We start from the raw sequence: 43,326 nt of genomic DNA on the forward strand, positions 1-43,326 counted from the left end.
AAATAAATCTCTTTTGAACCTGCCAAAGAAGCATCCCAAGGCGACATTCCTTCTTCGATTTTGGCATAAATATTTTCCAAAACCACAATAGCATCATCTACCACCAAACCAATTGAAAGAACGATTCCTAACAAAGTCAACACGTTGATAGAGAAACCCATCACGTACATAATGAAAAATACGCCAATCAATGAAACGGGAATAGCCGTTAGTGGAATAAGCGTTGAACGCCAGTCACGCAAGAAAATGAAGATAATTAAGGCAACAAGCCCAATGGCGATAAAGATAGTTTCTTCAACCTCTGTAATGGAACGTCTGACGAATTGTGTATAGTCAAAACCTAAAGTAATTTCTACGTCATCAGGTAAAGTGCTTTCTATTTGTACTAATTTCTTCTTAACATCATCCACAATTTGAATCTGATTGGCTCCAGGTTGTGGAATTACCGCCACCGCAATCATCGGAGTCATATCACGTTTGAAGAAAGTCTTTTCGTTTTCGGGGGCAAGTTCTGCCAAACCAACATCACTAAATTTTACTACCTTATCGGCTTCCTCACGGAGAATTAGGTTATTGAAATCTTCGGCAGTCGTCAAGCGTCCTTGTGTCCGAACAGTCAACTCGGTCATTGCTCCCTCAATACTCCCAGAAGGCAATTCGATATTCTGTTTGGTCAAAGCACTCACAATATCAGGAGCAGTTAAGCGATACGAAGACAATTTTACAGGGTCAATTCTCAAACGCATAGCATATTTTTTCTCTCCCCAAATTTGCACTGAACTTACGCCCGCTACCGTCTGAAATTTCTCTTTGATATTACGAGTAACCAATTCATTCAACTCCAATAAATCTCGTTTTTCAGACTTCACGTTGATAAAATAAATGGGATTTGAGTCTGCATCAGCTTTTGCCACTACGGGTGGGTCAACGTCTTTCGGAAGGTTCGCTAATGAACGAGCCACACGGTCACGTACATCGTTGGCGGCATCTTCAATATCAACGGCTAAATCAAATTCAACGGAAATAGTTGAACGCCCGTCTCTACTCGAAGACGTAAGCGTACGAATACCCGCAATACCGTTAATGGATTCTTCTAAAGGCTCAGTAATCTGCGACTCGACAATATCTGCATTTGCACCTGTATAGTTCGTCTGGACGGTCACAACGGGCGGGTCAACACTCGGAAATTCTCGGATACCCAAGTAAGTATATCCAATTACCCCAAATAAAATAATCAAAATAGACATTACAACCGCCAAAACGGGTCGTTTAATACTGGTTTCGGAGATAGAAGCCATAATTTTGGATATGTTTTATAAATTGATGAAGGTTCTCTTTCTCAAAAATTCAAAGATATTTTGATTTTTGAGGTAATATTAAAATTTGCGTTACTTTATTGGAGTTATTACTTCTCTTATATCGACTTCTCCATCAGGTTTAACTTGCATAATACCCGTAGTTATCAGCGTGTCTCCGATAGCCAAACCAGAAATTACTTCAACCGTTTTTTCTCCTCTTACGCCTAATTGAACTTTCATCGGTGTAGCTTTTCCATTTTTAACAATAAAAACTTTATTTCCCTTCAATTCTGGGATTACAGATTCTGTCGGAATCATCAAGGCAGAACCCTTACTTTTCAATACCAACTCGACTCTCGCAAAAGAACCTGGAATTAATTTTCTGTTGGGGTTTGGGGCAATCGCACGAATTTGTAATGTTCGAGTATTAGGGTCAATTTTAGGGTCGATTGCATAAACCGTTCCTATAAATTTCTGTTCAGAGTTTTCAACGGTAAAATCAATTTTACTTCCTGATTTTACAATCGAGGAATATTTAGCAGGAATTGCGAACTCAATTTTAGCGGGATTGGTATTTGTAAGTGTTGCAATTTTTGTAGTAGGTGAGATATAACTTCCTAAACTGACAAATCTAAAACCAATCGTTCCATCAAATGGAGCTTTTAAAGTCATTTTTTGAATTTGAGCGGATAGGTCTTCAATATCAGCAGAAATCGTATTCACGGAATTGACAGCAATATCGTATTCTCTTTGACTGATTGCTTCTTTTTCGAGTAACCTTTTTTGGCGAGCTTCATTATCCTCTGCCAATTTTTTATTAAAACCCAATTTTTTCAAACGAGCCTGTAAATCTTCATCATTGATGTGCAATAAAGTTGTGCCTTTACGTACAAAATCACCTTCTTTGATATTCAGCGTTACAATTCTTCCCGAAATTTCACTTCTGATTTCCACCTCCTCATTGGGTAAAATCGTTCCATTGGTATTTACCAAATCATCAAGACGAGTCGGTTTTATAATAGCTACAATTACCGAAGTTTTCCCTCCTCCCTTACTATCTCCTGCCACTTCTTTCTTAACATTTCCCTCTTTTGGCTGCAAAAAAGCCTTAATCTTGGGATAAAAAAACAATCCTATTATAATAAATATAGTAAGTACCGTCAGAATATTCTTCGTAATTTTTGACATAGATTTTAGAATTGATGAATTGAATTTAGTCCCGAAAATACGTAAATAATTACTTTAATCAACTGAATTATATACTATTTGACGCAAAACCTCACCCCCGACCCCTCTCCGTTGGAGAGGGGAGAAAAAAGAGGTCGAATGCTCCCCTCTCCAACGGAGGGGGTGAGGTTTTTATTGAAAAAACTTGACTTCCGTCAAATTGTATATACTTCCGTTAATCAATAACGATAAACCATTTAGAGGTTGAATTAATGACATTAGAGAAGCTTACGAATTAAAGGAATAAAAAAATCTCTGCCTATGGAGCAGAGATTTCTAAAATTCTTTATTTCAAAAAGATATGTTACTACTGATTTATTTCATCTAATTTTTCAACTAATAAAACACTTTGCTTATTTGCAGCACTTTTCGGCATTTTTTGTTTAGCTGTTTCATAAAAATATTGAATTATTGTAAAAGTGGTGACAAAGTAAAATACTACTGACAGTGTTTTATAGAAATTCCAATGATTATTTTTCAAATCATCCAATATTATCCAAATTACAAATGCCGATAATAATGAAATTCCAATCAATATCCTTACCACGTTTTTATCAGAAAAACCTAAATAGGCAAAATGATGTGTAATGTGGTCACGTCCACCTACGAATGGAGAAACGCCACGAGCTAACCGTCTAATGGTTACGGTTGTGGTATCAATTAATGAAACGGTAAATGCCAATGCGGGAACTAAAAATTGATGTGCTTGGAAACCTCCATCTGTTTCATCTCTAAATATCCAAAAATATTGGATACTTACCCATGCTAAAAATGAACCTAAAAATTGGCTGCCTGTATCACCCATATAAATTTTAGCAGGATTCCAATTAAAGAACAGAAAGCCTATTAAAGCTCCAAGCGTCCCAATAATTAAGGCAATATCAACTAAATTCAAATGCTCTAATTTAAAAACAATCACAAGAGCAACTAACAATGAGATGATAGAAACACTTGTCACAACACCATCCATATTGTCCAACATATTGATTGAGTTCATCATACCTACCACCCAAATCATCGTAAACCAGTAATTAACCCAACTTACATCACAAATATAAATAGAATTGCCTGAGATTATAAAAAAAATACCACAAAGGAACTGCCCTATAAACTTTACAAGCGGACTTGTGTTATAACTGTCATCAGCTAAACCAACAAAAAAGCCTATGGTCATAGGTAATAGTAAACCTAATATTAGATAATTAGAATCCCATTTAAGGATCTTAAAATAAGTTGATGCAGTAATTAAAACCACTAATAAGATAAATACTGCATAGAATGACATTCCTCCAACTGGGGGCTTTGCGGCACTTGCCCACCTAATTTGACTACCTCCCTTATTCTTACCAAAAGATGAAGCATTTTTAAGAAAAAAGTTATTAACTCCATAGGATGTACATAGGGAGACTAAGAGTAATAGTGAAGTAATTATAATAATTGAGTATAATTCGGTCATAATTATATTAAAAAATAATAGAACAAGTCATTTAATTATCTATTAAACAACTCCAAAATCCTATCTATACCATCAGAAATTGGCAATAATTCTCGCCCTAAAATTTCTTTCATTTTGGTATTATCAGGTTTTCTACGAGTCATATCCCCTTCCTCTAAAGCAGACAAATGAATAATTTTTGAATTAGAGTTAGTCTTTTTAATAACTAATTTAGCTAAATCTAAGATAGTCAACTCAATATCTGAGCCTAAATTAATAACATCATTTATTATCAAATCATTATTCAAAATTCTAACGGTAGCATCTAAATTATCATCTATAAAGCAAAATGTTCTTGTCTGAAGGCCGTCGCCGTAGATCGTAATATCTTTATTTGCTTTTGCTAATTTTATAAATTTTGAAATAACAAAATCTGGGCTTTGTTTAGGCCCATAAGTATTAAAGAATCTGAATATTGTAAAATCTAAATCATGCTCCTTTTTAAAGGATTTAACAAATGCCTCTCCAATGTTTTTTACGATTGCATAAGGCAATTTAGAATTTAAGGGTGTTGTATGCTCATTTTGAGGAAATTCAACAGGCTCACCATACACTTCTGAAGAAGATGAAAAGAACACTCTCTTAACTCCAGTATTTTTAGATAGATTCAGTACGTTTTTTATACCCTCAATATCTTGTAATACCATCAAAGGGTTTTCAAGAGTCCTTTTCACACCTACAACTGCTGCATAGTGAAAAACATAATCAAATTTATATGCCAACATTATAGCCGATAAGTCTTGATAATTGTTCACATCACATTTAATAAAATGATAGTTTTCTGTTGATAAACATAAATTTTTCTTGTGTCCCGTCAAAAAATTATCTATCGAAACTACAAAATTACTCTTATCAAGAACTAATTGATCTGCCAAAGAACTCGGCACGAATCCCGCTCCTCCTGTTATTAATATTTTTGACATTCTTACTTTTGAAATTATTATCTAATTATTTATATTACTGAACAAATTTAATGAAAACAAACTCTAAAACAAACTCTAAATTATTAAGTGGTTACAAATAACAAAGCCCAAGTAAAATACTTGAGCTTTAGTAATAATAAGATTCTGAAAACTATTTCTTAGATAATTTCTTAGAAACAGCACCCGTTTCAGTCTTTAATGTATATAAGTAAGTTCCAGAATTAATTCCTTCTCCCGAATATTTAACGGTATGATTGCCTTCTGATACTTCTTGATTATCAACTAAAGTTGCGATATTTAAGCCCATTATATTAGTAATAGATAGGCTAATTTTTCCTGCTTTAGGAACATAATATTCAATTTCTACTGATGATTCAAATGGATTTGGGTAAGCATACATACTTACTTTTTCACTTGTTTCTGCACCAGCAATTTTAGAAGAAGCTTCTATTTTTCCAATACTTGCCTTGAAAGATGCTCCACTCTTTGCCGAGAAACCTGGCAAAAGGGTTACAGACTTTCCAGCTTCATAATGAACTTTTGAATCTTCGCTTACCACGTTAGAAGCACTGATTTTCTCAGTTGCAACCTCGTGTTTGGTAGTCTTATTGATGTTATCAGTAATTTTCAAGTTTACATCTTGAGCAGAAGCAACTCTCACCGACATCACACAAAAGAACATCCCAACTATTTTTAGATAAGTTCTCATCTGATTTTAAGTTAAAAGGTGTTAAGATTAGGCAACAGGGATTAGTATTTTATGTAAATACTTTATACCTCATACCTTATACCTCATACCTAAGTGACTACTTCTTTCTCAATTTACTCATTTGTTTCTTCAATGACTGAATTTCTGCCGATTGAGCATCATTAGCTTTCTTCATTTCTAAAAGATAAAGTGTCAATTCTTCCACTTTTTCCAATAATTTAATGTCAGTCTTATTCAAGTTGTTACCAGTTGCAGCCATTTCTGTTGCACTTGCTACATTTGGTAAGTGTCCGTTGATAGCAATAAATTTCTCAACTTCTTCTAAAGACATTCTCTTATAAGAAGGTTTGAAAACATAGTCAGGCCAAGATTCAGCACCTTCTACTTTAACATTTACTTCTTTAGACAATACACCACCTTTAACGATAAGAGCATTCCCATCTAAACCAGCACCATTGATAACAACACCGTTTGTGCTATTATTATACAAATAACCATCAGCATTTTTCCAAGTGCTTTCAGCAACTGGATTTGATGAAGTTGTTGTAGCACTACCCGCTAATTGCACTAAAATAACGTCTCCATTTGCATTAACACTTAATACTTTATTAGATCCACTTGTAGGTGTTGTAGCACTCCCAGAAGTAAGATTTGTAAATCTTAATCCAGAACCAGAAGTGGCGGTAATTTCTAATTTTGCATTGGGAGCGGTATTACCAATACCTACGTTATTATTTATATTTCCAAGAATAAAACTATTACTTGTAGAAGCAAATGCCCCATTTCCTATTGCTGCAGCATTTGATACTCCTGAAGTACCATTTGCATAATGACCAATAAAAGTATTTTGAGAACCAGTGGGATTATTTGCCCCACTCGCATAACCAATGTATGTATTATAATCACCCGTTGCAGTATTACCTGACTGGCTACCCAAATATATGTTGTTTAGACCAGTAACGTTTGCACCTCCAGAATTATATCCAAGAAAAACATTATCTCTTCCACTTGTGTTCTGAAAACCTGCAACTGCTCCAAGGAAGACATTAGTATTTCCAGTAGTGATAGAATATCCAGCAGCACCACCTAAAATCAAATTGTCTCCTCCGGTTGAGAGTATTCTTCCTGCCCTATCACCTACGCAAAGGTTGTTACTTCCAGTAGTAGACGCATTACCAGCAGTTGTACCAAAAAAAACGTTTCCTCCCGATTTTATTCTTATTACAGGGATCCCACCAATATTAAAAGAACCATCATTAGGTACATTTAATGTTCCACCTGCAATAGTAATATCAACAGGATTAGTAATTGTTAAAGACTGACCGACTGGTGCAGTGATTGTTTGTGCAATAACAGGTATAGTACATAAGCCCATAAACCCTAAAAGTATTAATTTTTTCATCAGTTTCTTTTTTTTAAATTAAAAATCCAATCTACTTGAGTCAAAAATAGTAAAAAGTTGAATGAGAAAGTACATTTATCGCTATAATTTAATTCTTAATTTATTATTTGGTTGTTTCTATTTGAGTAAGATTAATTAGTTCAAATTTAATACCAAATACTTGCAATAGAAAGGTTCAGTTACTTCCCCTATTAGTTTTATACCAATCAACCGTCTTCTCTAATCCTTCTATTGAAGAAAATACAGATTTATACCCTAATAGTTTTATTTTATCACTGTTATTTAAGGTCTGAGTACAGTATTTCTTAACCCTCATAGTAGAGATAGGAATATTTTTACCTGTTAAATTGCTAATTAAATCAAATGGAATAGCAAGGGCAAAAGCAAAAGTATAAGGAACTGCCAAACCCGCTTTTTTCCCAAATCTTTTCTCAATAATATTACTTATCTGCATAGTATTCATGTGAGGTGTATCCGAATAATTGTAGATTTCTATTCCTTTTTTTATTTTTCCCAATAAAAATACTGTTGCATTTGTTAAATTTTCAACGTAAGTTATAGATTTTAGGCTACTTTTGCTCTTTTGAATATTAAAATAAAAACCCGAATTAATTTGATTAATGAGTCGGTAGATATTACCATAGTTGTACTTGCCAAATACTACTGAAGGACGTAAATGCACTACTGAGATGTTTAAATTTTCTTTATACCAGTTTTCAAATAATTTTTCTGCCATAAGTTTTGATTTTCCATAAGGATTAGTAGGCTTTAAATTAGTCATTTTTTCAATACATTCTTCTTCTGTTTCCCCATATACTGATACAGACGAGTAGTTTATAAAAGTATGAATATGATGTCTCTTAGCTCCATTGATAACACTCTGAGTTCCATCAACGTTTGTTGAAAAATATTCACTTTCGTCTAAGGAAAAATCATCCCAAATTGCCGCCAAGTGAATAATTACATCACAATTTCTCATGGCATTAAATACTTGGCTTTCATTACGTATATCACCTTTTATATATATTGCATTTGAAATAATTTTTGGGTCTTTAAGGTCATAATTTATTATTTCATATAAACCCATCAAATCAAGCAATTGAATTAGATGAGTTCCTATAAAACCAGACCCCCCTGTTATAAAAATCTTCATATTTTTAAAAAGTTTTTTTTCTTTCTTATACTATTTCAATAGAAACTTAAAAAAATTGGTTAATCTTAAATAAAAATCGTTTAAAATAGAAAAAAATGGGTAACGAAAGGTTATTCATTTTCCAAGATTTATATATTTCAATATTACCAATTAATACATTTTTTATACTTTTGGTACTTTCCCCACCTACCCTCATTTTGACAAGAGTTTTATTCAAATATTGTGGTTGAAAGTTATATATTCTGAAAGCCCTTAACATTAATTCGTAATCGGAACTTATTTTAAAATTGGGATAATAAGTTCCGATTTTTTTATATATATCCTTTTTTAGAAAAAGAGTTGGATGGGGCATAATGAATCCATCTTCAAAAAAATTACCGTAAAATGGAACTGTTTTCCAAAATCGGACACTTTTTTCAGGGTTTTCAGAGTTAAAATACATCATGTTTCCATATACAGCATCAATTTTTTGATCATTCCTGAAAGTATCCATAATTGAGGATATAATATTATTATCATAGAATAAATCATCAGAATTCAAAATACCAATCACTTCTCCAGTAGCCAAGTATATACCTTTATTCATGGCATCATATATACCATTATCGGGTTCACTAATAAATTGAGAGATATTATCACGGAATTTATCTATGATATTTAAAGTATTATCATTTGAAGCTCCATCTACTACAATATACTCAATATTGTTATAATTTTGGTTTATGACAGACTCTATTGTACTAAGAATAGTGCTTTCAGAATTAAAGCAGACAGTTATGATGCTAATTTTCATCAAAAATTTGTATAAACTTTGAACTAAATTGGTTAACTCTATCATTGAAATTGTCAAAGATAGGTAGAACTTTAATATTTTTTAAAAGAAGCCTCATTAATATATTAGCCAATTGCAAATCATTTTCTGGATTAAAATAATAGGCTTTATCACCCATTTGTTCTTCATGAACTTCTATATCAGAACAAATTACCTGTTTTTGTAAAGTTTTGGCATCTTCAATACTGGTATTCCATCCTTCAAAAAAACTTGGTTGAATAATAGCTACTGAACTTTTTAAGAGTGACAATTGCTCTTCTCGAGGGATTAGCCCTAAAATTTTTACGTTATTTTCAATTTTATACTCTTTAATAAACTTTTCAATTTTAGGGTAAAAAGTCTTATCCCTGTAATCCTCCTTCTTGCCAGTAAATACAATCTCAAAATCTGTGTACCCTTTATCAACAATATTTTTAATTGCTTTTATAACTACGATATGATTTTTGTGCTTATAAAATTGATTAGAAACTATAAAAAATGGTTTAAGAATATTATATTTCTCCAAGACTTTCTCACTATCAGTGCATTGAATTAAATTTGCGTGTGAAACAAAATTCAGTACGTGTAAAGAAGCATGCGTTTGCTTGTAAAATCTAAATAAGTGAGATTTAGTGTCTTCACTTGATAGTACAATATCATCTGCATTCTTGAGAAGCTTATTAAACCTAAATTCTCGGACAAATCTGTTAAATCTGCTAAAAAAATTCGGATAAAACTTGTGCTGAAAATCGGTTATCCACCCAACTAATTTAGTTCGCTTTAGGGAATTCTTAAACAAAAGATCATTAACTGGAAAAATGCCATCAAGCGAATGAGTAGATTGCAAACGATTAATGAAATAATTAGTTTGTGTAACTATACTTAATAAGTACAACTTCAATAAATTTGGGTAAACTGTTTTTTCAAATTTTATATCATTATAATTTTTGAAAATACTAAGATGTTTTTGTGTTGTATTGTCATAAAACAGGATTATTGATGGTTTATCATTGTCGGGTAAATTAGACAATGATTTTACAATATTATTTAGGTAATATACAACACCCAAATCGTCGTTTATCATTAAAAATCCGATCCTTTTTCTATCTGCTTTAGCCATGTACAATAGTTTATTAACCCTTTGATGATGTTAATTTTGCTTACATATCCAATAGTTTTCAATCTGGATACATCTGCTTGCCAATTTTGGGGGTCTCCTGCTCTTTGTTCACCCTTAAAATCTACAGTTATATTTCGGCCTAATACTTCGAAGAATAGTTCAGTTACATCCTTAATTTTCCATTCTCTACCATTTCCTACATTCAGAATCGGAAAGGCAAACTTGGGTGGAATGATTAATAATTTTATAATTTCAACAATGTCTCCTACTTCAATAAAATCTCGTGATTCATTTCCACTTCCCCACAACTCAATTTGCTCTGTATTTCTACTCTTATTAAACAAATCCCAAAACAACTGTTTTTTTAAACCTACGCCGTAAGCTGAAAAAACTCTTAATGAGCAAGTGTCTATTCCGTAAAACTCCGTAAACTGTTCACATATTTGTTCAGCATAGAGTTTGTGTTTACCATAAGGAGACAGTGGTGCCAAGTACTGAGACTCAACAATAGGCAATGAATTTGGATTTCCATAAACTGCAGCACTCGAAATATTGATGTATCGGCAAGTGGGACAAAAGCGGTGGATAGCCTCCAACAGTTTATAGACATTCACTGTATTTAACTGAAAATCTCTTAGTGGGTGTAAGATTGAATCTGGAACGCTTGCCGCTCCTGAGCAATTAATACAAATATCAAATTTATATTGCTGAAACACCTCTGAGAAATCGGCATTTGTAGCATCAATGACTTGATAATTAGGAGTATCATAATCTTGAATGACATCGCAACCAAAAACAAAAAAAGAGGATTCTTGAACAAACGTTTTAAGAACGTGAGAACCGATGAAACCTTTTGAACCTATAATGAGGACATTCATACTATTCTTTTAAAGCAATAAAACTATATAATTTCCCAGGCAATGTTTCTAAACGATATTGGTTTACTTTCCACAGTAAATTTACTGTTATTAAATTACAGAATGATTTTCCGAATTTATTAGTAATAAGTTCGGAAACTCTTTTTTTACTCCAAGGCGAATAATTGATAGTGGATTGACTGGGTGACAATATTTTTTTTATGATTAAATTTGCGTTTAAAATAGCTCCCTCATATTCACGGAATAGAAATGCATTCTCCCCACCATAGTATTCATGTAAGGGATGACTTTTAAGAAAAAGCTCTTTATCTTTTTTATCTTTGATCACATGGTCACGTACAGTCATCAAAAACCCTCCTTTTTTCAAAACTCGAGCTGCTTCTTTAAGAAAATTGTCTAAATGATGAGCATGGTGCATTACTTGTCTTCCATAAACAATATCAAAGCTTTCGTCTTCAAATGGCAAATTTTCGCCAAATGCCTCTATTATGGTTATATTATTTAGTTTATAATGACTTGCTAAAAACTTAATTGCCCCACTTCCTACGGTATTACTCGTGTCAGGTTCTAAAGCCGTTACTTCATAACCATTCAACGCAAATGCAAGAGATGATATACCATTACCTGCTCCAATATCTAAAACTTTGATAGTTTTTTTATTTGGAATTAATGAAGATATTTCTTTAAAGGTTTCTGCCCATTCTTCACTATTCTTGAATCTTTCGATATTATCGATTAAATCTTCCTCTAAGTACGCATCCCTTGAAATTTGTTTGTTTTTAGGTTGCGACCGAAAATGAATTACTGTTTCTTCCCAAGTCATTTTACTCATATTTATCAATCTGTTTTACTATTCTTGCAGGATTACCTGCTACTATCGTAAAAGGTGGAACATCTTTTGTTACTACGCTTCCCGCAGCAACAATTGCCCCTTCTCCTATTGTTACGCCTTTCATAATAAATGAATGCATCCCTATCCAAACATTATTTTTAATAACAATAGGGCGAGATTCAACATCAGACCAATCCTTATTTATTAAATAATTGCCATTATGATATTTATAGTCGTAAAGAACTTGACGAATATCTTTTTGCCGACTTTTATAGTTCAAAGAATGAGAGTTATGATCGTAAAATGTAACACCCCATGCAACTAATATATCATTTTCAAATGTTATTTTACTTTTACAAATTATTGTACTATCACCAATATAAACTCTGTTACCAATTGACACATTTCCTTCTGTACTTTCGAATATTATTGATGCTCCTATAATTGATTCCTCTCCAATATCTACTTGATTAAAACTGGGATTAACTATATTAAAATTATTTAGAAAAACTGTATCCTTTCCAATACTAAGATTTCTTTTATATCTAAGATTAGGGCTTATTAATTTATTCAAAAAAAAGTTTATTATTTTTCTCATATTTAAACAATAAATTTTTTAGAAATTGCATTCCAACTCAACTCAACTTCCACATACTTTTCTCCTTGCATTCCCATTTCATTTCTTAATTTTTCATTATTTATCAATTGTGTAAGGGCATCCTTCAACGCTAAGAGATTACCGCCTTCAATCATTATTCCATTTTTGTATTTCACTCTCTCTGGCATAAAATGGCTACAAATTATAGCACATCCACAAGCAGAAGCATCAATGGTACTATTGGTAGTGTGGTCGGGCCAAACAGAAATATCTGCGGCATTATAAACTGCTGGTAGTTGGTCAATTGATACTGCTTTTTTTATAATAACCCTGTTTTTACTCTTTTTAATAGCATCGTCAAGTTTAGCTTTGTATGTTTTGGCAACGTCCCCCACTAAAAGAATTACGATTTTTTTATTCAAAACACTCTCGTCATTTAAGGCTTCAAAGATAAGATGAACTTTTTTATCTTCATACATTTTACCTGTATATACAATTAATATCTCATCATTTTTGATGTCGAGTTCATTTCTATAAGCAATTCTTAGTTGTTCACTTTTCTTAAAGATATTAATGTCAGTACCTAATGGAATCATTTCTACTTTGTTACCAACAATGCCGAAATTATCCCGCATTACATCAATGCAAGTTTCTGAAATACCTACTAATTTATGAGCAACTTTCATAAATCTTTTAGCAAAGAGTATCCTGAATACCCAAAATAAAATAGCGGATAGTTTACTTTTGCGAACTAAATTTAAGGTAGTGTGGTCGTCAAAAATAATCGAGCAGTTTAATTTCTTATAAAGAAACAAAAGCCTAATAGATTGCCAACTGAGAATTCCGTGTGATACAATTAATTCTGGTTTCAATTCAAGTATTTTTTTTTCAAATCCTTTTAACCAAATTAAGCCAGTATATCTTCGAGGCGTTCCTTTTAGGCGGTGTATAGGAACATTATAATCATTCAAAAAGATACCAGTTCCGACATGTTTATCTCCAATAATGTGTTTTACGGTATTATCATAATCAGGATAGTCAAAATGAACATCAGACGAGATAAAGTGTACTTCATGACCCATCTTTTTCCATTCTAATCCTAAATAATAGTCTTGATAACCGAGTTTATCTTGATAGTGAACGTTAATACTAATTATTCGCATATTGGGGTATTGAACAAATAAGTGCAACCATTATCCACAATGGATAAGCCAAGAATACACCTCCAGAAGTTAAAGAGAGAAGAAAATATCCAAGTAAAGCTATCCAAAGTGGAAACACTATTTTTTTTTGCTCTGTATTAAATTTAAAAAAATTGTTAACTGTTGTAAAAAACAATAGTATTATCAAAGTTATCCCTGTTAAACCAGTTGACATTAAAACATCTAAAAATAAATTGTGTGCGTATGTATGTGCTTTCATTGTGGACTCTTCATAGTCTGCAACGAAACTGTCTCCAAATATTGGATTATCAGTAAATTGCCTCCAAGCACTTGCCCATATATAATCTCTGTCCTCTTTCTGCCCTTCTTGTGTTGATTCCAAAGAAACATTTAATCGGTTTACTATTTCAAAATCTATATCACTTAAATATGTATTAATGAAAAAGCTAAAAAAAGAGATAAAAATAAGAATATAGAATAAGAATTTACCCAAAAAATTAATAGATAAGTTCTTATATTTAAAAAAAAAGAAAATAATGTAAAATAATAATATAACAAAAAAAAGTAGCGGACCTCTTGAAGCACCCAATATCAAATTAATTACTCCAATAAATAAACTCATTAATAAAATATATTTGGGGAATACTATTTTTGATTCATTCTTAAAAAGCAAAAAAAATATTGATAATAGACTCAGTAATTCACCAAATTGTCCAATTGTAATTGGATTAATAATCTGTACCGTTTCTCCATTTATTTCGACATTGGCATATGCTCTTGTCAAGAACATACTGAATATACCGTCGGTAGAAAAAAGTAAAAGATTTGTAATGATACAGACATTAGCAATTAATAATACCCAAAACAGATTTTTTGTTATTCTTGGTAAATATATAAATTTAGAGTTTAAAAATATCGAAATGGTTGGTATTAAACACATGCCGAAAGCAAAAGAATAGACATAGAATGCATCTGTATTTAAAAAAACTTTTCCTTTAAAACTAATATCACTAATAATCCTATAACTATAAACCATCCAAAACAACATAAAAACAAACATTGAAATTTTTATGTTTCTAACTTTTCTATGTATTATAAGATATAAACTTACACATAGATAAACTACTCTAAAACTGAGGTTTATGGGTGTTGAATCTACTTTCAATAAGACAGGAATCATTGCCTGAATAGGGTATCCAAAACAAATTAGTAGAATTAGCCACTCCGTCAAAAACTCAGAATATTTTACATTTGAATTTGAACCTATTGTGCTTGTATTTGATAGAGTTGTTCCCACTTTGATAAATTATACAATCTCCACATTTGATATATATTTAAGTTCTTGGGAGTTTTTGAAAAATATTTTTTTAGAATTTTAGAACTGTCAATGCTTTTTTCAATTTCTGGCATTAAATCTTTCATCCATTCATCAATAGGTGCCGCAAATCCGATTTTATTTTTACGCCATACAATGCTTTCAGGTAACTCTTTATCAACAGATTTTCTAAGTATCCATTTTGACCATCCATCTCTTATTTTGAAGGCACTATTTATTGACAAACTTGCCTCAACTAATTCCCAGTCCATAAATGGCAGTCTGGTTTCAATTGAAAAAGCCATTGAATTTTTATCTTCAAAACGTAACAATGAAGGTACTTGAGTTTTTGTGATTTCTAATTTTTGTAAATCTGTAACGTTTTTATATGCTTTCCCATATTCTTTTAAAATATTTACATTTACTAAATTTTCATACTCACTTTTTAGTGTATTGAAACTATTAAGTTGTTTTAAACGACGAAGTGATGGATTTGTAAAATATAGAATATTTTTAACTATTTCAAGGTATGATAGATGATAGTTTTCTTTTATTTTTTTAATTATTTTGAGAGAATTCAATAATCCATTTTGATATAAGATAGTTGGGATGTATCTAATATATCCCAATAATGACTCATCGGCAGCTTGTCCATCTAAAAGTACAGTCACACCTGATTCTTTGGCTATTTTCATTACAAAGTACTGCATAAATACCGTAGGTCCAATAAATGGATATTCTTGTGTATAAATAACTTTATCTAAATATTCAATGAAAGTGCTTGTTTCAGGCTTAGTTATATACCAATCTAAGTTTAACGAGTCTGAAACAATTTTTGCATATTGGTATTCGTCAAATTCTTTTTGAATACTTTGAGCAGTTATGGCAGCAAATGGTTGTTCTGTACTTTGTTTATTTAATTTATTGGCAATTGCTGCAATAGATGAACTATCAAGACCACCACTTAAACAGGTTCCAACTTTAACATCAGAACGTAAACGGTATTTTACAGATTGTTCAAATATTTTTTTATAGAGATTAATAGAATCTTCTTCGTTAAGATTGGTAATTTCTTTGGATATCCTTATCTCATAATATTTATTAATTTCAAATGTATTATTCGACAAATTATAAATTAAATTATGTCCTCCTAATAGCTTACGAATACCTTTAAAAAAGGTTTGGTCGTCATAATCCATCATATTTGAAACCAAATAATTTATAGCAACTGTATCATTTATTACAAACTTTCTATCATTGGTACTCAATATTTGTTTGATTTCAGAGCTAAATAAAAAACAGTCTTCAGTTAACTTATAGTAAAAAGGCTTCACCCCAAATCTATCCCGTGAGCAAAATACGATATTTTTCACTTTATCATAAATTGCAAATGCCCACATTCCATTAAATTTATTTACACAATTGTCTCCCCATTCATCGTATGCTGCTAATATAACTTCGGTATCACTATCAGATTTAAAATTATATCCTAAGAGTTTGAGTTCTTCCCTTATTTCTATATAATTATAAATCTCTCCATTGTAGGTAATAAAATATTTATCAAGCCAAGACATTGGTTGTTTCCCAGCTATGCTAAGGTCAAGAATAGCTAATCTTCTATGCCCCAATGCTACATTATTATCTATAAAATGTCCTTCGCCGTCAGGTCCACGATGCTTGGCAGCATCAGTCATTTTTTTTATGGACTCTAAAACTAATTCATAAGGCAGTTTTTTTTTGTAAACTATTCCTGCTATTCCACACATAGATTTGTTAGTTTAGAGTTATTGATTAGACTTCATAAAAATCCTTTATACTATTAGAGATATACAAGACTTGATCCTCACTCAATTCAGGGTAAATTGGAAGTGAAAGTATTTTTTGTTGATTTTCTTCAACTACTTTAAAATCATTTTTATCAATTTTTAAATACTCGTAGGCTTTCATAAAAGGTAGCGGTGTTGGATAATGAATTTCACAGGCTATCTCTTTGCTTTGCAAAAATGCTCTTAACTCATCTCTTCTTTCCGCCTTAATTACGTACAAATGATAACTATGTTTTGTATTCGGACGTACTTTAGGTAATTCTATGTTTTCAATTCCTGCTAAATATTTATTATATAAATCTGCCTTTTGATTACGTTCTGCAGTCCACTTCAATATGTATGGCAACTTAGCAGACAATATGCCTGCTTGTAAGCCATCTAAACGACTATTGATTCCTTCAATAATGTGAGTATGTTTTACTAATGCACCATGTGTTGAATACATTCTGCATTTTTCTGCCAATGAATCGTCATTAGTAAGAATACAACCTGCATCTCCATAAGCTCCTAAATTTTTGCCTGGAAAAAAACTAAACGTTGAGGCGATTCCAAACAATCCTGCTCTTTTACCTTGATATTCAGAGAAATGCGATTGAGCGCAATCTTCTATTAGATACAGATTGTACTTTTCACAAATTTGTTTGATTGTATCAATTTCAGCCATTTGTCCGTATAGATGTACTGGCATTATAGCTTTTGTACGATGGGTAATTTTACTTTCTATTTTTGAAACATCAATAGTAAAATATTCATCCACATCAATAAATATAGGGGTAGCTCCAGTTTGAGAGATAGTTTCTGAGGTTGAAATCCAACTATTGGCAACTGTAATAACTTCGTCTCCTTCTTTAATCCCCAACATTTTCATTATGATGTATATGGCATCTGTACCATTTGCAACTCCAATGCAATGTTTCACTCCGTACAATTCTGAAAATTCTTTTTCAAATTGTTGTACGTATTTGCCTTTGATAAAGGCTGTATCTTCTATTACTGAAGCAATTGCATAGTCAATATCTTTTTTTATTGATTGATATTGAACTTTTAAATCAACAAAAGGTATTTTCATTTCTACTAAATTTCGACTTAACAAGAACAAAATATTTATAAATCAACTTATTTTAACTGTATATATTTAACAAATGGTCTAAGAGATTTTAGTAACTTTCTGGGTAATAAATTTCTTACTATTTCTTTGATAAATATTATAAATCTCCAGACATATATCTTCAAACTAATAATTATATTGTCTTCTATATAGCTACTATTCTTATCGTCAGCATAATTTTTTATTGTTAATACCGATTCTGGAGGGGTAGAATTTTTATCTATTAATGAAAAATATTCCGCTCCTACGTGAATATCGTTGTTATTACTTTTTATAAATTTATACCAATCTAACTTATGCCCAGACTCATACTTCTGATGCAGAAATATAAGATCACTTTGTTGTGACGAATCAAAATCATTGGGAAATTCATCTTGAACCCTATTAATGGTTAACGTCAGACATTTGCTATTTTTAAAACTACTTAACATTGAAGCATAAGAAGACTTTTCTTTACTTATTGAAGAGGCTAAAAATGATTCAAATCTGTTAGGGTTTATTATTTCTTTTTTACCTGTTAAATAGATCAAAACTGTGCTTTTTTTGTAAATTGAACCACTTACGTCCCAAGGGTAATTCCAGTGAATATGTTCATTATTAATATGTTGCCAATCCCATAAAAGATATTTATTATCTATTATGTTCACCTTCGGAAGGTAGTTAATTCCATGCCCTAATCTTAAACTAAAACCAAAAAGATTATTATTCAATGTAAGTTGTCTAATACAATCGTTTACATCAAAAAAATCCTTAAAGAAAACATCATCGCAACCAAAAAGTATAAAATTTTCAGACTTATTTACTATATTTAATAAATCTAAATAAAAATCTTTTTCCTTTACCCACCGAATGTCGCTAAATTGATTAATTACACTTTCATATTTTATGTCTTCAGATTCAACATATAATACATTAATGAATTCTTGTTTAATTCCAGAATAATAAATAAGGCTCTCCAAGTATGCATGTAACTGTAGAGGTCTCTCTTTAGAAAAGCAAATAACACTTAACATTTATTTTACATTTAATATGAATATATAACATCATTCTTTTTCCAATCTAACCAGACATTAATTAGTTCTTCAGAAAGATGTTTTCCTAGTATTGGAACTAAATATGTTTCTTCAAAATCAAATGGGTAATTTTGCATAATATCTATTTCATCATTGTACCAGCTTTCATTTAGTGCATCCATAAACAAATGCTGTTTTAAACCTTTATCATAATATTCCGGTGTTGATCTTCCAGGTACTGCCCATCCTTGATGAATAAATCTAATATTTGTTTTTGCAAAAGAACACTCTCTATGTTCTCTAATGAATTTAAACGCATTCAGAAACTGAGTTTGCTCGTCTCCCATTCTTTTCACCTTTTTGAAATTATTTAACCAAAAATCTTTTCTATATATGGCGAAAGCTACTATCCAGAATATCCCAATATTAGACAAATCACATAATGATGAACTGAAGTAATTTACTTCATTATTATTAGGCAAATAAATTATTTTTTCACTTTCTAAGGGTTGTTCTAAAATATTCCACCAAAATTTTAGAATAACACAATTATTATTGATTAGGTTATGTTTAATTAATTCTAAATTCAATGATTGAACAAGCCATACATCATCTTCTAAAAGAAGAAAATAATCTCCATTTTCATTCAACAATTCATTGAACCAAAACTCAGCAGGTTCGATGTATTTGCGTTTTATTTCCTCAAATTGCTCATTCCTTAAAAGTTCAAATTTATTATCATCTGCTCCAGAAGAAATCCATTTAACATCTGGATGTATTTCTTCCAATTTTTTAATATATTTACTTAATGTTCCATCATCTAAAATAATAATATTCGTATAGTTAGATATATTAAACTTTATGGAACGAATACATCTGTCTAAGTAAAATGGGCGGTTAAACGATTTAATGTATATGTTCATATTTTAAAAACTTATTGATAATGAAAATGATTTTTAGTTCGAGATATTAATCTAACTTGAGCACAATATAAATGGTATCATGTGCAATTCTAAAAAATGAATGAGGATAATAATTTTTAACATAGTTTACAACTTCATCTACTGTAGGATAATCATCTTTATCTATAAATAATCTTGCATCATCAATCAGTAATAAATGCTCATAAAAATCACTTGTAAGTATAGCTTTTAGTTCATCGTATATCGGGCATATTTTATTTCCAAGTGCTGTAAATCCTCCTGAATAATGACCATCAAGCCAAAAAATACAAGGTTCATTAATAGTTCTTAATACTTTACTTAATTCAAGACTACTGTCTCCCTTGATCAATTCAATGTGTGGAAAAGCCTTGAATTTTTTTTTTGCTCTTTTCCACAACGTTTCCGAAAGTTCAATTGATATAATTCTTTTAAAATTATTTGTTTGAGCTTCTATCATATCACCGAGATATGTACCCGTTTCAACAAGTATACTATATTTTAGTTCTTTTTGGTATTTTTCAATAAAATATTGTTTAACAAACGGTGGCGGTGGCACAGGACTTCCATCTTTTTCCCACTTTAACACTGATTTATATTTTTCTTCAAATGACCCTATTTTTATTGAATTTGCTCTTTTAGAAGCCTTATATATTCTAATCTTATCTAATACGTTATTAATAATATTCATTTTCTTATGTTTTATAATTAATACTTTTTTATTTGTCTATTTTTCTAATGGAATAAAATATTGAAATAAATTCTCTCATATATATTTTGAATCCTGTAACTAAAATTATTCCAAAAACTGTTACGCAAAAGAAAATATATTTTGTTTCATTTAATTTATATTTTATTAAATAAAGCATAAATAAACTTTCAACAACTATCATAAATACGACAATAAAATCTTTTAAGTTAAATAATAACATGATTTTATAAAAACTTCCTTCATGTTTATAAAGAAGAAATAATGTGCTAATTATTAATGAAAAAGATGGTGCAAGTATTGTAAAATTTCCATCAATAGTACCTATTACAAAACAAAGTATTAAATTCGATAATGCCATAATAATGTGACAAAATGTGTTTAAAGATATTTTTTGCACAGCAATATTATAATAATATGCAGGATTTACGCAAGAATTGAAAAGCCAGCCTATTATCAAGGTTATACAAATAAAAATAAACTCAGTATTTACTTCTCCTATAAGAAATTTAGATACTGATGGTAAAAGTGTAATGAGTGCCATTGCAGCAAAAGAGTAACCTAAGAAGGAGAATCGGAATAAAATCTTATATAACTTCACCTGTTCTGCAATGAATAATTTAGCATTGAATGAAGCAAAGATAGGAATAGTAACTTGTAATATTGATAAAAAAGGGTTTCTTAATTGCATGGCTAATTTATTTGCCATTTCATAGTACCCTACAGTTGAAATCCCTCCAAACTTAGACAATGCTAACTTTGTAACTGGATCAAAAAATAGCATCACTAAACTTGACATTTGGTAATTCATACTCGGCAATAATATTTTTTTGATAGTTGTAAGGCATACTTTATTACTAATTAGTATAGAATAAAGATTGATTTTTTTAAACAAAAATAGCAACCCTAAAAAACAAATTAATAAAAATTGAATAATTTGAGCATACGCAGCACCTACAATACCATACTTTGGAAGTAAAAAAAAATTAAATATTACAAAAACCAAAAATCCAATAATTAATATAATACTTCTGACAAAGGTATAATTCAACCCCTCAATAAAACCTATAATTATTGAGCTAATATTAGAAATCCAAATAGAGAGTAGAATGAAAGGCATTAATACTATACTTTCTTGATAAAGATTATCTTCGTTTACAAAATATATTAATCCATATTTTAATATAAAATATATTAAAATAATCATTGGTAATGACACTATAAAAGACATTGAAAATCCTGTAAAAATAAGATTGTCAAATGTAACATTGTCTTTTTTTGTTTTAGCATCTGCTATTAAGGGAACAATACTTGCATTAAAATTTATAAGACCTGCACTTATTAAGGATGAGACACTTGTAACTATTGACCAAACACCTAACTGCTCAACACCAAGTTTCAAGTTGATGTAACGATACAAGAAAAAGTTTCCCAATAAAAAAACTAAAAATTGAATAATTGCAAACAACATATTCTTACTTATACTTGGCTTTATCATATTTTCTTTCTTTGCTTAGCAGGGTTACCAATATATATACCCGATTGAATAATATCCTTGGTCACAACTGCTCCAGCCCCAATCACAACATTATCACAAATTGAAACAGGTAATATTGTTGCATTACTTCCAATGGAAACATTATTTCCAATAAGAGTAGACCTCCATTTTGTTTTATCTCCTCTCGCAGGTCCACCTTCAGAAAATAAGTCATTGATAAACATGACACCGTGACCAATAAAACAATCATTACCAATTGTTACTAATTCGCAAATAAAACTATGGGATTGAACTTTACAGTTTTTACCAATTGAAACATCTTTCTGGATTTCTACAAAGGGACCAACAAAAGTATTATCACCAATTTCACAACCGTATATATTACATGGATTAATAACAGTTACATTATTACCAAATGTAACCTCTTTAATTCCAACATCAAGCATTTTTGGATTCATGGGCAGCAGCACTATATATTTTATCTATTATTTCAACCGTTTTTAACCCTTCAAAACCGTTTGCTGAAATTGAAGCATTATTTAACAATACATCAACAACGTTTTCATAGATTTTATCATGGTTAGACATTGACCCTTGATATGTACCATAATTATTTGATTTATTTCCTTCGGCAAGGTTTTCAATTTTATAATCTTCAATATTTTGGTATTCTAATTCATTCAAATACTGCCCTCCAATTTTTACAGTACCTTTTTCGCCAAAGATAGTTAAAGAACCTTCCATGTTTTTATCGTAGCTATTTACAGTATAATTCATAGTACCTATTACTCCGTTATAAAACTCTAAAATAGCAACACCAGTATCATCGAATTCTATAATCCCTTTATGAGCATAGTTATTGTTAAAAGAATGAACTTTTTTAACATCACCAATCATCCAATATAGGAGGTCAATAAAATGACTAAATTGAGTATAAAGAGTTCCTCCATCCATCAATTTAGTACCCTTCCAAGAATGAGCATAATAGTCTTCATTTCTGTTCCAGAAGCAACTCAACTGAACGCTATATATTTTTCCTAATTTTCCAGTTTCAATGGCTTTTTTAACTGCTTCTACTGGTGGATTGAAACGATTTTGTTTAATAACGAATAGTCTTTTATTGGCTTTTTCTGCTGCTTTAATCATTTCACCACAATCATGAACGTTTATCGCCATTGGCTTTTCACACAATACATTGAAGCCGTTTTTCAAGGCTTCGATTGCATGAATGGCATGTAATCCATTAGGTGTACAAATAGAAACAATATCGACTTCCTTTTCATTTTGAAGTAGTTCTGATAACTCGGTATAATAACTTACCCCTCCATGATTCTCAGATAATGCTTTGGCTTTTTTAACATTATTATCACAAACTGCTACAAGTTCTCCAAATTTAACTATGTGTTCAGCGTGACGTTGAGCTATTCTACCACATCCTATAATTACAAATTTTATTTTATTCATTACTATTTAAGATTATTCTTTTTTATGTGAGTCTATTTGAATTAAAACCTTAGTTACCAATTCTTTTTTAACCCTAAATGAAAACAATAATTATCATTATAAAACTCGCCATTATCCATTGATACAGACAACTTTACCATTGAGTTTTCCAAAAATGATGGTGAGTAATTTAAACTCATCAGACCTGAGAATTGATTTTTTACTTTTACAAGTGGATATGGATAAGTTCCAGCATTTCTGCTATTTGAAATTCTAATTTCTGAATTTATACTACTATTAATAGTGCCAAAAATTCCCAAATAAAATGCTTCAACTCGATTATTATTAAAAAATAAATTTGGAGCATTAGTAATAATAATTGAAGTATTATTGATAAATGCCGTTCCTATGGACGTTTGATTATATGACCAACCGTCTCTATAAACACCATTATTAAAATAATTATCTCCTCCTCTAAGGCGAGAATTAGTGTTATAAGAACCAATTGCACCACCTTGACTTAAAGTATTTAAATACTCAAAAACAACTTTTTGCAACCTTAATTTTGAATCATTTTTTTTTTTATTGGTAATAGATACTCCATTCAATCCATCAGTAATGTTACTTAAATAAGCCAAAGAACCATCTTCAAAAATGCTTTGTCTATAAATCAAAATTGAGAACGATTTCATACTTACATCAAATCCAAAATCAAGAGTTCCTAAATGATTTCCAGAGCGGTTTGTGGCTTCGTATCCTCCAACCTTACTTGTATCTCCTTCCGCTCCCAAACTCCTACCTAAGATAACGTTAGTATAATCATTAAAGCTCGAGCCCACTTTACCACCTATTCCTGATTGATTTTTCGGATCTGGATACAATAATTCTCCTCCCCATTGCACTTGATGATTAAAGCCTCCATAAAAATGGAATTTCCAATCAGGCTTTCCTAATCTAAAATACAAACTTTTTTGATGTAAATAAAAGTTTTTCACATCAGTCCGATTATTCTCAAACCACCCATGTGCATAATTACCTTTGAAAGATAAAAAGCTTTTGGTAAATCCTAAAGGGACAAAATTAGGCGTTGAGATTTGAATTTTAGGTATCGGCATTGCATTTCCCGACCAAATATATGAACCCGATGATAGTGTTGTATCTACTAATCCAAATATTTCTTTTCGCCTTCCTGCGTAAATTTCAAAAGCACCATATTTGGCTTTTACATAAGCTTCGGGGATCAATACTTGATTTTCATTTCCTATATTCCCCACTACATTCAATCCATATCCCCAATCAAATTTTGATAATTTATAATGGTCTTCTTTGGTAATTGCTTTTTTATAATCAGAACTTATAGTTCCTCTGAGCGTCAAAATTGGTGATTGAGAGGGAACAATTCCATATTGGTTTGCTCGTAACCAAAAAGGCGTTTCACCATTTGTGGACAATATCGTTCCTATCTCTGCAGTATATTTAATCTCTCTTTTTACCTCTTCACTTTGAGCAAAGAGATTAAAAAAAATAGAAGATAAAAATATGGTAAAAACTGCCTTCAAATTATTTATTTTTAAAAATAGCAATATCGGCTTGCATCATATCATCTACCAAAGCATTTAAGTCATATTTAGGAGTCCAGCCTAATTTAGTCATTGACTTTGTTGGGTCACCTATTAATAGTTCGACTTCGGTTGGTCGGAAATATTTTTCATCAACTGAGACAACTATTTTACCTATTTCTACTTGGTATTCATTATTATGACAAGCAACTACTTTTCCAACTTCATCTACACCTTCACCTTCAAAGACAACCTCTATGCCTAAATAAGCAAAAGACATTCTTACAAACTCTCGTACTCTCGTAGTTACTCCTGTAGCAATTACATAATCTTCTGCAACTTCTTGTTGCAAGATTAACCACATTGCCTCAACATAGTCTTTAGCGTGCCCCCAGTCTCTTTGTGCATCTAAGTTGCCAAGATATAATCGTTCTTGTTGTCCTAAGGCAATTTGTGATACTGCTCTTGTAATTTTACGTGTAACGAATGTTTCTCCTCTTAAAGGAGATTCATGATTAAATAAAATTCCATTAACTGCAAACATATCGTAAGCTTCACGATAATTAACGGTTATCCAATAACCATACAATTTAGCGACAGCATAAGGAGAACGTGGATAAAATGGAGTTGTTTCTGACTGAGGAACTTCTTGTACTAAACCATATAGTTCAGACGTAGATGCTTGATAAATTTTGGTTTTCTTTGTTAAACCTAATAGCCTTACTGCTTCTAAAATTCTTAAAGTACCAATACCATCCACTTGTGCTGTGTATTCTGGTTCATCAAAAGAAACTTTCACATGAGACATGGCTCCCAAGTTATAAATTTCATTAGGTTGTACTTCTTGAATAATTCTAATGATATTCGTTGAATCACTTAAATCCCCATAATGAAGAATGAAACGAACATCATTTTCGTGTAAATCTTCGTAAAGATGATCTATACGATGAGTATTAATTAAAGAACTTCTTCTCTTAATTCCATGAACTTCATAGCCTTTTGAAAGTAGTAACTCTGCTAAATATGCTCCGTCTTGGCCAGTAATACCTGTAATTAGTGCTTTTTTCATTAAATCTTAATATAGTTTATGGATAAGCTAATTTAGTCTTTTAAAATAGTAATATATTGATATATCTATTCTAAAATTTAGAATAAAATCACTTATTTACAAAGGTAATAAATGAATATGGCTAAGACAAAACAATATTTTCACACAGTCCAAATGTTGTTACACAACCGCCTAATAATCAATCAAGTAAATTAAAAATAACTATAAATAAATCTATTAAACGGCAAGCAATTAGAGCCTTGCATCAACTAATGATTTATCTAATACACCTTTTATATCAAATACTACTGCATTCTTATTTTTGAAATTTTCTAAGTTAAGTAAAGTATACTCATCATGTGAAACAGCTAATAAAATTCCATCGTATTTTTTTTCAACCTTTTCTAACAAGTCAATTCCATACTCTTCTTTAACCTCATGCTTATCAGCCCAAGTATCATATACATCTACATTTATCCCAAACTCTCTTAGTTCATTATATACATCAACTACTCTTGAATTACGAATATCTGGGCAATTTTCCTTAAAGGTGACGCCTAATATTAAGACATTACTTCCTTCTATTTTATGTCCTTTTTTAATTAATAGCTTAATCAGTTTATTCGCTACAAATATTCCCATATTATCATTCACTCTTCTTCCTGAAAGAATAACTTGTGGATAATAACCAAGACTTTCTGATTTATGAAGTAAATAATATGGGTCAACTCCAATACAATGTCCTCCAACAAGACCTGGTTTAAATTTTAAGAAATTCCATTTTGACCCTGCGGCTTCTAATACTTCTGAGGTATCAATACCCATTTTATCAAAGATTAAGGCTAACTCATTCACAAAAGAAATATTGACATCTCTTTGTGCATTTTCAATGGCCTTACTGGCTTCTGCAACTTTCATTGAGGTTGCTTTATAAGTGCCTGCTTCAATGATTGAGCTATATAAAGCATCTACAAAATCAGCAATTTCGGGAGTAGAGCCAGAGGTTACTTTTTTAATTTTAGTGAGCGTATTTACTTTATCGCCTGGGTTAATTCTTTCTGGAGAATATCCACAGAAAAAGTCTTCATTGAATTTCAGTCCACTTTCTTTTTCTAAAACAGGAACACAATCTTCTTCTGTACATCCAGGATAAACGGTTGATTCATAAATGACAGTATCTCCTTTTTTTAGGATACTTCCAACTGTCTTACTTGCCGAAATTAATGGTTTCAGGTCTGGTTTTTTATATTTGTCAATAGGGGTTGGGACTGTAACTATAAAAACATTACAAGACTGCAGTACATTAATATCCATTGAAAAACTTAATCCTTTAGATGATTTAAGTTCTTCCACTGTCATCTCTTGGGTTCTATCATAACCTTTTATAAGCTCAGTAATGCGAAGTTGATTAATATCAAACCCTAATGTTGTATATTTCTTCCCAAACTCAACAGCAAGAGGTAAACCAACATATCCAAGACCAATTATTGCAATTTTAATATTTTCTGATTGAAGAGAATTATACATGAAATAGACTATTGAAGATTAAATAAATTTTGTTCTATGGGTAGTAAATAAAACTTTTATACTAAGACTACTTTACAAAGATAACTATCTAAAAAGCAAGTATCCAAATACAGTCTATTTTAATTGGATACTTGATTAATTGTTCTGAAAATATTTAAAATCATAAATAGCAATAGATAGTCTATTTTAGACTATAATATTATTCATAATAAATATCAACCCCAATAGATTTTAACTCATTTTTTACTAAATTCGAAAAAACTATCTAAGAAAATTAATCCATTGAATACACAAACTACTTACAATCCTACCCGCTGGGGAATACTCGCTTGCGGGAATATAGCTGAAAAGTTTGCTGATGATTTAGTCGCTCATGTACCTGATGCGGTTGTTTATGCAGTCGCTTCACGAGACTTAAAAAAGGCTCAGACTTTCGGAGAACGCTACCAGTCTACAAAAGCATTTGGAAGTTATCAAGAATTGGTTGATTGCCCTGAAGTTGATGTCATTTATATTGCATCGCCTCATGCTCAGCATTATGAGCATACGCTTCTTTGTCTGGACGCTGGTAAACCTGTTCTTTGCGAAAAAGCTTTTGCCATTAATATGGAAATGGTATCTGAAATGATTTTGAAGGCTCGTGATAAGAATTTATTTCTAATGGAGGCTATTTGGACGAGATTCCATCCTGCCATTGCTCAAACCTTAGAAATTATTCAGTCTGGTCAAATTGGAAAAATTATTCACGTTGCAGCCGATTTTGGTTTTTTAGCAACTTACGATGAAAATGCAAGATTATTTAATCCGTCGTTAACGGGTGGTTCTTTGTACGACATTGGTATTTATCCTCTATTTATTAGTAAATTATTATTGGGTAATCCCAAAGAAATCAAAGCATTAGCTACGCTTGCTCCTACGGGTGTAGATATGAACACCTCAATGGCTTTAAATTATGATAATGGTGCAACAGCCTCATTATTCTCAACTTTTGCTGCTCAAACAGATACAACTTGTACCATCTATGGCACAAAAGGTAAAATATTCTTGCATGGTCGTTTTCATGAAACAAAAGGTTTGACTTTGCAAATTGAAGAAGAAGAACCTCAATTTTTTGAAACAGAAAGATTAGGACATGGCTATTCTTACGAAATTGAAGAAGTCCAAAGATGTCTAAAAGCAGGCATGACGGAAAGTGATAAACTACCACTTCAATTCAGTTTGGAGCTAATGGAACTTCTTTGCGAAATTCGGAAGCAAATTGGTGTAGTCTATCCTCAAGAAAATATATAAAATAAAACGAGACTCTGAATCACTTCAGAGTCTCGTTTCTAAAATATCACAAACGAAAAGGTAATAGTTTTTCAAAATTCCCATTGATAAGTAAACTCGTTCTTTTTACCTAACACTGAATCTTTAATATAAAGCGTTTAACGCTATTTTATCATAACTTGAGAATGGAACATTACCACCTGCACAAGAAATCATAAATGAAGCATTATCAATGGTTGATGGTGTTCCAGGAATTAAAATTGCTCCAACTCCCGCAGTGCCTTCGTTGCCACCTCCACAAACACGAGCCATATAATCGGTATGACGGAAACCAATACAGTGACCTACTTCGTGCGTTAAGACGGTTGCGACAAATCCTAAACTTGGACTTGCTCCAAATGTTGAAGGCTTCATTTTAACAGTTCCGTAAGGATTTCCTGATGATGTTGGAAAACCTGCCGAACCTAAAACACCACTTGGTAAAGTTTCATCTTTTGTAATATTGATAGTCGCTGTTCCACTGGTAACACGCTGAAATGTCAATAATAATCCTTGTGAATTGTAACGTGCAATCATCTCGTCAGTTGCTTGAACAAAAATAGTTGGAAGTGTTGTCGCAACTTTTACTTTAATCACTCTTGGTAATCCTGTTACTAAACGAGTAGTACGGTACTGTTCTTCTCTTGGAGCAGCCTTATCAAACATTAAAGCCCCTTTTGCCAAATCTTCTTCGGTTAAAAGTACATCCTTTTCTACTAAATAGCCTTCAGCTACCTTCAGAGCATTATTTGGATTAAATCCCAATGCTTTGATTTTGGCTGCTGCAACACTCGATATTGCTTCTTCCTTAGGAGCAACTGACGACTCACTAATATCTGAACATGAAGCAAAAAAAATAGAACCTGTAATTAAGGTAGCGGTAAATAATCTTAGATTCATAATTGTTGTTTGTTTTAATAATATGAAGTTTGTGATATTACATTTTGAAAAAACAATGAGATTCCATCTCTCAGAAAGTATCTTTCTAAGAGCCATTAAGCCAACAATAAAATTTTTAAGGAAACTATTTAAGGAAGATTGCGGATAATATTGTTCATTTAAGAACAACAAGAGCAAGTTATGGTTTTACAATATTATAACCAAATTTTTTTTGAAATATTTTAAATACAATATATTGATAACGCAAAAAATAAGAATTAATCGACCAATTTTATATTTAACTATTATTTGTATTGCTTAAATAAAGCTATCATATTAGTGCTAAAACAAGTATATTATGCTATTATTCAACTCAAACAAGGTATTTACTCAAACAACACTTAAAAACATAAACATTATTGCCATTTTTAGGAAATGCCTCAATAACTTCATAGCCAACTTGTGTTAAAAGCTCTGATAATTCATCTTTTGTAAAAAGTCTTCTTCCGCATCCTTCATGAATTTCACCTACTGAAACTGCCATTACTTCTTCAATAAATAATTTTGCATCTCTTTTAAGAATTCTCATAATATCTTGGAGAATTAATTTGGGATGAGAAAACTCATGCAAAGAATTAATTATCAACACTTTATCAAATGTATTTTGGGGCAAGTTAGTTGTTCTTTCTGTACCAATAACGGGAATAAATGTTCCCACAATCGTTTTTTTCAATAGTTTCTCATAATACTGAACGCCATAATCTATTTCTTCTTGATTACAATTTTGTTCATCAATATCCTGAATATAAAAGGTTAGATTATCAACCTGTGAAGCAAACCAAATTTCCCAAACGCCACTACTCGCCCCAATGGAGGCAATAGTTTCATTTTCTTTGAATTGAAAGGTTTGGAGGGACTTTTGCATTGGGTTATTATTTGTAGAGACAAGGCATTGCTTTGTCTCTACAAAATATTTTCTTAATTCTTCGCACCTTGCACCGCATTTGGTTTTGATTGCTGTTGCATTGGATTTGGTTGTGCTGGACGAGTTTGTTTGAATACTTGGAAACGAGTCGGCTCTTCTGGTTCACGTGGGAAACTGTTCGTTTTTGTATCAATATCGGCTGTTTCATAGAATGGGTCAAGTGTCCATTTTACTACTTTTTTGTCCGTCGGAATTACTTTCTTGATTTCTTTGTCGTTCAAACGCCAGATTTCGGCAGGAATTCTGATTACTTCGTCGGTTCCATCTTCGTAATTCATTTTGATAATTACTGGACTTGGTAAACCTCCTACGTTTTTCAAATTCACAACGTAAAAATTCTTATTTGATTCTACCAATTTCTTTTCGTCTTCTGCTAAACCTGCCATTGTTTGGTCAAAGCGTTTTTTATCGGCTTCTGAAGTAGCAAATTTGTCGTAAGAATTATAGAAATCTCTCATATCAGGATTTTCTTCTACCACTGTTTTCTGAATATCTTTTTTGTTACGAATATTGCTGATGGTCTGACGTTTTGCATCTGCATCTGCTTTTGCTTTTTCGTTCTTTTTTTCTGGCGTAAGGTTATCTATTCCAAACCATTCTACATTTTCGATAGATAAATCCACAGGCTCAACACCGTAGAACCAACCTTTCCAGAACCAATCTAAATCGACACCAGAAGCATCTTCCATAGTACGGAAAAAATCTTGCGGAGTTGGGTGCTTAAATGCCCAACGACGAGCGTATTCTTTGAACGCTGCATCAAATAATTCACGTCCCATTACGGTTTCACGAAGAACCGTCAAAGCTGCCGCAGGTTTTGAATAAGCATTTGGACCAAAAGCCATGATGTTATCTGAACTCGACATAATTGGTACTTGTTGCGTTTTATCAGTACGCATATAACCGACGATACTTTGTGGCGTTCCACGAGATTCAAAATCTCTATCCCACTCTTTTTCAGCGAGTTCTTCACAAAAAGTATTTAGACCTTCGTCCATCCAAGACCATTGACGTTCATCTGAATTGACAATCATTGGGAAGAAATTATGTCCAACTTCGTGAATAACTACACCAATTAAAAAGTCTTTTGTTCCTTCCGAATACGTTCCATCTGCTTCTGGTCTTGCACCGTTGAAGGAAATCATTGGGTATTCCATACCACCCACTGGGCCATGAACCGACTGAGCCACTGGATATGGATAAGCAATGGTATGTTTTGAATATGAACGAAGTGTATGTGCTACCAACATCGTTGAATACTGTCCCCAAAGTGGATTAGCTTCTTTCGGAAATGCCGACATTGCCCATACTTTTTTACCTTCAATATCTACTTGCATAGCATCCCAAAGGAATTTCCTTGAACCTGCAAAAGCAAAATCACGCACATTTTGAGCCGCAAAAGACCAAGTTTTTTTACCAGATGGTTTGGCTTTCTCTGCCGCCGTAGCTTCTTCTTGCGTCACAATCATTACGGGACGAGTGGCAGTTTTGGCAGTTTCTAAACGCTTCAATTGTGAAGCAGAAAGCACCTGAGCCGCATTTTGTAATTCACCAGTACCCAAAATAACAAAGTCGTTTGGAGCAGTAATTGACACTTTATAATCCCCGAAAGGAACGGTAAATTCGCCTTGTCCCAAAAACTGTTTGTGTTGCCAACCGTTCACGTCGTCATACACGCACATACGTGGAAACCACTGAGCTAATTCGTACAAATAATTGCCATCTTTCGGGAAATATTCATAACCACTTCTTGCTCTTGTAGCAACGGCATCAGTAATATTAAAACTCCAATCAACTGAAAATGAGAAACTTTGACCTGTCTTCAAAGACGTTGGCAAGTCAACTCTCATCATGGTTTCATTGATAGTAAATTTCAAAGGGTTTCCAGCACGGTCTTTTACCGATATGATTTTGTAACCATATTCTTTACCTGCCAAAACATTCGTTGAAGCATTTAAACGTGCAAAAGATGTTCCTTGACCACTTACCGACGAAGTTGAAGTCAACTGAGCAATTCCGTCTTTTTTGAAGTTATTTTGGTCTAATTGCAACCATAAATAACGAAGTTCATCGGGCGAAAAGTTTTTGTACGTAATTACTTCCGAAGCCGTCATTGATTGATTTTGGTCGTCTAATTCGGCTTTGATGTCATAATCAGCACGGTTTTGCCAGTAATCTTTCCCTGGAGCTCCAGAAGCAGTACGGTAAGAATTTGGCGTGGGTAACATGGTACCAACTTGCTCAAAACGAGTATTGCCATTAAACTGATTTGTAGGCTGTTGAGCAAACGTAGTGACGCTTTTTATGGATGAAAACAAAAAAAGCAGGAGGAGTATTTTTCGAGTCATTTTTTAAGTTGATGATTTTGAAATGCGTTAAAACGATGAAGATACTTAAAAATCAAAAAAGTTTTATACAGTTTTATAAAATCCTTGACTAAAACTTGATGAGTGGTTTTCACTTTTCTTGATAAATTAATGATGCTTTTGCTCAAGTGTTGATAACTCCAAAATACTCTCTGCCATTTTATCCATAATATTCTTTCTATTGAATCGACGTGTAAATTGCTCCCGACAAATATTCTGTGACTCAAAATTCTCTAAAACATGAATAAATTCGTCAATATTACAAGGTTGAAAAATAAGAGAATCACTCAAATACGTTTGCAAAAATTCCCTTGCGTAACCATTTACACCCGCAATAATTGGCTTATAAGTTGCTCCATATTCAAAAATCTTAGAAGGAAGCACTTTCTCAAAAGCCTGATAATCATTTAGATGTAGAAATAGAAAGTCACTTTGGTAATAATATTGAATCAGCTCAGAACGACTCACCGTTGAAATTAATTTTACATTATTTACTTTTAAATCCGTTAATTTATCGACTAATCGTTGTTTCGTTCCTCCGTCTCCAATCACATTGAAAATATATTTATCTTCCAATCTTTTTGCCACTTCGGGAATGATTTTCTCTAAACCTTGCCCTTCCCCAATATTTCCCGCATACGTAATTATCGGAATTGAATTCTCAGGTTTTTCAGTAAAATCATTTTCTAAAAAAGTATCATCTATTCCATTGGTAAAAAAGGTAGTTTTTCCTTTAAAATAAGCAAAAGTATCGCTAAAACCTTCCGATACTAAATTGAGATGAGTAGCCGACCGAATGGTATATTTTTCAATTTGCTTAATAATTGGCAGTAAAAAGAAGCGAATAAGTTTATTTTTAAAAACGTCTCTGATAGTATCGCTCAAAATATCTCGAATATCTAAATACAACGAAATTTGCCTATTTTTAGCAATTTTTGCCCCTAAAAATCCCGTAAATAAGCGTGAAGAAGTAGCGTAAATGAGGTCATAATGTTGATTTTTCGTGAGTCGATTAACTCCTTTCCAATATTCCCAAAACGCTAAAATTTGGTCAACTATTCCGCTTTTATGGTCAGGCATAGGAATGCGGTGAATGGTCAAATTTGGGGATTGTTCGTAAGTCAGTGCATCGTCTCGTTTACTTTGATAACGATTTGGCATGGCTGCAATAACTTCAATAGAATCATCATTGGCTATTTTTTGCTGTAACGATTCGACTAAAGCCGAACTTCGGAAAGAACCCGCACAAAAGTCAGGCGGAAAATAGAAGGTTAGAATCAATATTTTCATGGTTTTTAGTAGAATAAATAATGGTTGATATAGAATTGGTAAAATATAAAACTACCATTTTTGCAGAAATTAGTTTATTATATTCTTCGGAATAATGATAATCGTTTTGTTCAATTTTTGTAACATTTTCAACATAAATTTCTCCTACATTGGTTATGATTTTATCATTCATAATCTGTAATTCAACATCAGGGTGAAAATGCAAATAGGCTTTTATTGGATAATCTGTTTTACCTAAAACTGTGTCCTTAATGATAATTCGTTGATTTTCTATCCTAAAACTTCGTTGATGAAAAACGCCTAATCTTTTAAAACCGTCATGCGAAGCAACAATTTCATTTTCTGTATCGGTTAAGATTTTCACTTTTGCTCTTCTGCCTACTCTAAAACTTCCCCAAATTTCAGATTGTTCAAAATCACCAATTTGAACTGTATTATGAGCCATCGTTGAGCGTTCTAAATGTCTTCTTTCATTGTTTTGGTAAGTTGAAATTCCTGTATCTACAATAAATGGTTTGTCATCCACATAAAGAACAAAATTGAAAATATCACAATGCGAATGAGCGGGTAAATAATCGGGGGAAACTGTTCCAAGATTGACTAATAATTCAAAATTCCCCTCTTCAAATTTACGATAATTACTTTCTAACAACTCATTTTTTTCAACTCTGATATTCAAGGTATTTGCATATTCCAACAATTGATAAGTTGTCGGAGCAATATTCTTGGCAGCATCCCCCATTAAAGGAATATCACCATTTTTAAAAGTGATTTTTTGTAAAAATCCTACCATTTTTTGAGCATAAAAAACTATCTCATTTTCAAGTTCAGTAAGCTTTTTCCCTTGATTATTTTGTAACAAATTCAAACAATCCAACATACGAAGCAGAACAATTTGATGGTACATGACCGACCTTTCAAAATGGCAACCATCTGCCAAAATTTGTTCGGGCAATTCTACTTTCAGAATCTTCTTCGCTAAGTTTAAGAATGTTTCATTGTCGAAATAAACACCCCCAAACAACAAAGAAAAAGCATTTTCTAACAAATGATTCCCCATTAAATGATATTCCAAATTATCTGCCAAACGAACATACTGAGCCATCAAAAAAGCGTCTATTTCTGCATCTTGAATTTGGTATTTTGACAAGAATTTTATCCAATTAATGCCTCTTAATGAAGTCGGATAGGGTTCTAAACCCGTTTTGAGCGTTGGATAGGCGTATATATAGACACGTATAAGGGCAAGTCCTTGCGATTGGGAAATATCTTCCTGATTCAGAAAGTCAAAATAATTGAGATTATACGCCCATAATTTTCCGAAGGTTTGTTCATTATTCCAATTGATTTGACTGATTGGGAAAACCTGTTCTTGATTCAAAAAACAAAAACGATTTTCACTCGAAAAGTAGCTTTTATTACTTGAAATTGAAGGTTTCAGGACAATTGGAATGCTTTCGGCTGGAATAAATTGAGCATATTGAAAACCAATCATCTTTCGAAATATTGACCTAATTTTATAGAAAATTTGGTAATAAATCTGGATTGGGCGAAGATGGATGATAGTGTAGAAATATTGTAGAATTGTCTTCATAAGGTTTTCGTAACACAGACTTTAGTCTGTAATCTAAAAAACAGACTAAAGTCTGTGCTACGTTTATCAATGCGGAAAGAAAATATAACTCACCCAAATAGCCGTGATAATACTTACTAAATCAGCCGTAAGTCCAGCCCAAAGGGTATAACGAGTTTGCTTAATACCCACCGAACCAAAATATAAAGCCAATACATAAAAAATAGTATCGGAAGAACCTTGAAAAACGCAAGAAAGTCTGCCCGCAAATGAGTCTGGCCCCGAAGTCTGCATGGTACTAATCATCATCGCTCGTGAGCCTCCCCCACTCAATGGGTGCATCAAAGCCGTTGGTAAAGCATCAGTAAAAGCGGTGTCAATTCCCAAAAGAGCAACGCCATCTTTTATCACGCCCACAATTAAATCCAGCGTTCCTGCATTGCGTAAACAACTGATTGCAACCAACATAGCCACTAAATACGGAATAATTTTAACAGAAGTTTCAAAACCTCCTTTTGCACCTTCAATAAAAGCATCAAAAATATCTACTTTCTTCCAAACTGCTCCTAAAATAAACGCCAAAACAAATCCATAAAGAATCAAATTACTCACAATTTTTGACGTTGACTGAACTTCTTCTTGCAGTAAACTTGAAAAATACCATAATACAAAACCCACAAAAGCGGTAATTCCGCCCAACCAAGACATTACAACTTTATCGAAAAGGTTAATTTTTTGCTTGATTGCTACAAAAATCAATCCAGTCAGCGTAGCAAAGTAAGTCGCAATTAAACAAGGAATAAAAATATCAGAAGGGTCTTCGGCTTTGTAAATAGAACGTTGAGCCATAATACTCAAAGGAATCAAAACGGGGCCTGCCGAGTGCAAAACCAAAAACATAATTTGGGCGTTGGAGGCAACTTCTTTATTGGGGTTCAATTCCTGCAAACTCTGCATCGCTTTTAGTCCAAATGGCGTAGCAGCGTTATCCAAACCCAACATATTGGCGGAAAAATTCATAATCATTTGTCCACTCGCAGGGTGATTGGCTGGCACTTCTGGAAACAGTCTATTGAAAAAAGGTCCTACAATTCTGGCTAAAAATCCAATCGCTCCAGCTTTCTCTCCAATAGTTAATAATCCCATAAAAAACGTCATAACGCCCGCCAAAGGCAGGGCAATTTTCATCACGGCAATCTCAGCGGAATCAAACATTCCATCCACAATTACCTTGAAAAGTTCATTTTTTTGCTCTTGAGGAATATCAGGATTTGCCCATTTTATCAAGGCAGTAATGAAAGCCGCTACAAAGAAAAGCACCCACATCGCAGACAGTGGACTTTGTTTTTTGAGAGTGACGAAGCTTAATAATTTTTGGGTAAAGTTTTCCATTGATTTAGTGGGGTTAGCCAGATTTTCTAAATTACTGACTAAATTTATGCCATTATTTCTTACTAAATGACCTAAGTTATGAAAAAAACATCATTGTTCTTAATGATAGCCCTATTTTCACTTTCCTTTACTTCTCACCAAAAAGTAAAAACTAAAGCTCCAAAAACAAAACAAGTCTGTGAATATGAACAAAAAATGCGTGAGCAAGGATTAGTAAATATTCAAGAAATTGACGCTTCTATTTTAGTCGAATTAAAATATTCAAGTACTGATAACTTTGTTGGAAAAGACGTTTATGGTTGTATTTCTCAATGCTTCATGCAAAAACGTCCTGCCGAAATGTTAGCAAAAGCCAGTGAATTACTCCAAAAAAAATATCCTAATTATCGACTATTAGTTTATGATGGTGGGCGACCTGTTCATTTCCAAAAAGTGCTTTGGAATTCTTTACCACAATATACTCCGAGAGAGCGTTCAAAATATGTGGCGAATCCATCAGCAGAGGGTTCAATTCATAGTTATGGAAGTGCGGTCGATTTAACTATTGCGACTACGGACGGTATGCCATTGGACATGGGAACAAAGTATGATTTTTTCGGAGAATTAGCTTATCCCAAAAAAGAATCGTATTTCTTAAGAACCAAAAAATTAAGCGAAAAACAAATCAATAATCGTTTGATTTTGAGGTCAGTTATGAAAGCCTCAGGTTATATGCCCATAGATTATGAATGGTGGCATTTTAATGCTTTTTCCCGACAAACAGCCAAAGCAAATTATCGTATCATACAGTAATAACGCAGACTTATGTCTAAAAATAAAATGTCCGATTATACAAGAAAAGTGTTCGAAATCGGACACTTTTCTTTTTGACAGAATATACATAAAATACTAAAAATCAATTACTTAATCCATCTGGTTCATTATTTGAAACATTTACAGAAGTTTATAAATCCCATAAATGGCTTAATATTCACCTCAAATGGTGAAATATCTTCATATTTCCATTTATCCATAAGAGATAGCCGTTTATCCCAAACTTTTTTAAATCAAAAATTATCATTCGTAACATTGAACCATCAAATGAAAAACAACATGAATCGTTTCCTATTATTCGCCCTCACAATTACCTGTTTAACTTTCCAAACGAAAGCTCAAAATGCTGTGCAAGCCAGCGGTAATGAAACACGATTAAGTTTACAAGAAGCCGTTAACATTGCTCTCAAAAATAATATTTCGGTTAAACAAAGCGAAAATCAAGTATTGATCAACGGTTTACAACTACAACAATCAAGATTCAATCAATTGCCAAATGCCAGTGGTAATATTAACGAATCTTTCAATTTTGGACGTAGTTTAGACCCATTTACCAACACTTTCGTCGATAGAAATATCAATTATAATCAGCTAAGTTTAGGTGGGAATGTTACGATTTTTAATGGCTATCAGCTCAAAAATACAATTGCTCAGAATGATTTGTTATTAAAAGCTACTCAACTTGATTTGCAAGCGATGAGAGAGAATATTTCGTTGCAAGTGGTGCTGTCTTACTTAAACATCATGAACGCCGAAGACCAATTGGCAATTTCTAAAACGCAAACTGGAATTACGCAATTACAAATTGATAGAACTGATAAATTAGTAAAAGCAGGGTCATTAGCACAATCAAATTTGTTTGATTTGAAAGCTCAATTAGCCACCGAAGAAACAACGGTTATCAATAATCAAAGCACTTTAGATTTAGCAAAACTTTCTCTTTTGCAATTATTGAATGATAAAAATATTGCTGATGTGAAGGTTGATAGAATTTCTGTTCCAACGCCATCAACGGCACGATATGACGCTACAATTAGTAAAATTTATGAGATTGCTCAAGAAAGTCAGCCAACAATCAAAGCCGCTGATGTTCGTATTCAAGGAGCTGACAAAGGAATAGAAATTGCCAAAGCAGGATTTTTACCTATTGTTACGGGTAATGTTAATTTTGGAGCAAATCAATCTAATGCACAAAAAGATTATACGTTTAAATCTGTTACGTCTGACCAAAACTTAGGCGTTGTTAAATTTCAAGGACAAGACATTCCATTAATTGTCACGACAACGAATAATGTACCAATCGACAATGGTACAACTGGTTATTTTAAACAAATTGGTAATACCTTTAATTATGGTTTTGGAGTAAATGCTAATATTCCAATTTTCAGTAAATTCGCCAATAGAAGTAACGTTTCAAGAGCAAAAATTCAGAAAGAAAATGCTAATTTAAACGCTCAACAAGCACGTTTGACATTAAGACAAAACATTGAACAAGCCTACACAAATTTGAACAATGCCGCAAAAAGATACGATGCTTTAACAGTTCAAGTTTCAGCCTTGGAAGAATCATTCAGAGCCGCAGATAGCCGTTTCAATGCTGGAGCAATTGATTTTGTAAGTTACAGTTTACAAAAAACAAATCTCGACAAAGCAAAAGGAAACCTTGTTCAAGCTAAATATGACTTTATTTTTAGAACTAAAATTTTAGATTATTATCAAAATAAACCGCTTACCTTTTGATTAGTGACTGGTTATTAATAATTAGTTATTAGTATCTTAAATCGTTACTAATAACCTCAAATAGCTCAATTTAAACCTGACTATACATTGAAAACTAATAACCAATGACTAATCACTAATAACCAAAAAAATGGCAAAGAAATCTTCAAATAAAATCTGGTGGATACTCGGTGGTGTTATCGTCCTTTTGGGCGGTGGCTTATTTATCGCCAAGAAACAAGGACTTATCGGTAAAGAGCCTTCAACTGAGGTAGAATTTACGAAAGCTAAGAAAGCTGACATCATCGAAAGAGTTTCTGCTTCTGGAAAAATTCAGCCTGAAATTGAAGTAAAACTTTCGCCAGACGTTTCGGGTGAAATCGTTGGTCTTTATGTAAATGAAGGCGATTCTGTAAGAGCAGGGCAATTACTATTGAAAATCAAACCTGATAATTACGAGTCACTTTTAGCTCGTGCAGAAGCTCAGGTAAATTCTTCAAAAGCGTCTGTTGAGCAGTCAAAAGCAATTCAGTCGCAATCAGAATCTCGTCTATTAAAAGCAAAAATTGACTATGATAGAAACAAGCGTTTGCACGATGACAAAGTAATTTCTGATGCAGATTTTGACCAATTCAATTCACAATATCTTGTAGCAAAACAAGACGTTGAATCAGCAAAAGCCAATGTTCAATCTGCCAGCTTCAATGTAAAAAGTTCGGAAGCAGCTCTAAAAGAAGCACGGACAAACTTAACCAAAACAACAATTTACGCACCACAAAGCGGAACAGTTTCAAAACTGAATGTTGAATTAGGAGAACGTGTAGTAGGTACTTCACAAATGGCAGGTACAGAATTATTACGAATTGCTAATTTGAATAAAATGGAAGTACGTGTAAATGTGAATGAAAATGATATTACTCGTGTTTCAATGAATGATACCGTAATTATTGACGTTGATTCTTATAGTGCATCAGGACGTAAATTTAAAGGTGTCGTTTATGAAATTGCCAGTTCAGCCAATGGACTTAGCACAACTTCAGCAGCAGCCGTTTCAACCGATGCCGTAACTGAATTTGAAGTAAAAATCAGAGTTTTACGCCAATCATATTCAGATTTAATAGTTGGGAAACGTTCATATCCATTAAAACCAGGAATGACGGCATCAGTAGAAATTATTACTGACCGTAAAAATGGCGTATTATCTGTGCCACTTGCATCTGTAACCACTCGTGACCCATCATTAAAAACCGATGGCGAAGCTAAAAAAGAAGGCGAAGAAGACAATAATCAAGAGCCAGAAAAAGTTATTAAGAAAGACAAGATTAAAGAAGTTGTTTTTGTAGTGGACAAAGCAAACAAAGCAAAATTGAGAGAAGTAAAAACGGGGATTTCAGACTTTGAAAACATCGAAATCTTATCTGGGTTAGCTGATGGTGAAACGATTATTTCAGGGCCTTATATAACGGTTTCCAAGAAATTAAAGGAGGGTGAAATTGTGACAAAGAAAAAAGCGGAAGAAAAGAAAAAGAAGTAAATACTTTTATAAAACAATAAATTAGTTTGGTTTAGGGTTTATGAAAAAGCCGTCTCAGAGTATCTGGGGACGGCTTTTTTGTTTTATAACTTACAAAACAAAAAGGTTTCTTTGAAAACCAAAGAAACCCTTAATACCTATTCTCTAAAAATCTATAAGCTTATCCTCTTAAAACTATCCTACCAATTCTTTCAAATCTTCATCGTTTAACTGCTTACGCTCATCAGCCATCAAAAGGAAACGAGTATAAAGTTTATCCAATTCAGGTTTTTCAAAATCAAAACCAATCAATTGCAAACGGTGACGAAGTGCCGCACGACCTGAACGAGAAGTCAACACAATGGCCGATGAAGGAACGCCAACATCTTCTGGTTTCATAATTTCATAGTTTTCTGAGTGTTTCAAGAAACCATCTTGATGAATTCCCGACGAGTGAGCAAAAGCATTAGCACCTACAATGGCTTTATTGGCTTGAACAGGCATTCCCATCAATCCAGATACAAACGTTGAGAATGGATATAAATGCTGAGCGTTAATTCCCGTGTGGAAACCTAAATCTTTATGAACATTCAAAATCATCGCAATTTCTTCCAATGATGTATTTCCTGCACGCTCGCCAATACCGTTAATTGTTACCTCAACCTGTCTCGCTCCCGCTTGAATACCTGCGATTGTATTAGCCGTAGCCAATCCCAAATCATTATGATTGTGCATTGAAATCGTAGCTTTATGAATATTCGGCACGTTTTCAAACAAATAATTAATACGTTGGAACATTTGATGTGGCAATAAATAACCCGTTGTATCAGGTAAGTTTACTACCGTAGCCCCTGCATTGATAACAGCTTCAGTCAATTGAGCCAAAAATACCAAATCCGCACGCCCTGCATCTTCCGCAAAAAATTCAACATCTTCTACAAACGACTTTGCATATTTAACCGCCCAAATACCACGCTCAATCATCTCCTCACGAGTTGAATTAAACTTATACTTAATATGTGTATCCGACGAACCCAAACCTGTGTGAATTCGTGGATATTTTGCATGTTTCAATGCTTCTGCAGCCGCATCAATATCTTCCTTTTTGGCACGAGTTAAAGCACAAACCGTCGCATTCTTTACCAACTTCGCAATTGCTTCTACCGAACGAAAATCTCCAGGAGATGAAATAGGAAAACCTGCCTCAATAATATCAACCCCTAACAGTTCCAGCTGTTCTGCAACCTGCAATTTTTCCTCCGTATTTAACTGGCATCCTGGAACTTGCTCTCCATCACGTAAAGTAGTGTCGAATATTTGAATTTTCTGACTCATTGCTATGTTTGTTTTTTTCTAAGTCAAAAATACAACGCTCTTTTAGTAAAAACAAATTTAGAAATGTTCGATTTTAGAGATTAATTCTAATTAAAATGATATTATGGCTATTTTTAGAATAAAAAACTAAAAATAATATTTTTTAAAGATTTAAAATCTTACAATACAAATATGTTAGAATAAATATTTTTCTTACTAAAAAATTAAAAATTGTATAAATCTAAGATTAGTATTACAAATACCATTCTTCATATTCAAACAATAATCAATCCAACTTACTCTTTAACATTTATATTGCTTATACATTAAATTAACTATCCATCCTATCTACTTAGGACATCTTCTGTACATTGAAATAAATAACTAATTATTGAAAAGATAACCCCAATAAAAGCCTATGCTTACTAAAAGCTATTAGATAAAATCTCTACTTTATAAAACGCAAAAATCCCTTCTAATGTTGATTAGAAGGGATATGTTAATAGTATTTGGGGTTTATTTACTTTCCCGCATGTGATTGCAGTATCATCAACGGCAGTAGGCTTAACTTCTCTGTT

36 protein-coding genes and 1 pseudogene (1 of these 37 cut by a window edge) are annotated in these 43,326 nt (G+C 32.4%); 5 read left to right on the top strand and 32 right to left on the bottom strand.

The genetic code is table 11. The features are described 5' to 3' along the window. From VB796_RS19545 to VB796_RS19665, 25 genes and pseudogenes are all read right to left on the bottom strand, one after another. A protein-coding gene (locus VB796_RS19545) for an efflux RND transporter permease subunit (RefSeq protein ID WP_323348273.1) crosses the window boundary here: on the bottom strand, window positions 1-1,298 show its start. 1,804 nt of this gene lie to the left of the window's left edge; only the first 1,298 of its 3,102 coding nucleotides appear in the window; the start codon lies at window positions 1,296-1,298; the stop codon falls past the left edge of the window. A gap of 90 nt (window positions 1,299-1,388) precedes the next feature. Further along, window positions 1,389-2,486, bottom strand: a complete 1,098-nt coding sequence (locus VB796_RS19550) for an efflux RND transporter periplasmic adaptor subunit (protein ID WP_323348274.1) — start codon at window positions 2,484-2,486, stop codon at window positions 1,389-1,391. A gap of 346 nt (window positions 2,487-2,832) precedes the next feature. Further along, window positions 2,833-3,981: an MraY family glycosyltransferase gene (locus tag VB796_RS19555; RefSeq protein WP_323348275.1), complete on the bottom strand. Its 1,149-nt coding sequence runs from the start codon at window positions 3,979-3,981 to the stop codon at window positions 2,833-2,835. Between the two features lie 35 nt (window positions 3,982-4,016). Next, window positions 4,017-4,943, bottom strand: coding sequence for an NAD-dependent epimerase/dehydratase family protein (locus VB796_RS19560; RefSeq protein ID WP_323348276.1), 927 nt, complete (start codon window positions 4,941-4,943; stop codon window positions 4,017-4,019). A 151-nt stretch (window positions 4,944-5,094) separates the two neighbouring features. Continuing rightward, the gene (locus VB796_RS19565) at window positions 5,095-5,652 is read right to left on the bottom strand and encodes a 3-coathanger stack domain-containing protein (RefSeq protein ID WP_323348277.1); all 558 of its coding nucleotides are present in this window, start codon (window positions 5,650-5,652) and stop codon (window positions 5,095-5,097) included. Between the two features lie 97 nt (window positions 5,653-5,749). Beyond that, the gene (locus VB796_RS19570; RefSeq protein WP_323348278.1) at window positions 5,750-7,054 is read right to left on the bottom strand and encodes a bZIP transcription factor; all 1,305 of its coding nucleotides are present in this window, start codon (window positions 7,052-7,054) and stop codon (window positions 5,750-5,752) included. Window positions 7,055-7,229: 175 nt separating this feature from the next. Next, window positions 7,230-8,207: an NAD(P)-dependent oxidoreductase gene (locus tag VB796_RS19575; protein WP_323348279.1), complete on the bottom strand. Its 978-nt coding sequence runs from the start codon at window positions 8,205-8,207 to the stop codon at window positions 7,230-7,232. Window positions 8,208-8,253: 46 nt separating this feature from the next. Beyond that, window positions 8,254-9,000 carry a glycosyltransferase family 2 protein gene (locus tag VB796_RS19580; protein WP_323348280.1) on the bottom strand — a complete coding sequence of 249 codons (747 nt, stop codon included), beginning with the start codon at window positions 8,998-9,000 and terminating at the stop codon, window positions 8,254-8,256. Next, complete coding sequence (locus tag VB796_RS19585) at window positions 8,990-10,138, bottom strand: glycosyltransferase family 1 protein (protein ID WP_323348281.1); 1,149 nt, start codon at window positions 10,136-10,138, stop codon at window positions 8,990-8,992. The genes VB796_RS19580 and VB796_RS19585 overlap by 11 nt, the downstream gene beginning before the upstream one ends. After that, complete coding sequence (locus VB796_RS19590) at window positions 10,102-11,016, bottom strand: SDR family oxidoreductase (protein WP_323348282.1); 915 nt, start codon at window positions 11,014-11,016, stop codon at window positions 10,102-10,104. The genes VB796_RS19585 and VB796_RS19590 overlap by 37 nt, the downstream gene beginning before the upstream one ends. Window position 11,017: 1 nt before the next feature. Continuing rightward, window positions 11,018-11,839, bottom strand: coding sequence for a class I SAM-dependent methyltransferase (locus VB796_RS19595; RefSeq protein WP_323348283.1), 822 nt, complete (start codon window positions 11,837-11,839; stop codon window positions 11,018-11,020). 1 nt (window position 11,840) lies between these two features. Continuing rightward, a pseudogene (locus tag VB796_RS23800) lies at window positions 11,841-12,014 on the bottom strand (DapH/DapD/GlmU-related protein); the annotation flags it as partial. 434 nt (window positions 12,015-12,448) lie between these two features. Next, entirely contained in the window at window positions 12,449-13,609 is a 1,161-nt protein-coding gene (locus VB796_RS19605) for a glycosyltransferase family 4 protein (RefSeq protein WP_323348285.1), read from the bottom strand. After that, window positions 13,596-14,906: an O-antigen ligase family protein gene (locus VB796_RS19610; RefSeq protein ID WP_323348286.1), complete on the bottom strand. Its 1,311-nt coding sequence runs from the start codon at window positions 14,904-14,906 to the stop codon at window positions 13,596-13,598. The genes VB796_RS19605 and VB796_RS19610 overlap by 14 nt, the downstream gene beginning before the upstream one ends. Beyond that, on the bottom strand, window positions 14,873-16,690 hold the full coding sequence (gene asnB / locus VB796_RS19615) for an asparagine synthase (glutamine-hydrolyzing) (RefSeq protein ID WP_323348287.1): 1,818 nt from the start codon (window positions 16,688-16,690) through the stop codon (window positions 14,873-14,875). The genes VB796_RS19610 and asnB overlap by 34 nt, the downstream gene beginning before the upstream one ends. A 25-nt stretch (window positions 16,691-16,715) precedes the next feature. Continuing rightward, entirely contained in the window at window positions 16,716-17,819 is a 1,104-nt protein-coding gene (locus VB796_RS19620) for a DegT/DnrJ/EryC1/StrS family aminotransferase (RefSeq protein ID WP_323348288.1), read from the bottom strand. A 47-nt stretch (window positions 17,820-17,866) separates the two neighbouring features. Further along, window positions 17,867-18,871: a hypothetical protein gene (locus VB796_RS19625; RefSeq protein ID WP_323348289.1), complete on the bottom strand. Its 1,005-nt coding sequence runs from the start codon at window positions 18,869-18,871 to the stop codon at window positions 17,867-17,869. Between the two features lie 11 nt (window positions 18,872-18,882). Beyond that, window positions 18,883-19,794, bottom strand: coding sequence for a glycosyltransferase family A protein (locus tag VB796_RS19630; protein WP_323348290.1), 912 nt, complete (start codon window positions 19,792-19,794; stop codon window positions 18,883-18,885). Window positions 19,795-19,840: 46 nt separating this feature from the next. Next, a complete protein-coding gene (locus VB796_RS19635; RefSeq protein ID WP_323348291.1) occupies window positions 19,841-20,503 on the bottom strand; it encodes a hypothetical protein in 663 nt (220 codons plus the stop codon). A gap of 28 nt (window positions 20,504-20,531) precedes the next feature. After that, complete coding sequence (locus tag VB796_RS19640; RefSeq protein WP_323348292.1) at window positions 20,532-22,019, bottom strand: oligosaccharide flippase family protein; 1,488 nt, start codon at window positions 22,017-22,019, stop codon at window positions 20,532-20,534. Further along, window positions 22,016-22,465 (bottom strand): acyltransferase, encoded by a 450-nt coding sequence (locus tag VB796_RS19645; RefSeq protein ID WP_323348293.1) that lies wholly within the window; start codon window positions 22,463-22,465, stop codon window positions 22,016-22,018. Before VB796_RS19645 ends, VB796_RS19640 begins: the two co-directional genes overlap by 4 nt. Beyond that, on the bottom strand, window positions 22,458-23,483 hold the full coding sequence (locus tag VB796_RS19650) for a Gfo/Idh/MocA family oxidoreductase (protein ID WP_323348294.1): 1,026 nt from the start codon (window positions 23,481-23,483) through the stop codon (window positions 22,458-22,460). The genes VB796_RS19645 and VB796_RS19650 overlap by 8 nt, the downstream gene beginning before the upstream one ends. Window positions 23,484-23,536: 53 nt before the next feature. Next, window positions 23,537-25,021, bottom strand: coding sequence for a capsule assembly Wzi family protein (locus VB796_RS19655; RefSeq protein WP_323348295.1), 1,485 nt, complete (start codon window positions 25,019-25,021; stop codon window positions 23,537-23,539). Window position 25,022: 1 nt separating this feature from the next. After that, window positions 25,023-26,090: a GDP-mannose 4,6-dehydratase gene (gene gmd / locus VB796_RS19660; RefSeq protein WP_323348296.1), complete on the bottom strand. Its 1,068-nt coding sequence runs from the start codon at window positions 26,088-26,090 to the stop codon at window positions 25,023-25,025. A gap of 231 nt (window positions 26,091-26,321) precedes the next feature. Beyond that, on the bottom strand, window positions 26,322-27,596 hold the full coding sequence (locus VB796_RS19665) for a nucleotide sugar dehydrogenase (protein WP_323348297.1): 1,275 nt from the start codon (window positions 27,594-27,596) through the stop codon (window positions 26,322-26,324). A 282-nt stretch (window positions 27,597-27,878) separates the two neighbouring features. On the opposite strand from VB796_RS19665, the gene VB796_RS19670 reads away from it, so the two are divergent. Next, window positions 27,879-28,886, top strand: a complete 1,008-nt coding sequence (locus tag VB796_RS19670; protein WP_323348298.1) for a Gfo/Idh/MocA family oxidoreductase — start codon at window positions 27,879-27,881, stop codon at window positions 28,884-28,886. 123 nt (window positions 28,887-29,009) lie between these two features. Here VB796_RS19670 and VB796_RS19675 read toward each other — a convergent pair whose 3' ends face one another. The 6 genes from VB796_RS19675 to VB796_RS19700 all read right to left on the bottom strand — a co-directional run bounded on the left by VB796_RS19675 (window position 29,010) and on the right by VB796_RS19700 (window position 37,389). Further along, entirely contained in the window at window positions 29,010-29,804 is a 795-nt protein-coding gene (locus tag VB796_RS19675; protein WP_323348299.1) for a M57 family metalloprotease, read from the bottom strand. A gap of 352 nt (window positions 29,805-30,156) precedes the next feature. Next, a complete protein-coding gene (locus VB796_RS19680) occupies window positions 30,157-30,708 on the bottom strand; it encodes a class I SAM-dependent methyltransferase (RefSeq protein ID WP_323348300.1) in 552 nt (183 codons plus the stop codon). Between the two features lie 53 nt (window positions 30,709-30,761). Then, window positions 30,762-33,116 carry a M1 family metallopeptidase gene (locus VB796_RS19685; RefSeq protein WP_323348301.1) on the bottom strand — a complete coding sequence of 785 codons (2,355 nt, stop codon included), beginning with the start codon at window positions 33,114-33,116 and terminating at the stop codon, window positions 30,762-30,764. Between the two features lie 126 nt (window positions 33,117-33,242). Continuing rightward, window positions 33,243-34,424, bottom strand: coding sequence for a glycosyltransferase family 4 protein (locus VB796_RS19690; protein WP_323348302.1), 1,182 nt, complete (start codon window positions 34,422-34,424; stop codon window positions 33,243-33,245). Next, window positions 34,387-36,018 carry an alginate lyase family protein gene (locus tag VB796_RS19695; protein ID WP_323348303.1) on the bottom strand — a complete coding sequence of 544 codons (1,632 nt, stop codon included), beginning with the start codon at window positions 36,016-36,018 and terminating at the stop codon, window positions 34,387-34,389. Before VB796_RS19695 ends, VB796_RS19690 begins: the two co-directional genes overlap by 38 nt. A 66-nt stretch (window positions 36,019-36,084) precedes the next feature. Continuing rightward, window positions 36,085-37,389, bottom strand: coding sequence for a nucleoside recognition domain-containing protein (locus VB796_RS19700; protein WP_323348304.1), 1,305 nt, complete (start codon window positions 37,387-37,389; stop codon window positions 36,085-36,087). Between the two features lie 78 nt (window positions 37,390-37,467). Here VB796_RS19700 and VB796_RS19705 point away from each other — a divergent pair, with 78 nt between their 5' ends. The 4 genes from VB796_RS19705 to VB796_RS23805 all read left to right on the top strand — a co-directional run bounded on the left by VB796_RS19705 (window position 37,468) and on the right by VB796_RS23805 (window position 41,665). Continuing rightward, window positions 37,468-38,181 carry a M15 family metallopeptidase gene (locus tag VB796_RS19705; protein ID WP_323348305.1) on the top strand — a complete coding sequence of 238 codons (714 nt, stop codon included), beginning with the start codon at window positions 37,468-37,470 and terminating at the stop codon, window positions 38,179-38,181. Window positions 38,182-38,481: 300 nt separating this feature from the next. Beyond that, window positions 38,482-39,942 (top strand): TolC family protein, encoded by a 1,461-nt coding sequence (locus VB796_RS19710; RefSeq protein WP_323348306.1) that lies wholly within the window; start codon window positions 38,482-38,484, stop codon window positions 39,940-39,942. 130 nt (window positions 39,943-40,072) lie between these two features. Then, window positions 40,073-41,455 (top strand): efflux RND transporter periplasmic adaptor subunit, encoded by a 1,383-nt coding sequence (locus VB796_RS19715; protein WP_323348307.1) that lies wholly within the window; start codon window positions 40,073-40,075, stop codon window positions 41,453-41,455. Window positions 41,456-41,518: 63 nt separating this feature from the next. Beyond that, on the top strand, window positions 41,519-41,665 hold the full coding sequence (locus VB796_RS23805; RefSeq protein WP_416233532.1) for a hypothetical protein: 147 nt from the start codon (window positions 41,519-41,521) through the stop codon (window positions 41,663-41,665). Here VB796_RS23805 and VB796_RS19720 read toward each other — a convergent pair. Next, window positions 41,630-42,769: a 2-isopropylmalate synthase gene (locus VB796_RS19720; protein WP_323348308.1), complete on the bottom strand. Its 1,140-nt coding sequence runs from the start codon at window positions 42,767-42,769 to the stop codon at window positions 41,630-41,632. The genes VB796_RS23805 and VB796_RS19720 overlap by 36 nt on opposite strands. Window positions 42,770-43,326: the final 557 nt, after the last annotated feature.

Source organism: Arcicella sp. LKC2W, from assembly GCF_034931005.1.
Taxonomy (GTDB): Bacteria; Bacteroidota; Bacteroidia; order Cytophagales; family Spirosomataceae; genus Arcicella.

Excerpts from the sequence above, each read along its gene's own strand:
- VB796_RS19665 (WP_323348297.1), bottom strand. The coding sequence starts at position 27,596 with ATGTATAATTCTCTTCAATCAGAAAATATTAAAATTGCAATAATTGGT.
- VB796_RS19620 (WP_323348288.1), bottom strand. The coding sequence starts at position 17,819 with ATGAAAATACCTTTTGTTGATTTAAAAGTTCAATATCAATCAATAAAA.
- VB796_RS19585 (WP_323348281.1), bottom strand. The coding sequence starts at position 10,138 with ATGGCTAAAGCAGATAGAAAAAGGATCGGATTTTTAATGATAAACGAC.
- VB796_RS19605 (WP_323348285.1), bottom strand. The coding sequence starts at position 13,609 with ATGCGAATAATTAGTATTAACGTTCACTATCAAGATAAACTCGGTTAT.
- VB796_RS19710 (WP_323348306.1), top strand. The coding sequence starts at position 38,482 with ATGAATCGTTTCCTATTATTCGCCCTCACAATTACCTGTTTAACTTTC.
- VB796_RS19715 (WP_323348307.1), top strand. The coding sequence starts at position 40,073 with ATGGCAAAGAAATCTTCAAATAAAATCTGGTGGATACTCGGTGGTGTT.
- VB796_RS19700 (WP_323348304.1), bottom strand. The coding sequence starts at position 37,389 with ATGGAAAACTTTACCCAAAAATTATTAAGCTTCGTCACTCTCAAAAAA.
- VB796_RS19680 (WP_323348300.1), bottom strand. The coding sequence starts at position 30,708 with ATGCAAAAGTCCCTCCAAACCTTTCAATTCAAAGAAAATGAAACTATT.
- VB796_RS19555 (WP_323348275.1), bottom strand. The coding sequence starts at position 3,981 with ATGACCGAATTATACTCAATTATTATAATTACTTCACTATTACTCTTA.
- VB796_RS19580 (WP_323348280.1), bottom strand. The coding sequence starts at position 9,000 with ATGAAAATTAGCATCATAACTGTCTGCTTTAATTCTGAAAGCACTATT.
- VB796_RS19690 (WP_323348302.1), bottom strand. The coding sequence starts at position 34,424 with ATGAAAATATTGATTCTAACCTTCTATTTTCCGCCTGACTTTTGTGCG.
- VB796_RS19625 (WP_323348289.1), bottom strand. The coding sequence starts at position 18,871 with ATGTTAAGTGTTATTTGCTTTTCTAAAGAGAGACCTCTACAGTTACAT.
- VB796_RS19590 (WP_323348282.1), bottom strand. The coding sequence starts at position 11,016 with ATGAATGTCCTCATTATAGGTTCAAAAGGTTTCATCGGTTCTCACGTT.
- VB796_RS19675 (WP_323348299.1), bottom strand. The coding sequence starts at position 29,804 with ATGAATCTAAGATTATTTACCGCTACCTTAATTACAGGTTCTATTTTT.
- VB796_RS19720 (WP_323348308.1), bottom strand. The coding sequence starts at position 42,769 with ATGAGTCAGAAAATTCAAATATTCGACACTACTTTACGTGATGGAGAG.
- gmd (WP_323348296.1), bottom strand. The coding sequence starts at position 26,090 with ATGAAAAAAGCACTAATTACAGGTATTACTGGCCAAGACGGAGCATAT.
- VB796_RS19630 (WP_323348290.1), bottom strand. The coding sequence starts at position 19,794 with ATGAACATATACATTAAATCGTTTAACCGCCCATTTTACTTAGACAGA.
- VB796_RS19550 (WP_323348274.1), bottom strand. The coding sequence starts at position 2,486 with ATGTCAAAAATTACGAAGAATATTCTGACGGTACTTACTATATTTATT.
- VB796_RS19565 (WP_323348277.1), bottom strand. The coding sequence starts at position 5,652 with ATGAGAACTTATCTAAAAATAGTTGGGATGTTCTTTTGTGTGATGTCG.
- VB796_RS19595 (WP_323348283.1), bottom strand. The coding sequence starts at position 11,839 with ATGACTTGGGAAGAAACAGTAATTCATTTTCGGTCGCAACCTAAAAAC.
- VB796_RS19645 (WP_323348293.1), bottom strand. The coding sequence starts at position 22,465 with ATGCTTGATGTTGGAATTAAAGAGGTTACATTTGGTAATAATGTAACT.
- VB796_RS19560 (WP_323348276.1), bottom strand. The coding sequence starts at position 4,943 with ATGTCAAAAATATTAATAACAGGAGGAGCGGGATTCGTGCCGAGTTCT.
- VB796_RS19685 (WP_323348301.1), bottom strand. The coding sequence starts at position 33,116 with ATGACTCGAAAAATACTCCTCCTGCTTTTTTTGTTTTCATCCATAAAA.
- VB796_RS19705 (WP_323348305.1), top strand. The coding sequence starts at position 37,468 with ATGAAAAAAACATCATTGTTCTTAATGATAGCCCTATTTTCACTTTCC.
- VB796_RS19640 (WP_323348292.1), bottom strand. The coding sequence starts at position 22,019 with ATGATAAAGCCAAGTATAAGTAAGAATATGTTGTTTGCAATTATTCAA.
- VB796_RS19650 (WP_323348294.1), bottom strand. The coding sequence starts at position 23,483 with ATGAATAAAATAAAATTTGTAATTATAGGATGTGGTAGAATAGCTCAA.
- VB796_RS19635 (WP_323348291.1), bottom strand. The coding sequence starts at position 20,503 with ATGAATATTATTAATAACGTATTAGATAAGATTAGAATATATAAGGCT.
- VB796_RS19695 (WP_323348303.1), bottom strand. The coding sequence starts at position 36,018 with ATGAAGACAATTCTACAATATTTCTACACTATCATCCATCTTCGCCCA.
- asnB (WP_323348287.1), bottom strand. The coding sequence starts at position 16,690 with ATGTGTGGAATAGCAGGAATAGTTTACAAAAAAAAACTGCCTTATGAA.
- VB796_RS19575 (WP_323348279.1), bottom strand. The coding sequence starts at position 8,207 with ATGAAGATTTTTATAACAGGGGGGTCTGGTTTTATAGGAACTCATCTA.
- VB796_RS19570 (WP_323348278.1), bottom strand. The coding sequence starts at position 7,054 with ATGAAAAAATTAATACTTTTAGGGTTTATGGGCTTATGTACTATACCT.